This window comes from Pseudomonas sp. Emmai (assembly GCF_055179735.1).
Genome location: NZ_CM143685.1, coordinates 287591 through 344027 on the forward strand (window position 1 = coordinate 287591; position 56437 = coordinate 344027).

Sequence of the window (56437 nt, forward strand, 5' to 3'; positions counted from 1 at the left end):
AACGCACTGACCAATTTCACATGGCCGAACATCGACGGCCACAGCCACACCAGCAAACCGCTCAGGACCAGGGCGATCAGCAGCGTCGGCCAGCGCGGCAGTAACAGTTTCAACACGATACCGACCACCACCGTGGCCAGGCCCAGCACCAGCGAAGGTTTATCCACAGCCCCGAGATGCGTGATCAAGGTCATCAGGCTGTTGAGCGCCGTGGCCTGATTGGGCAATTCCAATCCCAGCAGGTTCGGCATCTGCCCGATGGCAATCACCACCGCCGCGCCGAGGGTGAACCCCAGCACCACCGAGTGCGAGACGAAATTCACCAGCGCGCCGAAACGCAGCATCCCCAGCAACCACTGGAAAATCCCGGCCAGGAGTGTCAGAAGCAGGATCAGCGTGATGTAGTCCTGGGACGCGGGCACGGCCAGAGGACTGACGCTGGCGTACAGGACGATGGAAATGGCCGCCGTAGGACCGCAGATCAAATGCCACGACGAACCCCACAAACAGGCGATCAGCACCGGGATGATCGCGGCATACAAGCCGTATTCCGGTGGGAGACCGGCAATCAGCGCGTAGGCAATGGATTGCGGCAGCGCGAGAATCGCGCCGCTGAGGCCGACGATCAGGTCACGCCCGACGCTGGCGCGGGTCTGCCGGGGCAGCCAACTGAGAAACGGGAAGAGTGAATGGCGGCTGGGGAAGGCCATGGGTCCTCTCGGGTGGGAGTTTGCGCAAAGGGTAACAGGACAGACGCTGATCGTTCCCACGCAGAGCGTGGGAACGATCAGTGGAGAGTGTTAAAGCTTGGCTTTGACCGCCCCCAACGCCTCCTTGCCATCCACGGTCTTCACCCCATCCAGCCACTTATCCAGCACCGCCGGATTGGCCTTGATCCACGCCTTCACCGCCTCGGCATTGCTGACTTTCTTGTTCACCACCTCAGCCATGATGCTGTTTTCCATTTCCTGGGTAAAACTCAGGTTGGTCAGCAGCTTGCCCACGTTCGGACAGGCCTGTGCATAACCTTTGCGGGTCAGTGTATAAACCGCGCCGGTGTCGCCGAAGTACTTCTCGCCGCCCTTGAGGTAATGCATTTTCAGCTGCACGTTCATCGGGTGCGGGGTCCAGCCGAGGAAGGTCACGAACTTCTGTTTTTTCACTGCGCGGGACACTTCGGCCAGCATCGCCTGCTCGCTGGACTCGATCAGCTTCCACTGACCCAGCTCGAAGTCGTTCTTCTTGATGATGTCCTGCAACGAGATGTTCGCCGGGGCGCCGGAGCCGATGCCGTAGATCTTTTTCTCGAACTTGTCGGCGTATTTGTTCAGGTCGGAAAAGTTATGCACACCCGCGTCCCACACATAGTCCGGGACCGCCAACGTGAATTCGGTGCCATCAAGGTTTTTCGCCAGTTGCGTGACATCGCCCGTGGCTACGAACTTGTCATAGAAGCCCTGCTGCGCCGGCATCCAGTTACCCAGGAACACATCCACCTGGCCGTCCTTCAAACCGCCAAAGGTAATCGGCACCGCGAGGGTGTCGACCTTGGCCTTGTAGCCCATGCCGTCCAGCAGAAACCCGGTGATGGCGTTGGTGGCGGCGATGTCGCTCCAGCCAGGATCGGCCATTTTCACCGTGTCGCATTGATCGGCGTAAACCGATGCACTGCCCAGAGCCAGAAGCCCGACCGTCAGTACTGTGGATAACCTTTGCATGGACTTCCCCTTCACATTATTGGTTTTGGCAGGGTTGTGGATAACGTGCTTTGCGCTCCAGATCATCGAGGTCGATGTGGTTGCGCATGTACTGCTGACTGGCGTCCACCAGCGGCTGGTGATCCCAGCTCTTCAGTTTGCCGATGGTCAGGGCGTCGGCGACGAAACGCCGGCGCCGTTGGCTGTCGAGCACCTGTCGGTGGATCGCCGGAATATTCCATTTGGCCCGGGCTTCGGCGAGAAAATCGTCGAACAGCTGGCGATGTTGCGGCGATTGGCTCAGTTCTTCCTGCTCGCCCGGGTCGTTGTGTACGTCGAAGAGTAGACAAGGGTCGTCTTCGCTGTAGATGAATTTGTAGGCGCCACGGCGGATCATCATCAACGGACTGATGGTGCCTTCGGCCATGTATTCGCCGAACACTTCGTCGTGACCGCCCTGCCCTTGCAGATGTGAAACCAGCGAGCGGCCGTCCAGCGGCAGATTGGCTTCCAGCGTTCCGCCCGCCAGTTCGACGAAGGTTGGCAGCAGATCCGCCGTGGAAACCGCCGCGCTGACCCGGCCTGCCCCGAATTGTCCCGGCGCACTGATCAACAGGGGCACGCGGGCGGCCATTTCGAACCAGTGCATTTTGTACCAGAGGCCACGCTCGCCGAGCATGTCGCCGTGGTCGCCGGAGAACACGATGATGGTGTCATCGATCAGGCCGGTTTCTTCGAGTGTTTGCAGGAGTTTGCCGACGTTGCTGTCGATATAGCTGCATGCTCCGAAGTACGCCCGACGTGCGTCGCGAATCTTATCCACAGGCAAAGGCTTGTTCCACAGGTCGTAGACCTTGAGCAAACGCTGGGAGTGCGGGTCGAGTTCAGTCTGGGCCGGCGTTGTAGGCAACGGGATGTCGGCGTCGTCGTACATATCCCAAAACGCCTTGGGAATGGTGTACGGGTCGTGTGGGTGAGTCATCGACACGGTCAGGCAGAACGGCTGGTCGCCATCCTCGCGGATGTGGTCGAACAGGTATTGCTGGGCCTTGAACACCACCTCTTCGTCGAAATCCAGCTGATTGGTACGCACGCATGGCCCGGCTTGCAGCACCGACGACATGTTGTGATACCAGGTCGGACGCACCTCCGGTTCGTCCCAGTTCACTGACCAGCCGTAATCGGCCGGATAGATGTCGCTGGTCAGGCGTTCTTCATAACCATGAAGCTGGTCCGGGCCGCAGAAATGCATCTTGCCCGACAGCGCCGTGCGGTAACCGAGGCGCCGCAGGTAGTGGGCGTAAGTCGGGACATCGGCGGGGAAATCGGCCGCGTTGTCGTAGGCGCCGATCTTGCTCGGCAACTGACCGCTGACCAGGGTAAACCGCGACGGCGCGCACAACGGGCTGTTGCAATACGCGGCGTCGAACACCACGCCTTCGGCGGCGAGGCGGCTCAGATTCGGGAGTTTGATCGGCGAAGGCCCGTAGAACGGCAACATTGGCGCGGCCATCTGATCGGCCATGATGAAAAGAATATTCTTGCGCTTCATGTGATCGCGGCATTCCATAGTGAATATTTATGCGAGAGTGCTGCGATCGAGCATGGAGTCCATGCGTTTTACGGTAAAGCCCATGCACGGCAATGACTAGGATAAGCACAGCTTATGTATGACGCCCTTGGTGATTTGTCCCTGGACCTGCTGCGCGCCTTCGAGTCAGCGGCCCGTCAGCACAGCTTCACCGCGGCTGCGGTTGAGCTCGGCACCACGCAGCCTGCGATCAGTCAGCAGATCAAGCGGTTGGAGGAACAGCTCGGCACGCGGCTGTTCGATCGCATCTATCGCGGTATCGAATTGACCGAAACCGGGATGATCCTTTTCGAGCAGGTTCAGCTCGGTTTGCAGAATATCGATGCAGGGTTGACCGCAATCAGCGCTCAGCAATCACATGAAGTGCTGCAAGTCGCCACCGATTTCGCCTTCGCGGCGTATTGGCTAATGCCGCGCCTGCACCGCTTCCATGAAGCCAATCCGCAGGTCGACGTCAGCCTGGTTACCAGCGAGCGCAATCACAACATGCTGCGCACCGATATCGACGTGGCGATCCTGTTTGGCGATGGCCGCTTTAAACAGGGAGAAAGCCATTGGCTGTTCAGCGAGGAAGTGTTCCCGGTGTGCAGTCCGCTGTTGTTGAAGGAGCGCGCCCTGCCCTTGCCGATCCAGTCGCTGCTGGAGTTGCCGCTGCTGCACCTTCGCGGTGAAAACAGCGCCAATTGGTTCGACTGGAGCGGCGTATTCCGTGAGCTGGGGTTAACGTCCGCACCGGCACCGGGGCAGCTGCGTTTCGACAATTACACCTTGTTGATCCAGGCGGCGATCGGCGGACAGGGCGTGGCCATCGGTTGGCGGCACCTTGTGGATAACTTGCTGGCCCAGGGTTTGTTGTGCCGGCCGATCGCCGACACGATTATTTCCCGGTTGGGTTATTACGTGGTGTTGCCCCAGCGCAAACGCCGTGGGGTGTTGATTAAACAGTTTGTGGATTGGTTGATGGCGGAGCAGGCCAGCAGTGCGCAGTCGTTGAACGGTTTGCCGTTACCGTCGATTGCGGTGTGAAAGGCTGGAATCTTTACGGTCCGGAAGCCGCCACAAAACTCACATGCTCCCCGAGGTGCAGATTCAACCGCAGCTCATCGGCAATACCGACGGCCACCCGATTCAATCGCTCAAGCGCTTCGCCCAACCCCGGCTCCAGGCTGCTGCTGACCTGGCTGAAATGCTCGATGGTCAGCCCGGCAGCCCCGCGCGGCGCATCCACCAATGTCCAGTGCAGGCCGCTGCTTTGCAGGGCTTCGAGGATTTCTTCGGCGGCATGATGCTGAAGGTCGTCCTCGACTTCCGCTTCATCGAGTTCGGCAAAATCCCCCACCACGAACAACCGGCCAATGCCGGCGGCTTGCATGCCGTCAATCAGCGCATCCACCGCCAGCACCTGCTCGACCGGACCCGGCACGATGGTTTTTTCCACATGTTCGCTGTTGATCGGCAGGCCCGGTGCGTCCAGCAAACAGATCACCGCCGAACACCCGGCCACGCTTTGCTTGACCCGCTCGGCGTCGAACAGATCACCGTTCTTGGTGCGCAGGCCCGGACGTGGCGCCAGCGCGGTCAGGTCATCGAGAATCGCGATCACTTCATGCTGGCGCCGCAGCATTTCAGCCATCAGCGCACTGCCCAGGCTACTCATGGCACCATAGAGCACCACTTTCACCACCGGGGTTTCGGCATTTTTCATGGCTGAGTTCCTTGTTTCCTACCTATATGGTGTGTGACCTGTAGGAAACGGCAACGGTTCGACCGGGTTTTTCGAGAGGTTCAAATGCAGCAAATCACGGGCTATCACGCCCACGTCTATTTCGACGCCAGTACGATCGACCAGGCAAGGGCCTTGTGTGAACAGGCCGCAACCTTATTCCCTTTGAAGATGGGCCGCGTGCATGAGTGCCCGGTCGGTCCGCACCCGGACTGGAGCTGCCAGTTGGCGTTCGGGCCGGAACTCCTTGGCGAGGTGCTGCCGTGGCTGGTGTTAAACCGCAACGGTCTGGTGGTATTCCTGCACCCGGACACTGGCGATGACCTGCTCGATCACACCGAACACGCCGTGTGGATGGGCGCGATCCGGCCGTTGAACCTGTCTATTTTCTGATCAGATGTTTTCCTCGGCTTCACTGGGCAGGTGCTCGTCCAGGTGCAGCCAGGGCAAGCGGCTGTCGGTCCAGATGTGCCGGTCGGCCGGGGCCTGCTCCGGGTGATCGAGGGTGGCGATCGTCAGGTCAATGCTCTCGGGGCTGAGCTGCGTGATCAGGGCCACCTGTGCCCCACAGGTCGGGCAGAAATATCGCGCGCAGTGTTCAGAAGAGTCGTACCGCGCCGGTGTCCCACCTTTCCATTCAAACGCTGAGGCGGGCACGGTGATCCAGGTGGTCACGATCCCGCCGCTGACCCGCCGACAGATCGAGCAATGGCAGTGGGCGATGTCGTGCAGCGGCCCGCTGAATTGATAGCGCAGATGTCCGCAGTGGCAGCCGCCGGTATGCAAAGAGCTCATGATGAAGTGACCTCGTTCAGGCAATCAGATTCAGCTCACGCGCTTTCTCATCGTTAATGACGGTAATTGACGTGGGGCTAAACCCCATGGTTTTCACTAGAGATCTCATTTCCTTGCTCAGAGCATCTTGTAGTGGACCGATCCACTCTTTACGGAAGTTACGTATCACCAGCAAACACTTAACGGTACAGCTTTCCAGATCCAGATTTCGGAATTCACCGGGTAGATGTTCTTCGGTATCGGGGTGTCGCTTAAGGCAGGCTGCGAATGTCAATTGAACAGAATTCGTGAATTTCTGCCGAATCTCTTCAACGTAGATCCTATGCTCTTGGGGGGCACTGGATTTGGCCTCTATGAACCAGGCTGCTTGAGGTCGACCTGGAACGTCTCGCAGTAGAACAAACTCAGACACCTTTAACCCTTCTCCCAAATGGGTGAAGAGAGGGCTCGATTCAATCCGGAAAATCTTATCCTCGGCGAAAGGCCCGAAAACCATCCCTGATTCTTCGATTGAAATAGTCATCCCAGCGTCAACTCCACTTCCTCTTCGTAGAGGCGAATGGATTCATCAACGATGGGATTGTCCGGCATACCTTTGAGCAAATCGTCGCTCACCCACTCGCCATCAACAGATGACAGAACAGGAATTGACATGTTCTGTTTTTGAGCTGCGATATACAGCGCCTTGATCACAAAGTACGAATGGCTGGCAATGAAGAACTGAATACCACTGTCAGCCAGGGACACAATAATGTCGATCAGTTTGGTGATCGCTACCGGATGCAAGGCAGATTCCGGCTCATCTATGAACACCATGGAGTCTTTCGTCAAATATCGATTACCCAGTAAGGTATCCAGAATGGCAATTTTCTTGATGCCTTCTGCCGTAGAGCCAATCTGGAACTTTTGATTGCCCTTTTTGAACTGCCACCGGCTCGTGCTGCTATCGAACTCCATCTTGCCGCCAAACATCTCTCCCAGGTTCTGCCGAGCCTTTGCAAAATGAGCGTGGTTCTTTCCTTTTGTAGGCAAGAGACGCAAGGCTTTGGCCAGATCGTAGTAGGTGTCGTCGAAGCCGAAATCTTTGTCGATGTCACGGCTTTTCAAAATGATGTGCTGCAGCGAGAGCACTTCTTTGGGAGGGAGAAATATCGAATTACTGCTTCGTGGAGGAACGTGGTTCTCCAGGGAGCCAATGTACTTGGTCGTGTCCTTTCCGAAACCATAACGAAATTCGCGCGAGTCCACTTTGACTTTGCACACCAGGGGACTATCCGCGCTTTTTGTTACCAGATCGCCGATCTTGTCAGCCTGAAAAGTCCAGTAAAGCTTGTCAGTCAATATTTCCGCAGCTGACCGCTGTTCATTTCCGCGCTGATACTCTTCAAGTGTGCGCATCGTGCAATAAAGCGCCTTCAGCAAAAACGTCTTGCCGCTGCTATTCGCTCCGATGATCAAATTCAAGTTTGAGAGTTTGCTCCAGCGGATCTTCTGTAATGGACCGAAATTGTCTAATTCAACGCTGTTGAGCATTGGTTGGGGCTCCTCTCAAACTTTGCAGTGGCGCAAGCCTAGCATTGCGATTCCCTTCCATACAGCGGGGAGCGGAGCCCTTCGGAAACTACAGAAGGGTCCTACGACAATCATCCCTCCTAGACATCCCGTTTGTATGAAAGAGCCCGAGCCTCTCGTCTGACCTTTCACCAGCGAAAGCTGGCTGAAAGCTTTCCCCATTAGGATCGCCCCCACTACCGGCAACAGACCGGTTGGCCAATGCCTGTGTTTTATCGCTCGCACGGCCCAATTAACAACAACAATGGTGATTCTGATGTTTTCTGCTACCCGCCGCTTTGCCGCAACTCCCCCCGTACGCCTCGTGCTTCCCGTTCTGCGCTGACCCCACCCGGTTCGCCCATTCCCTAGCCGCGCTACGCCTGGAGTATTCCCATGCTGACTTTCCTTGGCTTTGCCATGGTCATCACGTTCATGTTCCTGATCATGACCAAGCGCCTGTCCGCGCTGATCGCCCTGATTATTATTCCAATCGTCTTTGCCCTGTTCGGCGGTTTTGCGCCGAAGATCGGCCCGATGATGCTCGAAGGCATCACCAAGCTTGCGCCGACCGGCGTGATGCTGATGTTCGCCATTCTGTACTTCGCCCTGATGATCGACTCCGGCCTGTTTGACCCGGCCGTGCGCAAGATCCTCAAACTGGTCAAGGGCGACCCGTTGAAAGTTTCGGTCGGTACCGCCGTTCTGGCGCTCGTTGTCTCCCTTGATGGTGACGGCGCGACCACTTATATGATCTGCGTGGCCGCCATGCTGCCGCTCTACAGCCGCATCGGCATGAGCCCGCGGATCATGGCCGGCTTGATCATCCTGGCCGGCGGCGTGATGAACATGACCCCGTGGGGCGGCCCGACCGCTCGTGCGGCGAGTGCGCTGCACGTGGACCCGTCGGACATTTTCGTGCCGATGATTCCGGCGATGCTGGCCGGTGTGGTGGCGATCCTGGCGATTGCCTACTTCTACGGCAAACGCGAGCGTGCGCGCCTGGGTGAATTGCACCTGGCGGGCGACGAAGTGGACCACAGTGAAATCAGCGTTTCGCAGTTCCCGGACGCCCGTCGTCCGAAGCTGATCTGGTTCAACGGCGCACTGACCCTGGCCCTGATGGGTACCTTGATCGCCGGCCTGTTGCCGCTGCCGGTGCTGTTCATGGTGGCCTTCAGTATCGCGATGATCGTCAATTATCCATGCCTGCAACAGCAGAAGGACCGTGTCGCGGCCCACGCTGGCAGCGTGCTGGCGGTGGTCGGTTTGATCTTCGCGGCCGGTATCTTCACCGGTATTCTGTCGGGCACCGGCATGGTCGATGCCATGTCGAAAAGTCTGTTGGCGGTTATCCCGGATTTCCTCGGCCCGTACCTGGCGGTGATCACGGCACTGGTGAGCATGCCGTTCACGTTCTTCATGTCCAACGATGCATTTTATTACGGCGTGTTACCGGTTCTTGCCGAAGCCGCCAGCCATTACGGCATCACCGCCGTGGAAATGGCCCGTGCCTCGATTGTCGGCCAGCCCGTCCACCTGCTTAGCCCGCTGGTTCCATCGACTTATCTGTTGGTGGCCCTGGCCGGTATTGAATTTGGTGACCACCAGCGCTTCACTCTGAAATGGGCCGTTCTGGTGTGCCTCTGCATATTGGTTGCGGCGTTGCTGATGGGGATTTTCCCGGTTTTCAGCACTCTATAAATCAAAGACTCACCCCGACGGGGCCGCGCTTCGCTGGTTGAAGCCCGGCTCTTCTGGGTTTAACACTCGCTCAAAGGAATACACATGGAATGGCTGACCAACCCTGAAATCTGGGTTGCCTTCTTCACCCTGACTGCCCTGGAGATCGTCCTGGGCATCGACAACATCATCATGATTTCGATCCTGGTCAGCCGCATGCCCAAGCACATGCAAAAGCGCACCCGGCTGTTCGGCCTGGCCCTGGCCATGGTCACGCGGATCCTGTTGCTGCTGTCGATCACCTGGGTCATGCGCCTCACCGCCGACCTGTTCGAAGTGTTCGGCCAGGGCATTTCCGGGCGTGACCTGATTCTGTTCTTCGGTGGTCTGTTCCTGCTGTGGAAGAGCTCGCAAGAGATGTACCACGCGCTGGAAGGCGAAGAAGAAACCAACGAAGAGCCCAGCGGCAAGGGCGGCAACTTCCTCTACACCATCATCCAGATCGCGATCATCGACATCGTGTTCTCGCTGGATTCGGTGATCACCGCCGTCGGCATGGTTTCCCACGTACCGGTCATGATCGCGGCGATCATCGTCGCCGTGCTGGTGATGATGTGGGCGTCCGGTACCATCAGCGAGTTCATCGACAAGCACCCGTCGCTGAAGATGCTGGCGCTGTCGTTCCTGCTGATCGTCGGTACCGTGCTGATTGCCGAATCCTTCGACGTGCACGTGCCAAAAGGCTACGTCTACTTCGCCATGGCGTTCTCGCTGGCCGTGGAAGCGATCAACATCAAGATGCGCACCGCGATTGCGAAAAAGAAGAAACAGCAGGATCCGGTGAAACTGCGCAAGGACATCCCGGGGCAGTAATCTGCTGTGATGGAGCCGGTGTGGCAAAGCTGCTTTTGTGGCGAGGGAGCTTGCTCCCGCTGGGCCGCGAAGCGGCCCCCATATCGGCGACGCAGTTTATCAGACGAACCGCATTCGCCGGTTTTACGACTGCTGCGCAGCCGAACGGGAGCAAGCTCCCTCGCCACAGTCATGCGGTGACTCCAAATATTGCGCAGGGGCCTTCGGGCCCCTTTTTCATCTCTGTATCAAGCTGTTTTTATGACAGTTTTGTTTCAAACACTTCTTTAGCTATGCGATGCTGGCGCCCAGACCGTTAGCCAACTACAGCTTAAGTACAGAACGTAGAACGTCGCGCGGTACCGTCAACTTGTCCCTTTGGGACGCTACCACCACAGGGGGCCCAGCATGCTGACCCTGCTCAATTTGCTTTCCGCCGTGACCTTGCTGATCTGGGGCACGCACATCGTCCGAACCGGCATCCTGCGGGTCTACGGTTCCAATCTGCGCCATGTGATTGGCCAGAACATGTCCAAGCGTGGCCTGGCGTTCATCGCCGGTATCGTCGTGACCGCCATGGTCCAGAGCAGCAACGCCACCGCCATGCTGGTCACTTCCTTTGTCGGCCAGGGCCTGATGGCGCTGACCCCGGCGCTGGCGACCATGCTCGGCGCCGACGTCGGTACGGCGCTGATGGCGCGGGTGCTGACGTTTGACCTGTCGTGGCTGTCGCCGCTGCTGATCTTCCTCGGGGTGATTTTCTTCCTGTCGCGCAAACAGACCCGCGTCGGACAAATGGGCCGGGTCGCCATCGGCCTGGGCCTGATCATCCTCGCGCTGCAACTGATCGTCGAAGCCGCCGCCCCGATCACCCACGCCCAAGGGGTGAAGGTGATCTTCGCCTCCCTGACCGGCGACATCCTGCTCGATGCCCTGATTGGCGCGCTGTTCGCGATGATTTCCTACTCCAGCCTGGCCGCCGTCCTGCTGACCGCGACCCTGGCCGGTGCCGGTGTGATCAGCCTGCCGGTGGCCATCGGCCTGGTGATCGGCGCCAACATCGGCAGCGGTGTACTGGCGTTCATGAGCACCAGCATGCAGAACGCCGCCGGGCGCCAGGTGGCGCTGGGCAGCCTGTTGTACAAACTGATTGGGCTGTTGCTGATCATCCCGGTGCTCGACCCGCTCGTGCACTGGATCGACAGCCTGGATTTCAGCCCGCAGGAAATGGTCATCGGCTTCCACTTGCTCTACAACACCGCGCGTTGCCTGATCCTGTTGCCCAGCGTCGGACCGATGGCCAGGCTCTGCGCCTGGCTGTTGCCGGAGCGCCCGGAACTCAACGGCATGGCCAAGCCCCGGCATCTGGACGCGACCGCGCTGGTCACCCCGAGCCTGGCGCTGGCCAACGCCGCCCGGGAAACCCTGCGCATTGGCGATCTGATCGACAACATGCTCGAAGCCATGCTCGACGTGTTGCACGGCAAACAGACCGCCGTCACCCAGGAAATGCGTCGCCACACCGATGACGTCGAAGCGCTCTACAGCGCGATCAAGCTCTACCTGGCGCAGATGCCCCGGGAAGACCTCAGCGATCAGGACAGTCGGCGCTGGGCGGAAATCATCGAGCTGGCGATCAACCTCAAACTCGCCAGCGACCTGATCGAACGCATGCTACGTAAGGTCCAGCAGCAGAAGACTTCGCAGCGCCGCTCGTTTTCCGAAGTCGGCCTGGAAGAGTTGGCGGGGCTGCACAGTCAGTTGATCTCCAATTTGCGCCTGGGGCTGTCGGTGTTCCTCAGCAGCGATCCGGAAAGCGCCCGACAGTTACTGCGCGAGAAACGTCGCTTTCGCGCACAGGAACGCCGCCTGGCCCATGCTCATGTCAGCCGTTTGCAACGTAAGATCGTGCAAAGTATCGAAACCAGTTCGTTGCACCTGGAGTTGATCGCCGACATGAAACGCTTGAATTCGCTGTTTTGCAGCAGTGCCTACGCGGTATTGGAAACGTCCGACACCGGTGCGCTGGCGGCTGACGATTTGGCGGACATCACGCATTCACCTTGAACGTCTGACGGTGTGGCCAGTCAGTAACAATGGTTCAGCCTGGAAGCTCGTTATGCGTTGTCTGTTGTTCGCCTGTCTGTTGCTCGGTTCATTCCCTTCGTTTGCCCTGGATCGTTTCCAGGTCGAAGGCTATGCGCTGCCCAACGGCCTGCAATTGCTGCTCAAGCCCGGCAATGACCGTGGGCATGTGGCGATTCGGCTGGTGGTCGGCGTCGGCATCGATGACTTCAAGTGCGATGAAAAGGAACTGCCGCACCTGCTCGAACACCTGCTGTTCAGCGGCATCGACGCCAGCGGTGAAGGGGGGCTGGAAGAACGCATGCAGGCCCTGGGCGGTGAATGGAACGCCTTCACGAGCAACGCCGATACCACCTTCGTGATCGAAGCCCCGGCGAAAAACCAGCGCAAGGTCCTCGACCTGTTGTTGGCGCTGCTGACCCAGACCCGATTCGACGACAACGCGATCAACGCCGCCAAGCAAGTGGTCGAGCGTGAAGACGGCGGCCACTATTCGCACCTGCAGCGCTGGATGGATCGTCAGGACCTGGGCCACACCGCCAGTAATCAACTGGCGGTGGAGCTGGGCCTCAAATGCCCCGAGCGGGCCGAAGTCGATCACCTGACCCGCGAGCAGCTGGATAAGGTGCGCAAGGCCTGGTACGCCCCCAACAACATGACCCTGATCGTGGTCGGCGACCTCGACAAGCTGCTGCCGGCCTATCTGGAACGGGCCTGGGGACCGCTTGAGGCGGTCGATCCGTCCGAGCATTTGCCGTTGCCGGACATCAAGACCAGCGCGGCCCATGAACGCAGCCTGATCCACGGTTTCGTCGGCGGTGGGGCCAAGCTGCACTGGCTGGTGCCGGAGCCGGTGCTGGAAGACATCCCCGATCAAGCCTTTGACCTGCTCAAGGATTACCTGGATTGGGCGCTCTATCGGCAGATGCGCCTGGCCTATGGTTTGTCCTACGGCCCGTGGGCCGAGCGCGAGTTGTTCGGCAGCGTCGGTTTCATGAGCCTGAATGCCGACCTTGAGCGCGAAAACGTCGACGAAGCCAAGCAAGTGCTGGAGGACATGAAGGCCGAGCTGCTCAAGAACGGCCTCGACGCCGAGACCTTCGACCGCCTCAAGCAAGCCGCTATCGCTCGCCAGTCCTGGGCCGTGCAAGGCAACAGCGCCCTGGCCGATTACTACTGGAGCGCCCTGGGGGATTATGAGGACGGACGCTTCACCAACCCGGCCAAGGAACTGCAAGGGGTGACGCTGGAAGAAGCGAACAAGGCCATGCGCGAGTTGCTGCTGCAGCCGGGGTATTTGCGGATCGAGAAGCCGTTGATCAGTGATGATCAGTTGTTGTGGGTGTTGGCAGGGGTGTTTGGGTTGCTGGTGCTGGGTGTGCTGGGCTGGCGCTTGCATCGCAAACACTAACTACCCTGTGGCGAGGGAGCTTGCTCCCGCTCGGCTGCGCAGCAGTCGTAAAACCGGCCAGCAAGATTTACCTGAAGAAATGCAGTGAATGGTTTTGGGGGCGCTTCGCACCCCAGCGGGAGCAAGCTCCCTCGCCACAGGTCATCATTCACTCTGGTTTTGTGGTTGCCTGAATGTGATCGCCACAAAAGCTCCTCGGCGTTACCCTGTCGAGGATTTTTCCTACGACTAATGTGAACCGCCGAATGCCTACCCTGCCCCTTATCGTCCAGCGCGGTCTTGAATTGATGAAGCGCTATCCGGGGGTGATTGCGCTCGGTGGTTTTATCTCCGGCGTCGGCAGTTTCTTGCTGGTGGATCGCCAACAGGGTCTGGCGACCTGGATCACTACGATCATGCTGGTCAGCTGGGTGTGGCTGATGCTGGAAAACAGCCTCACGCAGCTGTTTACCCGGGTGTTCAAGCGAGAAATCCCCCAGCCACTGCTGCGTTACGCGACGCAGATGATCCACCAGGAAAGCCTGTTTTTCGTCCTGCCGTTCTTCTTCATCACCACCACCTGGAACAGCGGCCAACTGTTTTTCACCGGGCTGCTGAGCATCTCGGCGCTGATTTCCATCATCGACCCGCTCTATTACAAATGGCTGGCCCCACGGCGTTGGGCGTTCCTGGCGTTGCACACGCTGACCCTGTTCGCCGCCCTGCTCACCGCCCTGCCCGTGATCCTGCACCTGACCACGTCCCAGAGTTTCAAACTGGCCCTGGGCATCGCCATGTTGTTGTCGTTCCCGAGCCTGGCGTCGATTTTCCCGATCCGCACCGTGCGCAACGCCCTGGCGATCCTGAGCATCACCCTCGGCATCGGCGCCCTCGGCTGGGTCCTGCGTTCGTGGGTGCCGCCGGCGACGCTGTGGATGACCGACGTCGCCATCAGCACGCAAATGCAGGACCGCACCCCCGGCGAGAGCCTGGACGAAGTCAGCGCCGAGCAGATTCGCGGCGGCGGGCTCTACGCCTACACCGCGATCAATGCGCCGCGCGGGCTGGATGAGCGGATTTATCACGTGTGGCAGTTCAACGGCCAAGAAGTCGACCGCATCCCGCTGGACATCCACGGCGGGCGCAAGGAAGGCTACCGGGCCTGGACCCACAAGCAGAACTTCCCCGGCAACCCGGCGGGCAAATGGCAGGTTCGGGTGCTGACCGAAGACGGCCAAGTGATCGGCGTATTGCGCTTCGTGGTCAAGGACAGCACACCGATCAAAGAAAAGTAATCCGGTTCGTGCTATTACGTTAGACCTGCGTAACAACCGAACAAGCACGGAGCTTATGACCAGCAGCACATTGCCCGGCAGTGCCCAACTGGACACCTCCCACACCCCTGCACAGTTGCGGGTCACAGGTGACTGGACGCTTGCCCATTACGCTGACCTCAAGCGCCTGGGCGACAAACTGCGCGGCCAGTACGACGACAACACCCACATCGACCTCAATGGCCTCGGCGCGCTCGACACCGCCGGCGCCTCGCTGCTGGTGGAGCTGCTGGGTTCCGAGCGTCTGGGCCGATCGGCCGAACACCCCGAGTGCACAATCTCCAACGCCGATCGCGCGTTGCTGCACACCGTCTATTGCTCGCTGACCGATTTCTGCGTACCGCTCAAGGAACCGGAAACCAGCACCGGCATTCAACTGCTGACCCGCATCGGCCGCGCCGTCGACGCGGTCTGGCAGGACACTCTGCAACTGCTCGGCTTTGTCGGCCTGATCCTCGAAACCATCGCCCGTGGGCTGTTCCGCCCCAAGCGCTGGCGCATCACGCCGATGGTCGCGCACATCGAGCAGACCGGCCTCGATGCCGCGCCCATCGTCGCCCTGCTGACCTTTCTGGTCGGCGCGGTGGTGGCGTTTCTCGGGGCGACGGTGCTGGCCAGTTTCGGCGCGAGTATTTTCACCGTCGACCTGGTGGCGTTCTCCTTCCTGCGTGAGTTCGGCGTGTTGCTGACGGCGATCCTGATGGCCGGCCGCACCGCCAGTGCGTTTACCGCGCAGATCGGCTCGATGAAGGCCAACGAAGAAATTGACGCGATCCGCACCCTGGGCCTCGACCCGATGGAATTGCTGGTGGTCCCGCGTGTGTTGGCGCTGCTGGTGGCGCTGCCGATGCTGACCTTTCTGGCGATGATTTCCGGGATTGTCGGTGGTGGTGTGGTGTGTGCGGTGTCGCTGGGGATTTCCCCGGCGATGTTCCTGTCGCTGCTGCAAACCGACATTGGCGTTCAGCATTTTCTGGTGGGGATCGTCAAAGCGCCGATCTTCGCGTTCCTGATTGCGGCCATCGGTTGCCTGGAAGGCTTCAAGGTCAGCGGCAGCGCCGAATCTGTCGGCGCCCACACCACGTCCAGCGTGGTCCAGTCGATTTTCGTGGTGATCGTGCTCGATGCCGTGGCCGCGTTGTTTTTCATGGAGATGGGCTGGTGAGTCGACAACCCCGAGCGCCTTCCGAGGCGGTGATCGAAGTCCGTGGGCTGTGCAATCGCTTCGGCAGCCAGAGCGTGCACGAAAACCTCGACCTGGATTTGTACAAAGGTGAAATCCTCGCGGTGGTCGGCGGCTCCGGCAGCGGCAAGTCGGTGTTGCTGCGCAGCATTGTCGGCTTGCGCCAGCCCAGCGAAGGGGTGGTGAAGGTCTTCGGCAAGAACCTGCCGACGCTCTCCGAACACGAGCGCTCGATGGTTGAGCGGCGCTTCGGTGTGCTGTTCCAGAAAGGCGCGCTGTTCTCCTCGCTGACCGTGACCGAGAACGTCGCCCTGCCCTTGATCGAACACGCCGGCCTCAGCCGTGCCGACGCCGAGCACCTGGCGGCGGTGAAACTGGCGTTGGCCGGGTTGCCGCTGTCGGCGGCAGACAAATATCCGGCGTCCCTGTCCGGCGGCATGATCAAGCGTGCGGCGCTGGCCCGTGCCCTGGCGCTGGACCCGGACATCCTGTTTCTCGACGAACCTACCGCCGGCCTCGATCCGATTGGCGCCGCCGCGTTTGATCAACTGATTCTGACCCTGCGCGATGCCCTGGGCCTGAGCGTGTTCCTGGTGACTCACGACCTCGACACGCTCTACACCATCACCGACCGGGTGGCGGTGCTGGCGCAGAAGAAAGTGCTGGTGGCGGACGCCATCGACAAGGTCTCGGAAACCGACGACCCGTGGATTCACGAATACTTCCATGGCCCACGGGGCCGCGCGGCGCTGACGGCCGCTCAACAGCTTAACGAGGTCTGACATGGAAACCCGAGCCCATCATGTATTGATCGGCCTGTTCACCGTGATTGTGGTGGCGGGCGCCCTGCTCTTCGGTTTGTGGCTGGCCAAGTCCAGCGTCGACACCGAGTTCAAGGATTACGAAATCGTCTTCAATGAGGCGGTCAGCGGTCTGTCCAAGGGCAGCGCCGTGCAGTACAGCGGGATCAAGGTCGGTGACGTAGTGACCCTGCGCCTGGACCCGAAAGACCCGCGTCGGGTGCTGGCACGGATTCGACTTGGCGGCGACACGCCGATCAAGGAAGACACCGAGGCCAAACTGGCGCTGACCGGGATCACCGGCACCTCGATCATCCAGCTCAGTGGCGGCACGCCGCAAAGTCCCAAGCTGCGGGGCAAGGACGGCGAGTTGCCGACGATTGTCGCGGCGCCCTCGCCCATCGCCCGCCTGCTGAACGACAGTAACGACTTGATGGCCGGGGTGAACGTGTTGATGCACAACGCCAATCAGATGTTTTCGTCGGAGAACGTCGAGCGCATCAGCAAGACCCTGGAGCACCTGGAGCAAACCACCGGGACCATCGCCGAGCAGCGCGGCGATATTCGTCAGGCGATGCAGCAACTGGCGTCGGTCGGCAAACAGGCCAACACCATGATGGAACAGACCTCGGCGCTGATGCGCAACGCCAATGGCCTGCTCAACGATCAGGGCAAGCAGATGTTCGGCAGTGCCGAGCAGGCGATGAAGTCGCTGGAGCAGAGCAGCGCGACCATCAATAAGTTGCTGACCAACAATCAGGATTCCCTCAACAGCGGCATGCAGGGCCTCAATGGCCTGGCCCCGGCGGTGCGTGAATTGCGCGACACCCTGACCTCGCTGCGAGCCATTTCCCAGCGCCTGGAAGCCAACCCCAGCGGTTACCTGCTGGGCAGCGACAAGAACAAGGAATTCACGCCATGAAGCTGACTCACCTCGCCCTCCTCGCCGGTTTTGTGTTGGTCAGCGCCTGCTCGATCCTGCCCAAGGCCGAGCCGTCGGATGTCTATCGCTTACCGTCGGCTCAGAGCAGCGCAACGGTCAGCCACGGCACGCCGCAACGCTGGTCGCTGCGCTTGGCCAAGCCCCAGGCCAGCGAAGTGTTGAACAGCCCGAAAATCGCTGTAATCCCTCAAGGGGATCTGATCAGCAGCTACAAGGCGTCGCGCTGGAGCGATCCGGCACCGGTGCTGCTGCGTAATCGATTGCTGGACGGGTTTCAGCGCGATGGTCGGGTGTCGTTGTTGAGCACCGATGACAGCAATTTCCAGGCGGACCTGGAGTTGGGCGGGAGTCTGCAAGCGTTCCAGACGGAGTACCAGGGCCCGAACGCGAGTGTGGTCGTGCGCCTGGATGCGTTGTTGGTGCGTGGGTATGACCAGCGCATCCTCGCGAGCCGGCGCTTTGAAGTGCGTCAGCCGCTGAGCGATATGAAGGTGCCGGCGGTGGTGGCCGGGTTTGGCCAGGCCAGCGATCAGTTGACGGCGCAGGTGGTGAGTTGGGCGGTGGAGCAAGGGCAGAAGCTGGCGCCATCGCCAAGGCCCTGAAGGTCAGGCGTCTCATTGTGGCGAGGGAGCTTGCTCGCGCTGGGTCGCGAAGCGGCCCCAAAAGATGGGACTGCTGCGCAGTCCAACGGGAGCAAGCTCCCTCGCCACACAAGCCTTCTCCCATAAGGTGGTGTGGTTAGCCGAAGAACCAATAACAAACCCCGATCGCACCAACCACCCCGGCAAATTCCGCCAGCAACGCACACCCCACCGCGTGCCGCGCCCGCTGGATCCCCACTGCACCGAAGTACACCGCCAGTACATAGAACGTGGTTTCGGTACTGCCCTGGATCGTCGCCGCCACCAGGGCCGGGAAGCTGTCGACCCCGGAGGTCTTCATGGTTTCGATCAGCATCGCCCGGGCGGCGCTGCCGGAGAGCGGTTTGACCATCGCCGTCGGCAAGGCGTCAACGAAGCGTGTGTCCCAACCGGCCCACTCCACCAGGTGCCGAATCCCGTCCAGCCCGAAGTCCAACGCCCCGGACGCGCGCAATACGCCCACTGCACACAGCATCGCCACCAGGTACGGCAGCAGGTTCTTCGCCACGTCGAAGCCTTCCTTCGCACCTTCGACGAACGCTTCGTAGACCTTCACTTTGCGCAACGCGCCAATGATCAGGAACAGCATGATCAGGCCGAACAGCGTCAGGTTACCGAGGATCGAGGACAGCCCCGCCAACGCAGTCGCTGAGAGCGTCCCCAGCAGCGCCATGAAGGCACCCAGTGCCAACGCACCGGGTATCAGATACGCAAGCACCACCGGGTCCCACAGGCGCAGGCGTTGCATGAATGCCACGGACAACAGGCCGACGATGGTCGAGCAACTGGTGGCGAGCAGAATCGGCAGGAACACCAGCGTCGGGTCCGGCGCGCCTTGCTGGGCGCGGTACATGAAGATCGTCACCGGCAGCAGGGTCAGGGACGAGGCGTTGAGCACCAGGAACAGGATCTGCGCGTTGCTGGCAACCGTGGCGCTGGGGTTGAGTTCTTGCAGCGCCTTCATGGCCTTGAGGCCGATCGGCGTGGCGGCATTGTCCAGGCCCAGGCCATTGGCGGCGAAGTTGAGGGTGATCAGGCCGATGGCCGGGTGGCCGGGCGGCACTTCCGGCATCAGGCGCAGGAACAACGGGCCCAGGGCCTTGGCCAGCCAGTCGACGATACCAGCCTTCTCGGCAATCCGCAGAAAGCCCAGCCACAGGGTCAGGGTGCCGAACAGCAGGACCATGACCTCCACCGACAGCTTGGCCATGGCGAAGATGCTTTCCACCATCGCCGCGAAGATCCCGGCATTGCCGCCGATCAGCCACTGCGCCAGCGCCGACACGGCGGCGACGATGAAGAAGCCAAGCCACAGGCCATTGAGCATCAGTTAAATCCCCCGAAGAATGCGGCGAATGATAGCGGGGTCGCCAGAAACGACAAACCCCGGATTTCTCCGGGGTTTGGTTTGGCACTGCGCCGATCACATCTATCCCCTGTAGGAGCGAGGCTTGCCCGCGAAGAGGCCGGTACATTCAACATCTGTGTTGACTGACACACCGCCTTCGCGGGCAAGCCTCGCTCCTACAAGGGCAACGCATCAGCTCTTGGAAATTTCACCTGCCGGCAATTTTTCCTTGCTGCGCCAGTGCGGCAGGGAGTTCCAGTAGCGCTCGCCCTTGGCGTCGTCGTACATGCCTTCCCAGCGCGAGATAACCAATACGGCCAGGGCATTGCCGATCACGTTCAACGCGGTACGGGCCATGTCCATGATGCGGTCGACACCGGCGATGAACGCCAGGCCTTCCAGCGGAATGCCGACGCTGCCCAGGGTGGCCAGCAGCACCACGAAGGACACGCCCGGTACACCGGCGATGCCTTTGGAGGTGACCATCAGGGTCAGCACCAGCAGCAATTGCTGGCTGATCGACAGGTCGATGCCGTAGAGCTGGGCAATGAAGATGGCCGCGATGCTCTGGTACAGGGTCGAACCGTCGAGGTTGAACGAATAACCGGTCGGCACCACGAAGCTGCAAATGGCTTTCGGCGCGCCGTAGGCTTCCATCTTCTCGATCACGCGCGGCAGCACGGTTTCGGAGCTGGCGGTGGAGTAAGCCAGTACCAGCTCATCCTTGAAGATGCGCATCAGCTTGATCACCGAGAAGCCGAACAGCTTGGCGATCAGGCCCAGCACCACGAAGGCGAAGAAGGCAATGGCGAAGTAAACCAGTACCACCAGTTTGGCCAGCGGCAGCAAGGAGGCGAAACCGAAGTTGGCCACGGTCACCGCGATCAGGGCGAACACGCCGATGGGCGCGTAGTTCATGATCATGTGGGTGACTTTGAACATGCTCTCGGACACGCCCTGGAACATCTTCACCAGCGGCTCACGCAGGTCCGATTGCAGGCTCGACAGGCCGAGACCGAACAACACGGAGAAGAAGATGATCGGCAGCATCTCGCCGCGGGCCATGGCCGCGAAGATGTTCGACGGGATCAGGTTGAGGATGGTTTCGATGAACGCGTGTTCATGCTGAACCTCGGCGGCAGTCGCCTGGTACTTGGAAATATCCACCGTACCCAGGGTGCTCATGTCGATGCCGGTGCCCGGATGGACCACGTTGGCCAGCACCAGACCGACCAGGATGGCGATGGTGGTGACGACTTCGAAGTAAAGGATGGTTTTGAGGCCGATGCGCCCGAGTTTCTTCGCATCACCCACGCCGGCAATACCGACCACCAGCGAGGAGATCACGATCGGGATCACGATCATCTTGATCAGACGGATAAAGATATCGCCCGCAGGTTGCAGGACGTTACTGATCCACCAGGCTTTTTCGGCGCTGAAATGGTTGAGCAGCGCACCGATTGCTATCCCCAATACCAGACCGATGAGGATCTGCCAGGCGAGGCTAAGCTTTGCCTTCTTCATATCATTACCCTTACTTCAGTTTGACTCGGGCAGATGCGCGAACTGGAACGCTCAGTAGCGGAAAAGTCTGTGCATCTGCCCCCGTATAAGGTGCCCCGAAGCGCGTATTTACGGCTCTTCGGCAGGCGAAAAAAGGCGCAACTATTCCGATGCAAGTAAGCGACGTCTAATGCCGTAAACGCCTACCCTATGCCGAATCGGCATGAGCTTTTTCAAATGAAACTGGCGTCCCAACCGGTTCGAATACGACATTTCGGCAGGCATAAGTGCCGTGAACCGGCCATTTCAGAGCAGCTTGGTTGTTTTTTAAACAGGATGATTCAGGTTAAAACTTGGGAAAAATCCTACGTTTAGCGACGAAATGTCATCGCACGAAAGGCGCAGGTTTCTCGATATACGGTCGCGAAGAAACACCGCGAAACGGTTTTGCGGGGAATATGCAGCAGAAGGGAATGAGCGAAATGCTCTAGATCAACGTTTTGCGCGTTTAAGCTCTTCGCAAGTCCGTCGAGCCACTCGGGGCCGGCGAACTTGCGTCGCAGCTTTTATACCTGACCCGGCCCTTGCGCAGGCACTCCATGTGCCCGTAGGTCACTCCGACCCTGAAACAGTCAGAACGTCCCGACCCCTTGGTCATGCGCCGGCCTTCCTCGGGTGGCGCACTGGAGAGAAGCAAGGCTGCTCCTCTCGTGTTTCAAACTCAGTACCAGTTCGGATCTTTTTTCAGCGTTTCCATCAACAGCTTCTGCATGCCTTCATCAGGCTTCCCGAGGAAGCGGTAATCGGCATGGCGCGTCGGCGACTTGTCGGCGGGCAGACCCGCTGGCACTTGGATCCACATCGCGTACGCATCTTTCTTGTCGAGACTGAATGCAACGATCAAGCGATTGCTCAGGCAGGTGTCCTGTTTTTCACACAGCGGCCCGACCAGATACCCATCGCCATCTTCAGTAACGGCATTCATTTGGTCAGAGGTACCGGTCAGGTTCATCACCCATTCCGGCAGACGCTCTTCCTTCTTGACGACCTTTGTCCATGTTTCACGGTACTGCGGGTCCGAGCTCAACAGCTCATTGACCCGCGCTTGGCCATCATTGGCCGCCATCGCCATGGCACTACCGCCCAGAAGCAGGGCGGCTGCCAGTGTCTTGAACAAAACGCTCATATTCAGCCTCGACCGCGACGGCCAAAGAAGAACGATGCGATGAACATCACCAGGAACACGACAAAGAGAATCTTGGCGATACCCGTGGCGGTGCCCGCGATACCACCGAAGCCCAGTACGGCGGCGATGATGGCAATGATCAGGAATGTGATTGCCCAACTCAACATGGTGATTCTCCTTACGCTTCTATTTAGAGGTGATGCAGGTGGTGCTTTTCCCGGCGCAGCCATCGCGCCAAGTCCGGTTCTTTAGAACACCCAACGTTCCTGACGGGGCATCTGATCCACAGGCTGAGCCTGGTCGACGTCCATCATTCGCATTGGAGCGCTGTCAGCCAGGTTGCTGCTGACGGCGCTGAAGTGGGTCTGGGTAGCGTGTTGAATCGACAGGCGCGGCGCCTCTGGCTGCTGGCTCTGTTCCCAACGGACAAACTGCTGGCCGCCGATCAAGGTGATCGTGAGGGCGAGCATCGCGAACAAGCCCTGCTGGATATGCAGAGGCGAGATACGCAATTGGGCGGCACGTTGGCGATTCATCCTGTAGCTCCTCCACCTGAGTGGTCATCTTGTTGAAGGCGCTCATTCCGTGAATGCCTTGCGTTAACAAGACTATTGCAGCCTGCATGCCAGCTTTTTTATTAAAAAAATATCAATAAAATCAATTAGTTATGAATTAGTCGAAAATCGTTTCGCACGCATCCTGCACGATGGGGTCGTGGCAGTCGTGCGTAATGCACGAAAGATTTGTAGGAACTTTCAAAAAATTTGAATTGCGAGGAGGGCGCGGATGTCAGACGTTCACGTAGGCAATCGCTGAAAGACCGGTTTTTTTATAAAAAACCAACGAAATCAGGCTATTAATGAGTAGAGCAGCAGATATCTACCCTGCCGGTGCTGGAATGGACCAGAATCAACCATGCAACTTGCCCGATTTCTCCGGGACTAACCAAAATCATTCAGAAAGGAGCGTAGGAAAATGGAATCAGCCACTGAGCATCAAGGCCGCATTCTGCTGGTAGACGACGAGTCCGCCATCCTTCGTACCTTCCGCTATTGCCTCGAAGACGAAGGTTATACCGTCGCCACCGCCAATAGTGCGGCCCAGGCTGATGCCCTGTTGCAGCGCCAGGTATTTGATCTGTGTTTCCTGGATTTGCGCCTGGGCGAGGACAACGGCCTCGATGTCCTGGCGCAGATGCGTATTCAGGCGCCGTGGATGCGCGTGGTGATTGTGACCGCGCATTCCGCCGTCGACACCGCCGTCGATGCGATTCAGGCCGGTGCCGCCGATTACCTAGTCAAACCGTGCAGCCCGGATCAATTGCGCTTGGCCACCGCCAAGCAACTGGAAGTGCGCCAACTCTCGGCGCGCCTGGAAGCCCTCGAAGGTGAAGTGCGCAAGACCAAGGATGGCCTGGATTCCCACAGCCCGGCCATGAAAGTCGTACTGGAAACCGCCCGCCAGGTGGCCGGGACCGACGCCAACATCCTGATCCTCGGCGAGTCCGGGACCGGTAAAGGTGAGCTGGCCCGGGCCATTCACGGCTGGAGCAAGCGCGAGAAAAAATCCTGCGTCACCATCAACTGCCCGTCACTGACCGCCGAACTGATGGAAAGCGAACTGTTCGGCCATAGTCGTGGTGCGTTTACCGGGGCCAGCGAAAGCACCTTGGGTCGCGTCAATCAGGCGGATGGCGGCACACTGTTTCTCGACGAGATCGGCGACTTTCCCCTGACGTTGCAGCCCAAGTTGCTGCGTTTTATCCAGGACAAGGAATACGAGCGGGTGGGCGATCCGGTGACCCGTCGCGCCGATGTGCGGATTCTTGCCGCGACCAACCTCAACCTTGAAGACATGGTCCGCGACGGTCGTTTCCGTGAAGACTTGCTCTATCGCCTGAACGTCATCACCTTGCACCTGCCGCCGTTGCGCGAGCGCAGCGAAGACATCCTGAACCTGGCGGATCGCTTCCTCGCGCGCTTCGTCAAGGAATATGCGCGCCCGGCCCGAGGCTTCAGCGATGAGGCTCGGGAAGCGCTGCTCAGCTATCGATGGCCGGGCAACATTCGGGAGCTGCGCAACGTGGTGGAGCGGGCGAGCATCATTTGCCCGCAGGAGCGCGTGGAAATCAGCCACCTGGGCATGGCAGAGCAACCGGCCAACAACTCGCCACGGGTAGGCGCCGCGTTGAGTCTGGATGAACTGGAAAAAGCCCATATCGGCGCCGTTCTCGCCACCGCCGGAACCCTGGACCAGGCGGCCAAGACCTTGGGCATCGACGCCTCGACCCTGTACCGCAAACGCAAGCAGTACAACCTGTGAGCACCTTATGAAACTGGCGATGAAGTTGCGGACCCGGCTATTCCTGAGCATTTCCGCACTCATCACCGTGGCGCTGCTCGGGCTGTTGCTCGGGCTGGTCAGCGTGATGCAGATGGCTGGCAGCCAGGAAGCGTTGGTGCGCAATAACTTCGTGACCCTCGACCTGGGCCTGAAACTGCGCCAGACCCTCGGCGATCAATTGATCATTATGCTGAGCGAGAAACCGGATCCGGCGGCATTCGAGGCCTCCAAGCAGCACTACTTTCAATTGCTCGATGAAGGCATCGCCCATGAGCAACCGGGCGATGATGCCCACTACGGTTTCACTCAAGCCAAGACCGATTACCTGAGTTTTCTCCAGGCATACAGCGAGTCCCGCGACCCGACCCACGTGCTGAGTGGCAATGAAGCGCTCACGGAAAAATTCAATGCGTTGCGTAACGGTTTGATCGCCGAACACAAACGCTCGCTGGACAACATCAACGATACCCAGCGCAAGGCCCGTGACCGGGCGCTGCTGATCGCCGGCCTGCTTGGGTTGGTCGGGTTGGCGGTGCTGATCATCGGTTTCATCACCGCCCATGCAATTGCCCGGCGTTTCGGCGCGCCCATCGAGGCGCTGGCCCAGGCGGCGGACAATATTGGCCAAGGCAACTTCGAGGTGACCCTGCCGATTTCCTCGGCGGTGGAGATGAACCAGCTGACCAAGCGCTTCGGGATCATGGCCGAGGCCCTGCGTGAGCATCAGGCGACCAATGTCGACGAATTGCTGGCCGGTCAGCAACGCTTGCAGGCGGTGCTCGACAGCATTGACGACGGTTTGCTGATGATCGACCGCGAAGGGTATCTGGAGCACTTAAACCCAGTGGCGCAACGGCAACTGGGTTGGGACACCGACCGCCTCGGCCAGGGTTTGGGTTCGGCGCTCGAACGGCCGGAGCTGGATGAACAACTGCAATTGGTCTTGCGTGGTGGCACGCTCGAACGGGCGCCGGAAGACCTGGCCGTCGAAGTCGATGGTGAGTCGCGGTTGTTGACCTACAGCCTGACCCCGGTGAGCCATACCCAAGGGCATATCCTTGGCGCGGTGATGGTGTTGCATGACGTCACCGAACAGCGGGCGTTCGAACGGGTGCGCAGTGAATTCGTCTTGCGTGCCTCCCACGAGTTGCGCACGCCGGTCACCGGGATGCACATGGCGTTCGGCCTGTTTCGCGAGCGAGCGAAGTTCCCGCCGGATTCCCGCGAAGCTGACTTGCTGGATACAGTGAACGAAGAAATGCAGCGCTTGATGCAGCTGATCAACGACTTGCTGAATTTCTCCCGCTACCAGAACGGCTTGCAGAAACTCACCTTGGGGCCGTGCTCCATCGAAGACTTGCTGGAGCAGGCCCAAGGGCGGTTTGCGGCGTCGGCCGCTGAAAGAGGCATCGACCTGTTGGTGGAAGTGCAGGGGCCGTTGCCGCGCTTGCAGGCCGATCAGGCGCAACTGGATCGAGTGCTGGACAACTTGATCGACAACGCCCTGCGCCATACCGCCGAGAAGGGGCAGATCCGCTTGCAGGCCCGGCGCCACGGCGAGCGGGTGATCATCAGTGTCGAAGATAACGGCGAAGGCATTGCCTATGGTCAGCAGGGGCGGATTTTCGAACCGTTCGTGCAGGTCGGGCGCAAGAAGGGTGGTGCTGGACTGGGCCTGGCGTTGTGCAAGGAAATCGTGCAATTGCACGGCGGGCGAATGGGCGTTTATTCGCGGCCGGGGCAGGGCACGCAGTTCTATATGGCGCTGGCGGTGTAAGGCGCAGTTACGCTTCGTCATCCAGGCGCCGGCCTGTCACCCGGCGACCACGGGTAATCAGTTCGATGAACTGCACGGCGCTCAACGCATGGGCAAACAGCCAGCCCTGCCCGAACTTCACCCCTTCACTGCTCAGGAACTCCGCCTGGGCTTCATGCTCGATGCCCTCGGCGATCACCTTGAGTTGCAGGGCCTGGGCCATGTGAATGATGTACGGGGCCACGCCACTGCTGGCGGCGTCATGGCCCAGGGCATCGATAAAGGCCTTGTCGATTTTCAGGCAGTCCACCGGCAGGGTTTGCAGGTACGCCAGGCTGCAATAGCCGGTGCCAAAGTCGTCGATCAGCACCTGATGCCCGACATCGCGCAAGGCTTGCAGGTTTTCCCGCGCCACCACCACGTCGATCAAGCCGCGCTCCGTCACCTCGAAAGCAATCTGTTTGGCCGCCACCCGGTGCAAGGTCAGCAGCCGCGCCATCACCTGGCCGATACGCGGCACCATCACATCGCAGGCCGCCAGGTTGACCGAGATGTACAGCTGCGGATTAGCCCGCAGCAGCTGACCTAACTGTTCCAGCAAGCGCTGCAAGACGAAGTCGGTCATCTGGCGAATCTGACCGGTGTTCTCCGCCATCGGGATAAACAGATCGGGACTGGTCAGCGTGCCATCCGGTCTACGCCAGCGCAGCAGGGCTTCGGCACCGACGCAGTTGCGACTGGCGAGGTCGAAGATCGGTTGATACAGCACCTGCAACTCGCCTCGGCGTATGGCGCCTTGCAGCTCGGCATCCAGCGACTGACGCTGGCGCACCACCAGAAATACCAGGAAGCCGACGATAATCCCCAGCACCAGGCTCGTCGGCAGCAGCCACCACCAGATCGCCGGCACATGCATGGCTGTACGCGGGGTGATCAGTACCAACTGATATTCCGGATTACTGGTGGGCATGCGGTAAATCAGGCGAGTTTGAGTCACTTGCAGGGCATCTAGGCTTTTCGGTGGCCAGGGCTCGGTGGGCGGCCAGGCCTGCTCGACGCCCAGCACCGGGATCGCTCGCTTACCGTGGTCGAGCACCACCAGAAGGCTGCTGCCAGGGGAGAGGTCGACCATATCGGTCAGATGCCCGCGCGAAGTTGCCACCCGGAAATTGCCGCGACTGAGCATCAGCGCGGCGCGGTTTTCATCGGGTTCGGTGGTGGTGTTCAGCCAATAACTGTAGATAGGGCCTTTGATGTCCGACGGCCGGATCATCGACACGCCTTCCTGGCGGGGGCGGTTGGAGCAAATCCGGGTGCCGTCCATATAGGCGGCTTCGTAGACGAAGCGATAACTGAAGCTGATTTGCTGCAAGGTGGCGATCATTTCGTCGTCGCACCTTCGCAGCGGTTGGGCTTCCAGATCATCCAGGCTTTCGCGCAACTGCCCGAACATCTGCTCCAGGCGAGCGAGGAAGCGCTCACCCTGGGCGTTCATTTCCTGACTTTCGTTCTGCTCGACCTGATTCATGGCGATGAACAGACTGCCGGCCATCAACAGGGTTGCGCTCAAGGCAGCAGCCAGCATCGCCAAAAACCAGGGGCGATAGAACCAACTACGCAAACTCTCTCGAGCAGCAGGCATATGGAAATATCCGAAGAATTACCAATGAGTTATAGCTGCTGATTGAGAAAAAGCCCGGACCGTCGGGCGGCGTCATTATTTTGTCTGATTCAACACCAGCAGCATGGCAGCGGTTTGCGCATCCGGCATGCCGTCGAAGCGGGAAGGGCGGTAATGCATCTGGAAGGCCGCCAACACATGGTGTGTCGCCACATCCAGTTCGCCGGTTTGCGGCGTCGCGTAACCCAGGCGCGCCAGTTGTTCCTGGAACCAGCCGATGCTCGGCAGCTCTACCTCGAATTGCACTTGCCGACGGGCGACCGCCTGCTCGTCCGGCCAGATGCCCAGGCCTTCGGCGGCCAGGCGCTTCCAGGGAAACAACGGACCCGGATCCAGCTTGCGCAGCGGGGCGATGTCGCTATGACCGATGATGTGCCGAGGGCTGATGCCATTGCGTTTGCTGATGTCCTTGAGCAGGACGATCAGGGATTGGACCTGGGCTTCGCTGTAGGGGTACCAGAACCGGCCGCCGGTCGGCGTTTCGCGAAAGCCCGGATTGACGATTTCGATGCCGATGGAGCTTGAGTTCAGCCACGTCCGGCCTTGCCATTCGCTTTCCCCGGCGTGCCAGGCGCGCAGGTTTTCATCCACCAGTTTGTAGATGGTCGCGCCTTGATCGTCACCGATCAGGTAATGGCTGCTGACCTCGCCGTGGGTCAACAGCTGCAGCGAACGCTCCAGCGAGGCGGAGGTGTAATGCACGACCACGAACTGCACGCGGCTGTCGAAGTTGGCGGAAGGGTGGCTGGTGTCGAAGCGCGGACCGCTGGCACAACCGGCCAGCAGTAGAAGCGACAGAGCGAGAGCAAGATATTTCATGGCAGAAGGCGGTACACGGAAGACGATAATGCAACAGTGTAACGTAATGCCTTGCGCCACGAAGGCCGAAGAGCCGCTTTAAACAAAATGGAACAATTGGCGCTTAGCCCAGTTCCACCCGGTTGCGCCCGGCGTTTTTGGCTCTATAGAGCGCCTGATCGGCTCTTTTAAGCACCATATCGCTATGTTCTCCGGGTTTGAACGCGGTCAGCCCCATGGAAATGGTGATGGTTACCCGCTCGCCCTTGAAGTGAAACGGGCAGGCTTCAATCGACGCGCGCAGGGTTTCCAGCAGTTTTGCGCCGGCTGCCGGCACCGTCGCGGGCATCAACAGCACAAACTCTTCGCCACCAAAGCGGGCAATGAAATCCGAACCGCGCAGGCGTTTGCGCAACACGCTGGCGATGATCTTCAGTACTTTGTCGCCCGCCAGGTGGCCGTAGTTGTCGTTGATGCGTTTGAAGTGGTCGAGATCGAGCATCGCCAGCATCAGCGTATTGCCATGCTGCTGCCATTCGCCGATTTCGTGGTCCAGCCTTTCGCCCCAGGCGGCGCGGTTGGGCAGGCCGGTCAGCGGGTCGATCAGGGCTTTTTGCCGCTGTTCTTCAAGGTGTTCGCGGTAGCCCATGGCTTCCTGCTCCATGTGCGCCACCCGTTCGGCCAGGCCTTGCAGGCGCGCCGCGACTTCCTGCTCGCGTTCGTCGCGCTGCTTCTGATGCTGATCCATGGTGCCCAGCAGGCCTTCGAGATGGTTTTCCAGTACGTGCTTGAGGTCTTCCAGGTCGGCGGCGTCCTGCATGCTGGTTTGCAAACCGTCGACTTGTTCGCGGATCTGCGTGTCCATCTCCCGCGCCGCGGAACGGGTATCGGCATGGCCGGCACTGGCGGCTTGCAGGTTGCTCTGGAACGACTCAAGGCGCTCATTGAGCTGCTGCAAGTAGGCTTCGAACTCATGCTGGCCGCTGTCGGTGATCGCCAGCATCAAAGTCGCCAAATCGTCGAGAATCGGCAGCAGTTCATACCAGTTCAAACCATTTTGCAGGCGTTCGCGCATGGCTTCGGCCTGCGGGCGATGGCGTTCTGGCAGGGTCAAGTCATCGAGCAGGCCCAGCAACGTCTCTTCGATGTGCGTGGCCACGGAGCTGTAGGACGGCTCGGGTGAATCCGGCAGCGCGTAAAGGATGTCTTGCTCGGGGTGCTCAGGATCGATGGCGGCCAGTGCCTGAGCCATCACGGAAGGCAAGGGCAGGCTGTCGAGGAAAACGGGTGTTTCGGGGGTAGCCGTTGGAGTCAGTTCGTCCGGATTAAAGGCCGGTTGAGTGTGGGCGGCGGGTGTGATGATCGGTGGCGTTGGTGCTTGGGGCTGTTCAGCCTCTGGTTGCGGCACGGGCGGTTGGGCGCGGGTAACTTGCGGCTCCAGAACTGGCGGGACAAATGCCACGATTTCCGGTGATGGTACGGGTGTCGACTGCGGTGCTGGTGGTTCGGGAATGACGGCGGCGATTGGCGCGGCTTGGACTGTTGGCGGTACCGGTACCGGTACCGACTGCGGCGCAGTGGCGACTGGCGTGATGTCGGCCTTGGTCTGCGGTTCCTCAGTAGGGGGGGCAGAAAGCGGCGCGGGAGAGGGCGGGGCCGGCGCCTGCACCACTGGAGCCGCGACCTGTGCCACGGCTTCTTCCGCTTCGCGACTGCCAAACAGTCGCTGGAGCAAACCCGGGCGGCCAGGTTCGGCAGGGTTTTCCAATTGGTTCAGGGCTTTGCCTTGCAAGCCACTCAGTTCGCTGAGCAGCAAGGGAATCTCGCGGGCCTGACCCACGCGCCCATCCAGTTGCTTGGCGAAGGTCTTGAGCGGCCGGCTGACTTCCCGGGGCAGCGGCAATGCCTGGAGCTGCGCAACCAGAGCGTTCAGTGCCGCGCTGACCTGATCGACCCGGGTTTCGCGGCGTTGCTCGGAGTCGAGCACGGCTTTCTCCAGGCGTGGCAGCAGCGCGGCGAGGCCGGCGTCCATGTCATCGGTGCGCACGACTTCGCGCATTTCCTTCATGCACAGGTCAACGGCGCGGTCGGTGCCCTCGGCCGCCAGGGTGCTGCGTACCAGGCCGCGGCGCAGCAGGTCGAGCCGGGCGTCCCAGCGACGCTCGAGTTTTTCCTGTTGTTCGATGCTTTTGAGGTACTTCTCTTTCCAGCGCTGTGCTTCGTCGCTCATTCATGGGATCCGCGAGGGTCAGGACTCAACGCGGGGAATGCATCGGCCGTGAGCGAACCCGGCAAACGAATCTCTACCGCGACCGGCAGGTGATCGGAAATCGGTTGTGCCAGCACTTGGACTCTTTCCAGGGTCAGGGTCGGGCTGAGCAGAATGTGGTCCAGGCAGCGTTGCGGGCGCCAGCTGGGGAACGTCGCTTCCAGTTGCGGCGCCAATAGGCCGAGGTCGCGCAACGGGGAGTTTTGCAGCAAGTCGCTGGCGTGGGTGTTCATGTCACCCATCAGCACCTGGTGTTTGTAGCCGCCGATCAATTCGCGGATGTAGGCCAGTTGCAGGCTGCGCACGCGGGCGCCGAGGGCCAGGTGCATCATCACGACCACCAGCGCCTCCGGACCTTCGCCGAAGCGCACCAGGATTGCCCCGCGGCCCTTGGGCCCCGGTAGCGGGTGATCTTCAATCGCCCATGGGCGCAAGCGGCTGAGCACGCCATTGCTGTGCTGGCCGAGGCGACCGAGGTTGCGATTGAGTTGTTGATACCAGTAGGGGAAGGCCCCGAGTTGGGCCAGGTGTTCGACTTGATTGACGTAGCCTGATCGCAGGCTGCCGCCATCGGCTTCCTGCAAGGCGACCAGATCGAAGTCGCCCAACAGGTTGCCGATCTTTTGCAGGTTGTCGGCACGCCCGGTGTGCGGCAACAGGTGTTGCCAGCCACGGGTCAGGTAGTGCCGATAGCGTTCGGTACTGATGCCGACCTGGATGTTGAAGCTGAGCAAGCGGAGACGGCTGTCTGCGGGCAGGCCCGTCGTTTCCAGGTGATGCGTGTTGATCTGCGGTTCATGCAGGCCAACGACGCGTTCAGTACCCCAGCGGCGCATGGCAGGGGCCGCGCTTAGTTGGCGGCAGCCTTGTTAGCCGCTCGCTCTTTGTCGACCAGTTTGTCGGCCAGTTTCAGGGCTTGTTCGGCACCGCCGGCAGAGCCCACGTCAAAGCGGTATTTGCCGTTGACGATCATGGTTGGAACACCGGAGATCTCATATTTCTTGGCCAGTTCTTTGGCCTGGACGATCTTGCCCTTGATGGCGAAGGAGTCGAAGGTGGCCAGGAACTTGTCCTTGTCTACGCCTTGGGTGGCCAGGAAGTCAGCCATGTCGTTCTTGTCGGTCAGTTTCTTGTGTTCTTTCTGGATGGCTTCAAATACTGCCTTGTGCACTTTGCTCTCGACGCCCATGGCTTCCAGGGTCAGGAACATTTGCCCGTGAGCGTCCCAAGGGCCGCCGAACATGGCAGGGATGCGGACGAAGTTGACGTCGGAAGGCAGTTTCTCAACCCATGGATTGATCACTGGCTCGAATGCGTAGCAATGCGGGCAGCCGTACCAGAACAGCTCCACCACTTCGATCTTGCCAGGGACAGCCACCGGAACAGCATTGGCTAGTTCGACGTAAGGGGCAGCAGGTGCTTCGGCGGCTTGGGCGGCGTTCATGCCGAACAGGCTGGCAGCGACGAGTGCGGCGCTGATGATCAGATTACGCATGCTTTACTCCTGGACAAATTGGGTCGCCTCGCGCGACCTGTTTTCAGACAGGTCCTGGCGGGCTTGAGTTCTGTAGTGTAACGGCAGCGGCCACAAAAAAGGGCGGCCAAAGCCACCCTTTTTATGCTTGCATCGACGGATTAATCGAGCGTTAACGTTGCAGGGGATGTCCATCCCGCGCAACGCTCGATCCGCAGGCCTTAGTGCAGGCCCTGGATGTAGCTGGACACCGCGGCGATGTCTTCGTCGCTCAGCCGTTTGGCGATGGTCTGCATGGTTTTGGTGTCGCCGTCGTTGTTGCGCCCGCCTTCTTCCTTGCGGAAGTCGGTCAGTTGCTTGGCCACGTATTGAGCGTGCTGGCCACCCAGGTGCGGGAAGCCGGCGGCGGCGTTGCCTGCGCCATTGGGCGAATGGCAGCCGGTGCAGGCTGGCAGGCCCTTGGCCAGGTCACCACCACGGAACAGTGCTTCACCGCGAGCCACGACTTTAGGGTCGGCGGCGCCAACGCTGCCTTTCTGGCTGGCGAAGTAGGCGGCGATATCGGCCAGGTCCTGATCGCTCAGGTTGGTCAGCAGGCCGGTCATTTCCAGTACCGTGCGTTTGCCGGACTTGATGTCGTGCAACTGCTTGTTCAGATAACGCTCGCCCTGACCTGCCAGTTTCGGAAAGTTAGGCGCCATGCTATTGCCATCCGGGCCATGACAGGCGCCACACACTGCGGCTTTCGCCTGGCCAGCGGTTGCGTCACCTGCAGCATGGGCTATGCCGGAGATCCCCACGGTCAACAGCAGACTCACGATCAATTTGTTCATCAGCTAATCCAACTACGGCTAAGGGTTAAAGAGTTATGGGCCGGGTTTACTCGCTCATCCAGTGGATGATGGCTTGGTAATCCTCGGCACTGCAGTCCATGCACAAACCACGCGGCGGCATCGCCTTGAAACCCTGGGTCACGTGTTGCACCAGCGTCTCCATACCTTTCGCCAACCTCGGCGTCCAAGCTTCCTGATCGCCCTTCTGAGGCGCCAAGGGTAGTTGGCCGGAATGACAGGCACCACAAACACGGTTGTACACAGCTTCCGGATCCTGTGTAGCCTGAGCGCTGTAAAGCGGCATCAAGACACCGGCAGCTAGCAGCCATTTCGTCATAAAACGACCTTTTCAGGGTAGAGAGCATTCTGCGTTCTAGTGCGCAATCAAGGTCTTTCGCTCTCGTGAACTTCATCCTACGCTGGGACAAAGCGCACACAAAATCTGCGGCATTATATACTGGCGCTACTGAAACGGAAACGACACTGCTCGCCGCGTCCATTCCCGGCGCCGCCCACATCGGAAATCCCATGCAACTCAAGAACCCCATCCTCGGCCTGTGCCAACAGTCCACCTTCATGCTCAGCGCTGCCAAAGTCGACCAATGCCCGGACGACGAGGGCTTTGAAGTAGCCTTCGCCGGGCGTTCTAACGCCGGCAAATCCAGCGCGCTGAACACCCTGACTCACGCCAGCCTGGCGCGGACCTCGAAAACGCCGGGTCGCACGCAGTTGTTGAACTTCTTCAAGCTAGACGATGATCGGCGTCTGGTCGACCTTCCGGGCTACGGTTACGCAAAAGTACCTATCCCATTGAAGCTGCACTGGCAGCGTCACCTGGAAGCTTATCTGGGCGGTCGCGAGAGTTTGAAGGGTCTGATCCTGATGATGGACATCCGTCATCCAATGACCGACTTCGATTTGCTGATGCTCGATTGGGCAGTCGCCAGCGGCATGCCGATGCACATTTTGCTGACCAAAGCCGACAAGCTGACCTACGGCGCGGCGAAAAACGTCCTGCTCAAGGTTCAGGCCGACATTCGCAAGGGCTGGGGTGATGCGATCACCATCCAATTGTTCTCGGCGCCAAAACGCCTGGGCCTGGAAGACGCCTACACTGTATTGGCGGGCTGGATGGAATTGGCGGACAAAGGCACCGAGATTGCCCAGATTGCCGAGTAGAACTTTTCTACAGGCAAAAAAAACCCCGGACTTCTTATGGGGAGGGGGAAGTTCCGGGGTTCAAGTTCCGGACCGCTAGGGCGGGGTCCAGATTATCTGCCAACACTTAACACAACATAGGAGCATCGAAGGGCTTCACCAGCCATTCAGTAACTCTGAGTGGCGATTTGGAAGATTAGTTCAGAATATTTTCAAATGCCTTTGGAATAACCCGGCGCATTTTTCGAACTAAGCACCCTTCGATCCTTTTCCGCCGCGGCACTATGCCGCGGCACAAACCCCGGTTCAGACGGCTCAGTGAGCCTCATCCCAGTTATTACCCACGCCCACCTCTACCAACAGCGGTACATCGAGCTTCACGGCGTTGCTCATGTGCGCACGAATTTCTTCACGTACCTGATCGACCAGGTCTTCGCGCACCTCAAGCACCAATTCATCGTGTACCTGCAGGATGACTTTGGCGTCCAGGCCTGACGACGTCAGCCAGTTATCCACCGCCACCATGGCCTTCTTGATGATGTCCGCCGCCGTGCCTTGCATCGGGGCGTTGATCGCCGTGCGTTCGGCGCCTTTGCGTAAAGCCGGGTTTTTCGCATTGATGTCCGGCAAGTACAGGCGACGACCGAAGATGGTTTCGACGAAGCCCTGCTCGGCAGCCTGGGTACGGGTGCGCTCCATGTACTCCAGAACACCGGGGTAGCGGGCGAAGTAACGGTCGATGTACGCCTGGGATTGCTTGCGATCCACACCGATCTGCTTGGCCAGGCCAAACGCGCTCATGCCGTAGATCAGGCCGAAGTTGATCGCCTTGGCGCTGCGACGCTGATCGGTGGTGACCTCCGTCAGCTCAACGCCGAAGACTTCCGCCGCCGTGGCCTTGTGCACGTCCAGGTCGTTGCGGAAGGCGTGCAGCAAGCCTGCGTCCTTGGCCAGGTGCGCCATGATTCGCAGTTCAATCTGCGAGTAGTCCGCCGCCAACAGTTTGTAGCCCGGTGGCGCGATGAACGCCTGGCGAATCCGCCGGCCTTCAGCCGTGCGGATCGGGATGTTCTGCAGGTTTGGATCGCTGGAGGATAAGCGCCCGGTCGCGGCAACGGCTTGGTGATAAGAGGTGTGAATCCGCCCGGTGCGCGGGTTGATCTGCTCCGGCAAGCGGTCGGTGTAGGTGCTTTTCAGCTTGCTCATCGAGCGGTACTGCATCAGTACCTTGGGCAGCGGGAAATCCTGGTCGGCCAGTTCCGCCAGCACGGCTTCGGCGGTGGAAGCCTGGCCCTTGGCGGTTTTGCTGAGGACTGGCAGGCCGAGTTTTTCGTACAGGATCGCGCCCAATTGCTTCGGCGAGCCGAGGTTGAATTCTTCGCCGGCGATGGCGTAGGCCTCACGCTCCAGCTCGACCATTTTCGTGCCCAGCTCAACGCTCTGGATCCCCAGCAACGCGGCATCGACCAGCGCGCCCTGGCGCTCGATCCGTGCCAGCACCGGCACCAGCGGCATTTCGATCTCGCTCAAGACCTTGCTCAGGCTCGGAATCGCATTGAGCTTGGCCTGCAAGGTTTGATGCAGGCGCAGGGTCACGTCGGCGTCTTCGGCGGCGTAAGGCCCGGCCAGTTCCAGGGCAATCTGATCGAATGTCAGCTGCTTGGCACCCTTGCCGGCGATATCGGTAAAACCGGTGGTGGTGTGATTCAGGTACTTGAGCGCCAGGCTGTCCATGTCGTGGCGGGTCGCGGTGGAGTCCAGCACGTAGGATTCGAGCATAGTGTCGAAGGCGATGCCTTGCACGGTGATGCCGCAGCTCTGGTCGCCACCGATGGCGCAGTTGGCCAGGATGTTCATGTCGAATTTGGCGTGCTGGCCGACCTTGAGCTTGCTCGGGTCTTCGAGGATCGGTTTCAGGGCGCGCAGAACGGTGTCGCGATCCAGTTGCTCCGGCGCGCCCATGTAGGAGTGGGTCAGCGGAATGTAGGCTGCTTCGTTGGCTTGTACCGCGAACGACAGGCCGACCAGTTGGGCCTTTTGCGCATCAATCCCGGTGGTTTCGGTATCGAAGGCGAAGAGCTTGGCGTCGTTCAACTTCTTCAGCCAGAGATCGAAATCGGCCTGGGTGAGGATCGTCGTGTACTTGAGTTCAACAGCTGCGGCGACCTCTTCTTCAGCCACTGGCGCGACCACTTCCTGGCCGGAACGCTTGGCATCGCGCTGGTTGTCTTCGAACCAGCTCTTGAATTCGAGCAGGGTGTAGAGCTCGGCGAGTTTGTCGTGATCCGGTTGGCCCATTTGCAGGTCGTCGAGGCCGATGTCCAGCGGTACATCAATCTTGATGGTCGCCAGGCGATAGGAGAGGAACGCCATCTCCTTGTGTTCTTCGAGCTTGGCCGGCAGGGTCTTGGCCCCGCGAATCGGCAGGGTCGGGACGATGTCGAGTTGCGCGTAAAGCTCGGTCAGGCCGCCATTCACGCCGACCAGCAGGCCGGAAGCGGTTTTTGGGCCGATGCCCGGAACGCCCGGGATGTTGTCGGACGAATCGCCCATCAGTGCCAGGTAATCGATGATCTGCTCGGGAGCGACGCCGAATTTCTCCTTCACGCCCTCCACGTCCATGCTGCTACCGGTCATGGTATTGACCAAGGTAATGTGCCCGTCGACCAGTTGCGCCATGTCCTTGTCGCCGGTGGAGATCACCACCGGACGGTCGGCGGCCGCGCTGCTGCGGGCCAGGGTGCCGATCACGTCATCGGCTTCTACGCCTTCGACGCACAGCAGCGGGAAGCCGAGGGCGATCACGCTCTGGTGCAGCGGTTCGATTTGTACGCGCATGTCATCGGGCATGCTTGGGCGGTTGGCCTTGTATTCGGCATACATGTCATCGCGGAACGTCCCGCCCTTGGCGTCGAACACCACGGCGAACGGACTGTCCGGGTACTGCTTGCGCAGGCTCTTGAGCATGTTCAACACACCCTTGACCGCGCCCGTCGGCAGGCCTTTGGAAGTGGTCAGCGGTGGCAGCGCGTGAAAGGCTCGGTACAGGTAAGAAGAACCGTCCACCAGGACGAGGGGGGCTTGGCTCATGAGCAGGATCAACCTTTTCGGCGGGTCCGGGGCTAGAATAGCGGGACCATTGACGACAAAGGGACAAGGTTATCATGCGCACACTAAATCGCCTGTTGCTGGCTGGGTTGTTTGCAACCGTTCCATTGGCCGTCATGGCGGCGGATGACGCGCCGTCGGCAGAGCCGGAAGTTACTATTAGCACGCACAAGGAAGGCGATAAGGTCATTCAGGAGTACAAGAAGGGCGGGTTTACCTACGCCATCAAGGTGACGCCGAGCGTTGGGAAGCCGTATTTCCTGGTGCGTGCGGACGGGACTGATGCCAATTACATCCGTTCGGACCAGCCGGATATGCTGATTCCCGCGTGGGAAATCTTTACCTGGAAGTAGTTTCTTAACTTTAATCGGCGCCGCTTTACATAGCGGCGCCCGAACTGAGCAGTTTTTAACCATGTCTGTGTTCACCCCCCTGGCTCGGCCCGAGCTGGAAACCTTTCTCGCCCCATACGGGCTCGGCCGCCTGCTTGATTTCCAGGGGATTGCCGCCGGTAGCGAAAACACCAATTTCTTTATCAGTCTGGAACAGGGCGAATTTGTCCTGACCCTGGTTGAGCGCGGCCCGGTTCAGGAAATGCCGTTCTTCATCGAACTGCTCGACGTGTTGCACGACGCCGACCTGCCGGTGCCCTACGCGCTGCGCACCACTGACGGCGTGGCTCTACGTGAACTGGCCGGCAAACCGGCGCTGTTGCAGCCGCGCCTGGCCGGCAAACACATCAAGGATGCCAATGCCCAGCATTGCTCTCAGGTCGGCGAGCTGCTCGGCCACCTGCATCTGGCGACCCAGGCCAACATGATCAAGCGCAAGACCGATCGCGGCCTGGACTGGATGCTGGAGGAGGGCACGCAGTTGCTCTCGCACCTGAATGCCGAGCAGAGCGAACTGCTGCAACGGGCATTGGACGAAATCACTCAACAGAAGACGAAAATTCTGGCGTTGCCCCGAGCCAACATCCACGCCGACCTGTTCCGCGATAATGCGATGTTCGAAGGCACACACCTGACCGGGTTGATCGACTTCTACAACGCCTGTTCCGGGCCGATGTTGTACGACGTGGCGATTGCCTTGAATGACTGGTGCTCGGACGAGCAAGGCGTGATCGACGGGCCGCGCGCCCGGGCGCTATTGGGCGCCTATGCGGCGCTGCGACCCTTTACGGCGGCCGAAGCTGAGCTGTGGCCGACCCTGCTGCGGGTCGCATGTGTGCGGTTCTGGTTGTCGCGGTTGATTGCTGCTGAGTCGTTCGCCGGGCAGGACGTGTTGATTCACGATCCGATGGAGTTTCAGCAGCGCTTGGCGCAGCGGCAGAAAGTTAATACGCCGTTGCCTTTCGCCCTTTAAATTGTGGCGAGGGGGCTTGCCCCCGTTGGAGCGCGAAGCGTTCCCTCTGCGATTTCCAATTTGAAAAATCGGGGGCTGCTTCGCAGCCCAACGGGGGCAAGCCCCCTCGCCACAGGTACTGTGGGGTTACAACGACTCCAGACACCCCGCCAAATCATTCCCCAACTTCTCCAGCACCTGCTCATACCCCTGAGCGGTCGCCGGCGTGTACCCGCCCAACGCATCCAGTTCCGCCAGTTTCACCGGCAGGCCGGCCACCAGGGTTTCGGCCAGGCGAGGGCGCAGTGGCGGCTCGCTGAACACGCAGGTTTTGCCGACTTCCTGCAATCGCGTACGCATCGCCGCGACATGCTGGGCGCCGGGCTGCACTTCGGCGGCCACGCTGAATACGCCCGTGTGCTTGAGGCCGTAAGCGTCTTCGAAGTAGTCGAACGCTTCGTGGAACACGAAGTACGGCTTACCGGCAATGCCTGCCAGGCGAGCCTTCAAGCGCAGGTCCAACGCATCCAGGCGCTCATCGAAGGCCTTGAGGTTGTTCTGATAACGCGCCGCGTTGGCGGGATCGGCAGCACTCAGGTCGGCGGCCATTTTTGTGGCGATCACCCGGGCATTTACTGGCGATAACCACAAATGCGCGTCCAGGGTACCCGGACGGTGATCGTGGTCATGTTCGTCGGCATCTTCGGCATGAGACTGACTATCTTCGGCGAAGTGTCGCAGTTTCAAATCAGGCAAATCCTGCACGGCCACGGTTGGCAATGTGCGACCTTTCAGCACGCGGGGCAGGAAACCTTCCATGTCCGGGCCGATCCAGTACACCAGATCCACCGACTGCACCTTCCGTACGTCGGACGGGCGCAAGGCGTAGTTATGCGGCGAAGCACCGGGCGGCAGCAGCACTTCCGGAATCGCCACACCGTCCTGCACCGCCGCAGCAATCAGCTGTAGCGGCTTGATGCTGGTCAGCACTTTGACCTCGGCGTGGGCCGAACCGATCAGCAGGAAACTTGCGATGAATGCGACAAAGATAGAAAAAAGTCGGGACACGATGACCACTCGAAGAGGCGAGAACGGGTAACATAATAACGTCTCTCACAAAATGCGTCGCCGCTCATGCCTAAAACACCGATTGCCAGCCGTCCCCACGACCACTCTCATTGCGTTCACAGCGCATTGTCTGAGGCCGATGCCCTGTGCGCACGTCAAGGCTTGCGCCTGACCGCCTTGCGTCGGCGGGTGCTGGAGCTGGTGTGGCAAAGCCATAAACCGCTGGGTGCCTACGACATCCTGGCGGTGCTCAGCGAGCAGGATGGCCGCCGCGCCGCGCCGCCGACCGTGTACCGCGCGCTGGATTTCCTGCTGGAAAATGGCCTCGTGCACCGCATCTCCTCGCTGAACGCCTTCGTCGGCTGCAATCACCCGGAACATGCGCACCAGGGCCAGTTCCTGATTTGCCGCACCTGTCACGCCGCCATCGAGCTTGAACAGAAATCCATCAGCGACGCGATTGTCATCAGCGCCAAAGACGTCGGCTTTATCGTCGAAGCCCAGACCGTTGAAGTCATCGGGCTCTGCTCCGGTTGCCAGGGGGCTTGATGAGCAATGCGTTGATCCGTCTTGAGCAGGTCGCCGTCACGTTTGCCGGGCAAAACGTGCTGGAAAACATCGATCTGAGTGTCGAGCCGGGGCAGATCGTGACCCTGATCGGCCCCAATGGCGCGGGCAAAACCACGTTGGTGCGCGCCGTGCTCGGTCTATTGAAGCCGGACAGCGGCAGCGTCTGGCGCAAGCCGAAATTGCGCGTTGGCTATATGCCGCAAAAACTTCACGTCGATCCGACCCTGCCGCTCTCAGTGCTGCGCTTCTTGCGTCTGGTCCCGGGTGTGGACCGGGCGCGGGCGTTGGCGGCACTCAAGGAAGTCGGCGCCGAGCAGGTCATCGACAGCCCGGTACAAAGTGTTTCCGGTGGCGAAATGCAGCGCGTGCTGCTGGCCCGGGCGCTGTTGCGTGAGCCGGAATTGCTGGTACTCGACGAACCGGTGCAAGGCGTCGACGTGGCCGGCCAGGCCGAGCTGTACAGCCTGATCACACGCCTGCGCGACCGTCATGGTTGCGGCGTGTTGATGGTTTCCCACGATTTGCACCTGGTGATGAGCACCACCGACCAGGTGGTGTGCCTGAATCGCCACGTTTGCTGTTCCGGACACCCGGAACACGTCAGCGGCGATCCCGCGTTCGTCGAGCTGTTCGGCAAGAACGCACAAAGCCTGGCGATTTATCACCACCATCACGACCACGCCCATGACCTGCATGGCGCGGTGGTCAGCGCGGCCCCGTCGGCCAAACCCCACGTTCACGGAGATAGCTGCAAGCATGGCTGATTTTCTGCTCTACGCCCTGCTTGCAGGTCTGGCCCTGGCGTTGGTCGCGGGCCCGCTGGGTTCGTTCGTGGTCTGGCGCCGCATGGCGTATTTCGGCGACACCTTGTCCCACGCCGCGTTGCTCGGCGTGGCCCTGGGCTTCCTGCTGGATGTCAGCCCTGCCGTTGCCGTCACCGTTGGCTGCCTGTTGTTGGCGGTGTTGCTGGTGACGTTGCAACAGCGTCAGCCGCTGGCGTCCGACACCCTTTTGGGAATTCTCGCACCGAGCACGCTCTCTCTGGGCCTGGTGGTACTAAGCTTCATGCACGAAGTGCGGATCGACCTGATGGCCTATCTGTTCGGCGACCTGCTGGCGATCAGTCCGACCGATCTGGCCTGGATCCTCGGCGGCAGCGCGGCGGTGCTGGGGTTGCTGGTGACGTTGTGGCGGCCGTTGCTGGCGATCACCGTGCACGAAGAGTTGGCCACGGTGGAAGGTTTGCCCGTGGCGGCGTTGCGTTTGACCCTGATGCTGCTGATCGCCGTAGTAATTGCCGTGGCGATGAAAATCGTCGGTGTGTTGCTGATTACGTCGCTGTTGATCATCCCGGCGGCTGCGGCACAACGTCACGCCCGCTCGCCGGAGCAGATGGCACTGGGCGCGAGCCTGCTGGGTATGCTCGCGGTGTGTGGCGGGCTCGCGTTGTCATGGTTCAAGGACACCCCGGCGGGCCCGTCGATTGTGGTGACGGCCGCCGCGCTGTTTCTGCTGAGTTTTGTCCTGCCCCGTCGAGGGGTGTAGACTTGCTCGTTTTTTGCGCAAATAGAGAGTCGCAGGAATGAAGCCGTTCGCCTCCCGTTATCTGCTCCTTGTCGCATTTTCTCTGCTGCTGGGCGCTTGCCAAAGCACGCCACCGGCGGCCACCGAGGCCCCCGATGCGCGGGCTACGGCCATCGCACAGCTGGAACAAAACCTGGCCAGCAGCGAATTGGCCACCGCCGAAGATCAATTGGCAACCTTGCAGGCCCAGTCGCCCGACGACCCAAGCCTCGTGCAATATCAACGGCAGCTGGCCGAAGCCTATCTGCGCCGCAGCCAGATCGTGCTGCAAAAAGGTGACGTTAACGCGGCCGCTACCGCCCTGAGTCGTGCCCGGGCGTTGATGCCCAAGGCCCCGGCGCTGACTGGCGGGGTGAACAACGCCATCGTCAATGCACGCAAGGCAGAGCTGGACCGGGCCGAAGCGGCGCTGATGGCGGCCGAGGCCAAGCCGAAAGCGAAAGTGATCGATCCAACGGCTGAAAGCACCACGGTGGCGCTGAACCTCACCGATATGAGCAAACTGCGTCGCCAACTGGACGCTATCGCCGCCGATGTGGTGAATTATGAATGTGCCGTGAGCATTCAGGCGCCGCGTACCCAGGATTACCCTTGGTTAGCCACGTTGCTGACCAAGCGGGTGAAGAAGCTGGATTCTGGGTTCGACCTGAAGCTGGAGAAGCAGATCTTGCGCAACATTCCGGCGCAGATGGTGTTGAGTCCGCGTAAGCCCTGAAAAGCTTCGCGGGCAAGCCTCGCTCCTACAGGGTTCGTGTGGTGTTCTGAATGACACGAGACCTGTAGGAGCGAGGCTTGCCCGCGAAGGCATCCTCACTCGCAATGCATCTCTTTAGGCCGGAATCGCCTTGGCCTTAGGCTCCCGATCCCAAACCCGATGCTGTCCGATCGCCGCAAAAAACGGCTTGATCAACTTCGCATCCGCGCCAACCACCAGCCCCGCGTCCACCTCCAGCTTCAACACATCCAGCAACTGCTTGGCCTCGCCATGCAGCGCAATCGCCTTCAAGTGTTTGTACGCCTCGAGCAGGTAATGCAGCGCCACGCCATCGGTGCTCAACGCCTTGATCGACGCCGCGCCACCCGGCACGAACACCGCATCGAAGGCCACGGACGGCAGGCCTTCCATCGATGCATCCACCGGCAATGATTTGCCATCGGCGGTCGTCACCGGCGCGGACGTCGGGCCGAGCAGTTTGGCGTGGGCTCCCTCTGCCGCCAATGCCTTCTTCATTGCATCAATTGCGGCACCATCGACGCCGTTGGCCGCAAGAATCGCCACTTTCCGCGTTTTGATGTTCTCTGGCAGCAAGTTGGCCTGGCTCAGGGCCGGCGAGCGATCCAGCGAGATTTTCGGCACGTCCACGGTCCCCGCCTTCGGCGCCGGCAGACCCAGGTTCTGCGCCACGCGCTTGGCCAGTTCCAGATCAATATTGGCCAGGATCTCATTGACCTGACGTTCACGAATCCACAACCGATCCACCTTGCCCAGCTCAAAGCTGTAAGCCGAGATGATGTGTTCCTGCTCATGCTTGCTCATGCTGTGGAAAAACAGCCGGGCTTGGGAGAAGTGATCGCCGAACGACTCGCTACGCTGACGGATCTTGTTGGCGTCAATACGCTCCGGATACGTCTCGAACCCGCCATCCTGCGCGGCCGGTGGGGTTTCCTTCGGCCAGCCGCCATCAATCGAGTTCGGCTCGTAGGAAGCACGGCCCTTGTCGATGGTCATGCGGTGCAGACCGTCACGCTGGCCGTTATGGAACGGCGCTACCGGACGGTTGATCGGGATCTCGTGAAAATTCGGCCCGCCGAGTCGGCTGATTTGCGTATCGGTGTAGGAAAACAACCGACCTTGCAGCAGCGGATCGTTGGAAAAATCGATCCCCGGCACGATATGCCCCGGGCAGAACGCGACCTGTTCGGTTTCGGCGAAGAAATTGTCCGGGTTGCGGTTGAGGGTCATTTTGCCCAGCGGCGTGATCGGCACGATTTCTTCGGGAATGATTTTGGTCGGATCCAGCAGGTCGAAATCGAAGTCGTGTTCGTTTTCTTCCTCGACGATCTGTACACCCAGTTCCCATTCCGGGTAGTCCCCGATCTCGATGGACTCCCAGAGATCGCGACGGTGGTAGTCAGTATCTTTACCGGCGAGCTTCTGCGCCTCATCCCACACCAGCGAACAGGTGCCGGCGGTAGGGCGCCAGTGGAATTTGACGAAGCGCGATTTGCCCTCGGCGTTCACCAGGCGGAAGGTGTGCACGCCAAAGCCCTGCATGCTGCGCAGGCTTTTCGGGATCGCCCGGTCGGACATGGCCCAAATCACCATGTGCGCCGATTCGGGTTGCAGCGACACGAAGTCCCAGAACGTATCGTGCGCCGAGCCGCCGGTAGGCATCTCGTTGTGTGGCTCAGGTTTTACCGCGTGCACGAAGTCGGGAAACTTGATCGCGTCCTGGATGAAGAACACCGGCATGTTATTGCCCACCAGGTCGAAGTTGCCTTCGTCGGTGAAGAACTTCACGGCGAAACCTCGTACGTCCCGCACGGTATCGCCTGACCCCCGTGGGCCCTGCACCGTGGAAAAGCGCACGAACACCGGAGTTTTCTGGCTCGGGTCTTGTAGGAATCCAGCCTTGGTCAGTACCGAATGGTTCTCGTACGTCTGGAAGAAACCATGGGCGCCGGTGCCACGGGCGTGGACGATGCGCTCCGGGATACGCTCATGGTCAAAGTGCGTGATTTTTTCACGCATGATGAAGTCTTCCAGCAGCGACGGCCCGCGCGCGCCGACCTTCAAGGTGTTCTGGTTATCCGAGACTTTCACGCCCTGGTTGGTGCGCAGGGCTTGCTCGGTGGCGTCAGAGCGAAACTTTTCCAGGCTGTCGAGCTTGGCGTTGGTGTTGCCGCGGTCCAGGGTATCGGTCCCGGCCAGTGCGCTTTTGGGGGCGGCAGGCTTTTTAGTACTCATCAGTCGTAAACTCCTCGTGGCGATTCCTGCCTTAGCCAGGACGCTTATTCATTCCCCTGGCACGGCACCGGGGGTGTTTTCGAGTTGCCTTATTAGTGACTGATGGGATTTTTTGCCGTTCCTTTTTTATGACCTTTGATCGCGTTATTGCCAAATGAAAGGTTGAATGCCGAATAAATGCTAATAACCTCTATACGGACAGGCTAAAATGCGCGCCCGGCTAACCGCTGATCCCATTCCAACGCGCCCCACAAGGTTCGCTACGTGATCGAGTTTCAAAACGTCCATAAGACTTACCGCGTCGCCGGTAAGGATATTCCCGCCCTGCATCCGACCAGTCTGACGATTGAGAATGGTCAGGTCTTTGGTCTGATCGGTCATTCCGGTGCGGGAAAAAGTACCCTGCTGCGTCTGATCAATCGCCTGGAAGAGTCCAGTGGCGGCAAGATCTTCGTCGATGGCGAAGAAGTCACCGCGCTCGACGCCAACAGCCTGCGGCGCTTCCGTCAGCAGGTCGGGATGATTTTCCAGCACTTCAACTTGCTGGCCTCCAAGACCGTGGCCGACAACGTCGCGTTGCCGCTGACCCTGGCCGGCGAACTGTCCCGCAGCGATATCGACCGGCGTGTGGCCGAGTTGCTCAAGCGTGTCGGCCTGTCCGATCACGCCAAGAAGTACCCGGCGCAGTTGTCCGGTGGCCAGAAGCAGCGCGTCGGCATCGCCCGCGCCTTGGCGACCAAGCCGAAAATCCTGCTGTGCGACGAAGCCACCAGCGCCCTGGACCCACAGACCACCGCGTCGGTCCTGCAATTGCTGGCCGAAATCAACCGCGAACTGAAACTGACCATCGTTCTGATCACCCACGAGATGGACGTGATCCGTCGGGTCTGCGACCAGGTGGCGGTGATGGATGCCGGCGTGATCGTCGAGCAAGGTTCGGTTGCCGATGTATTCCTGCATCCCAAGCACCCGACTACCAAACGCTTCGTGCAGGAAAGCGAGCAGATTGACGAAAGCGAACAGCGCGATGACTTCGCTCACGTGCCGGGTCGTATCGTGCGTCTGACCTTCCAGGGCGAAGCGACCTACGCGCCGTTGCTGGGTACCGTCGCTCGGGAAACCGGTGTGGACTACAGCATCCTGGCCGGTCGTATCGACCGCATCAAAGACGTCCCTTACGGGCAACTGACCCTGGCCGTCACCGGCGGTGACATGGAGGCGGCGTTCGCCCTCTTCACCGCGGCTGACGTCCACATGGAGGTCCTGCGCTGATGGAAGCCTTGATGAGTTTCTTCGCCAATATCGACTGGTTCGAAATCTGGCTGGCCACGGGCGACACGCTGTTGATGCTCGGCGGTTCGCTGTTGTTCACCATTTTGCTGGGCCTGCCGCTGGGCGTGTTGTTGTTCCTGTGCAGCCCGCGTCAGTTGCTCGAATCCCGGGGCGTCTACGCCGTGCTGTCGCTGGTGGTGAACATCCTGCGTTCGCTGCCGTTCATCATTCTGCTGATCGTGATGATCCCGTTCACGGTGCTGATCACCGGCACGTCGCTCGGCGTCGCGGGTGCGATTCCACCGCTGGTCGTGGGCGCTACGCCGTTCTTCGGCCGTCTGGTGGAAACCGCCCTGCGTGAAGTCGATCGCGGCATCATCGAAGCGACCCAGGCCATGGGCGCGACCACCCGGCAGATCATCACCAACGCCTTGCTACCGGAAGCCCGCCCGGGCATCTACGCGGCGATTACGGTGACGGCGATTACACTGGTGTCCTACACGGCCATGGCCGGTGTGGTCGGCGCCGGTGGTTTGGGCGACCTGGCGATCCGTTTCGGCTACCAGCGTTTCCAGACCGACGTGATGATCGTCACCGTGGTGCTGTTGCTGGTGCTGGTGCAGGTCCTGCAGATGGTTGGCGACAAGCTGGTCGTACACTTTTCCAGAAAATAAATGGTTCGCGTAACCAAGACATGAGCCGGCCATTCGCTGGCAGGCGCCACACGGGCGCCTCACAAGGAGTTAGCTGAATGAAAAAACTACTCGTCGCATTGGCCGCTGTAGCGGCGTTTTCCGCCCAGGCCGACGAACTGACCGTTGCCGCCACCCCAGTCCCGCATGCGGAGATTCTGGAGTTCGTGAAACCGGCCCTGGCCAAAGAAGGCGTGGACCTGAAGATCAAGGTCTTCACCGACTACATCCAGCCGAACGTGCAGGTCGCCGAGAAGCGCCTGGACGCCAACTTCTTCCAGCACCAGCCGTACCTGGATGAGTTCAACAAGGCCAAGGGCACCAACCTGGTGGCCGTTGCCGGTGTGCACCTGGAACCCCTGGGCGCTTACTCCAGCAAGTACAAGGCGCTGACCGAACTGCCTGGCGGCGCCAACGTGGTGATCCCGAACGACGCCACCAACGGCGGCCGTGCGCTGTTGCTGCTGCAGAAGGCCGGCCTGATCAAGTTGAAGGAGCCGAACAACATCCTGTCGACCGTCAAGGACATCACCGAAAACTCGAAGGACCTGAAATTCCGCGAACTGGAAGCCGCGACGATCCCGCGTGTGCTGACCCAGGTCGACCTGGCGCTGATCAACACCAACTACGCGCTGGAAGCCAAGCTGGATCCGTCCAAGGATGCGCTGGTGATCGAAGGCAACGACTCGCCTTACGTGAACATCCTCGTGGCCCGTCCGGACGACAAGGACAGCGAGGCGATGAAGAAACTGGTTGCTGCGCTGCAAAGCCCGGAAGTGAAAGCGTTCATTCTCGAGAAGTACAAAGGCGCGGTATTGCCGGCGTTCTGATCTGAACCGTTACACGATCACACCGCTCACACCACTCACACCGATCGTTCCCACGCTCCGCGTGGGAATGCCTCAACGGACGCTCCGCGTTCGGCTCTTGAAGGGACGCGGAGCGTCCCGGGCTGCATGCCCACGCAGAGCGTGGGAACGATCAAACGAAAAAGGGGACGCCATGAGCGTCCCCTTTTTTGTGCCTGAAACACCGGTCCCTGTAGGAGCCAGGCTTGCCGGCGAAGGCGATTTCACGGACGCCTTCGCCGGCAAGCCTGGCTCCTACAGGACCGTGAAAGGCTCAGTTACGCTTGAGCATCACCGGCAATTGCGCCACCAGCTTCACATTATTCAACGGCGCACGAATAAACCCGCGTTGCGTGCCATCGGGCCCGATCACCGCGAGGTTGCCGCTGTGGTCGACCGTGTAGTTAGGCTTGCTGGTGTCCGCCGGAATAAACGGAATGCTCACCGCGTTGGCCAGCTTCTGGATGTCATCCACGCTCGATGCGGTCAAACCCTGAAATTGCGGATCGAAGTAGCCCAGGTATTGCTTGAGCTGCTGGGGCGTGTCGCGGTTCGGGTCGACGCTGACCAGGATGATCTGCAACTTGGCCGCCGCTTCGGGCGGCAGTTCGCTCTTGATCTGGCGCAGTTGGGCGAGGGTGGTCGGGCAGATGTCCGGGCAGAAGGTGTAGCCGAAGAACAGCAGGCTCCACTTGTCTTTCAGCGCGTTGACCGCTACCGGTTTGCCGTCCTGGTCGGTCATGGTCACGTCTGGCAGGTTACGGCTTTGCGGCAGCAGGATGATCCCGGCGTCGATCAGTGCCGTCGGGTCGCCCTGGCCTTTGCCGGACAGCACCTTATTGACGGTCAGGCCCAGAACCAGCGCGATCAGGGCGACGAGGATGAAGACGGTTTTCTGAGTTCGAGTCATAGGTTCAACAGTAAGTAGTGGTCTACGAGCAGGGCGATAAACAGCAGGAACAAGTACCAGATAGAGTACTTGAACGTGTTGATCGCCGCGTGCGGCCGAGTGCCACGGTACAGCACCACGGCCCATTGCAGAAACCGCGCGCCCAGTCCCAACGCACAAACCAGATAGAGCACGCCGCTCATGTGGATCACATACGGCATCAGGCTGACCGCCAGCAGCGCGAAGGTGTAAAGCAGGATGTGGATTTTGGTGTAGTGCTCGCCATGGGTCACCGGCAGCATCGGGATATCGGCCTTGGCGTATTCCTCTTTGCGGTGAATGGCCAGGGCCCAGAAGTGTGGCGGGGTCCAAGCGAAGATGATCAGCACCAGCAGCAACGGTTCGGCGCTGACATGGCCGGTGGCCGCGACCCAGCCGAGCAGCGGCGGGGCAGCACCGGCCAGTCCGCCGATGACGATGTTCTGTGGCGTCGCCCGTTTGAGGAAACCGGTGTAGACCACGGCGTAACCGAGCAGGGAAGCGAGGGTCAGCCACGCCGTCAGTGGATTGGTGAAGGCCAGCAGCACCGCTTGGCCCAATACGGCGAGCACCAACGCAAACGTCAGCGCCGCGCGAGGCGACACCCGGCCTTCCGCCAGTGGCCGTTTATGCGTGCGGGCCATGACCGCATCGATGCGCCGATCCACCACATGATTGACCGCCGCCGCGCCGCCGGCACACAACGCGATCCCCAGATTGCCGAACACCAGCACCGTCCACGGCACCCCGGCGCGGGTCGCGAGGAACATCCCCACCAAGGAGGTGATGAGCATCAGCACCACCACTTTGGGCTTGGTCAGCTCCAGATAATCGCGCCAGATCGCTTGGTTGTGACGCTCGCCAATCAGAACCGCCATGGCATTTCTCCTTTTATTGTTATGGGCCCGGCTGAATGTTTACGCGGGCTGAACCGCCAGCGCGCGGGTGCTTGTTGCTTGACCCGAACCAGGCTGGTTCGCGCGTGATAATTGACCAGCACCATGGTCAGCAACAGCGCCGCGCCGCCCGCGTTGTGGGCAACGGCGATCGGCAGCGGCAGGTGAAACAGCACGTTGCTGATGCCGAGGGTGATTTGCGCGCCGAGGGCGATCAGCACCAAGCCGGCGAGGCGCGTCATGCCGACCACTTTCAGTTGCCAGGCCAGGCCCAGCAGTACCAGCGTCACCAACAGGGCGCCGATGCGGTGGGTCAGGTGAATCGCCGTGCGCGCATCGCTGTCCAGTTGCCCGCCGAGGTAGTTGGGGCCGATGTGTTGGGTCAGGTGAAAGCCGTTGGCGAAATCCGCCGGGGGCAGCCATTGGCCGTGGCAAGTCGGGAAGTCGATGCACGCCACCGCCGCGTAATTGGAACTGACCCAGCCGCCGAGGGCGATTTGCAGGATCACCAGCAGCAACCCGGCGGTCGCCCAGTACTGCAAGCGCTTGGGCACGGTCAGCGCGGGCAATACGCCGGACAATCGCAACGTCAGCAAAAACAACAGACTCAAAGTCGCAAAGCCGCCGAGCAAATGCCCGGTGACCACCTGCGGCCAGAGCTTTAGCGTCACCGTCCACATGCCGAACGCCGCTTGTGCAAACACCACGGCCAGCAAGAACAGCGGCAACTTCACCGGTTGCCCGGGATGGCGCCGATGCACCCAGGCGCGACCGGCCAGTACCGAGATCAACAGCCCCAGGGTGCCGGCGAAGTAGCGGTGGATCATTTCGTTCCAACCCTTATGCGCCACCACCGGCGTATCGGGGAAATGCAGTTCGGCATGGGCCAGTTGGGCTTCGCTTTTCGGCACGCTGATAAAACCATAACAGCCCGGCCAGTCCGGGCAGCCGAGGCCCGCGTGGGTCAGGCGGGTGTAGGCGCCGAGCAGCACCACAATCAGTGCCAGCAAGGTGGCAAACAGCGCGAGGCGAAATCCAGGTTTGGCCATGACGATGCCCTTATCCGATGTTCGACAGTTTCAACAGGTGACGCAGGTCGTTCAGCAGGTCCTTGCCCTTGACCGTCGGGTCGTAGCGCAGCACCAGATTGCCGTGAGGGTCGATGATCCACAGTTGCGGCGCGGTCTTGTCGCCGGTGGTCTTGCTGAACGTGGTCAGGTCCATGGGGTAGCGTTGCAGTTGCGGATACTCGCGGGTCAGCTTGGCTTCGTAGTCGCTACTCAGCGGTTGCGCGGCGGCCAGGGCGTGGCTGGCCCGGGAGGCATCGCGGCCGAGGCCGATCTGGATCTGTCGCGCCAGGTACACCAACTGCTGGCAATCCACGGCGCAATCCTTGGGCGCGGTCACCAGCATCTGCCAGCGATCTTCCTGGGCCTGCACGCCAAGGTCGGCGCGGGTCTGACCGTTGCCGATCAGTTCACCGTGATAGCTGCGACCGTCCGGCACCCAGAAATTCAATTTGTACATGCCGGTGGCGAGGATCATCGGACCCACCACCCCCAGCACGATCAGCAGCAACTGCAAACGACCCTTGCGCCGACTTGCCGGGGTTTTCGCCTCAGACATGTTGGGTGGATTCATGGCCGCTCCCATGGTGTTTCTCCTTTGCGTTGTGCCAGCCGAGGTAGATAAAAAGGCCGAGCAGGGCGATCGCCATGGCGAACCACTGCACGGCATAAGCGATGTGTTTCTCCGGCCCCATGGCCACCACCGGCCAATCGGCCTGGTAGGACGCCGGGCCGGTTTCTTCACGTAATTCGTAGGCAAAGCCTTCGCGGTTCAGCGTCGTCCAGAGTTTGGCGGGCTCGACGGCGGTGATGACCTGAGGCCAGGTTGTGGTGCTCGGGTCGGCGTGGAGCTGGAAAGTCGCGCCGGGGGACACGTAGACCCAGGCATCAAGGCTCAAGGCCTGAGTGGGCGTTTTGAATTGCGGCGGCGTGCGCCGATCCGGCCATGGCAGCCAGCCGCGATTGACCAGCAACCAGAGGCCGGTGGCCTGATCGTGAAACGGTTGCAGCAGCTCGACGCCGACCTTGCCGTCGCGCTGACGGTTATCCAGCAGCAGGCTGTGCTCGGCATCGAATTCACCGTGCAGACGCACCCGGCGAAAGGCTGGATCTTGCGTGTTCAGCAGCTCGGCACTGGCCATCGGCTCGGCCGCCCGGCGCTCGGCGTAGGTTTGCAGCAGCGCGCTTTTCTCCGCGCCCCGACTCAACTGCCAGAACCCCAGTGACACCAGCAGCGGCAACAGCAGCGCCACGACGAGGGTCGGCACGACGCCCGGCCGAAAGCGCTTCATGACGTCGCCAGAAAGTCGGTGATCGCGATAGCTATACTCAACTGCATCGCCTGTCCCCCCGGAGTCTCACCATGCTCAAAGCAGCCATCGTCCTGATGCTGATTGCCACGGTTGTCAGCCTGTTCAGCGGCCTGTTTTTTCTGGTCAAGGACGACAGCAGCTCGAACCGCCTGGTCATTGCCCTGAGTATTCGTGTAGCCCTGGCCGCTACCACCGTTGGCTTGATCGCCTGGGGCTTTTTCAGCGGCCAATTGGTGTCCCATGTTCCGTGGTAGCTGCAAGTGGCAAGCTGCAAGCTGCAAGTTCAACGCTTGAAGCTTGAAGCTCAAAACTTGCCGCTCTAAAGCACATACACAAAAACAAATAGGCCAATCCAAACCACATCCACGAAGTGCCAGTACCAACTCGCCGCCTCGAAGCCGAACTGGTGCTCGTTATCGAAGTGCCCGCGCATGATCCGCATCAGCATCACGAACAGGATGATGGTGCCGATGGTCACGTGGGCGCCGTGGAACCCGGTGAGCATGAAGAACGTTGCGCCGTAGATGCCCGAACCCAGGGTCAGCCCCAGTTCGTGGTAGGCGTGCATGTACTCTTCGGCCTGCAAGGCGAGGAAGCCGCAACCCAGCAACACGGTGATCGCCAGCCAGATTTTCAGCGCGCCGCGATGGCCCTTTTTCAAGGCATGGTGGGCGATGGTCACGGTGACGCTGGAGCTGACCAGCAAAATCGTGTTGATCAGCGGCAGGCCCCACGGGCTGATGACTTCCTTGGGCGGCGGGAACAGTTTCGGGTCCGGGGTGTGCAGCAGCGGCCAGGTGAACTGGAAGTTCGGCCACAGCATATGGGCGATGCCTTTCGGGCCTTCACCACCGAGCGCCGGGCCGGAGATGTGCCGCACATAGAACAGCGCGCCGAAGAAGGCGATGAAGAACATCACCTCGGAGAAGATGAACCAGCTCATGCCCCAGCGGAACGAGCGATCCATCTGTGCGCTATACAAGCCTTGGCGACCTTCCTTGATCACCGTGCCGAACCAGCCGAACAGCATGTACGCCAGCAGCAGGCCGCCGACGAAGAAGATCAGCGGGCCGTGGGATTCCGGGCGCGCCGCTTTCAGGTCGTTGAACCAGGTCGCCAGGCCGAATACCGTGACCAACATGCCGACCGTGGCGATGATCGGCCATTTGCTCTGGGCCGGTACGAAATAGTGTTCATGAGTTGCCATTTATTGTTCTCCTTATCGGGCACGCTCAACCGCCAGTGTTTACAGCGACCGGTGGATGTCGGGCGGTGATATCGAACAGCGTGTAGGACAGCGTCAGGTGCTTCACATCCTTGGGCATGTCACGGTCAACGATGAAACGTACTGGCATCTCGATTCGCTCACCGGGCTGCAGCACTTGCTGGGTAAAGCAGAAACATTCGGTCTTGTGGAAATACGCCGCCGCTTCACTGGGGGCGATACTCGGCACGGCTTGCGCGCTCATCGGGCGGTCGGTGGGGTTGTAGGCGACGAAAATCATTTCGTTCACCGCCCCCGGGTGCGCCGTCAGCTCGTTGCCCTTGGGATAGAACTCCCAGACCATGTCGGCGTTATTGGTCGACAGAAACTGCACGCGCACCTGGCGCGAGGTGTCGACCGTTTGCTCGCCCTCGTACTGCCCGGCGGTTTTGCCGTTGATGCCGAACGCTTTGCACATCACGTCGTAGATCGGCACCAGGGCAAAGCCGAACACAAACATCGCGACCACCACCATCAGCAGGCGAGTGACCAGCTTCTTCAATGAAATCGAATCAGCCATGATTCCAACCCTCACCGCATAACCCTGTGGCAGCGAACCTTTGTGGCGAGGGAGCTCGCTCTCACAGGAGTCAAGGTGTTCATTTCACTTCCGGCGGCGTAGTGAAGGTGTGATACGGCGCCGGCGACGGCACGCTCCACTCCAGGCCTTCGGCCCCTTCCCACGGTTTGGCCGGTGCTGGCGGGCCACCGCGGATGGTCTTGATCACGATGAACAGGAAGAACAACTGCGTGGTGCCGAACATGAACGCGCCAATCGACGACACCATGTTGAAGTCGGCGAACTGCAGGTTGTAGTCCGGAATCCGCCGCGGCATGCCCGCCAGCCCGACGAAGTGCATCGGGAAGAACGTCAGGTTCATGCCCACGAACGACAGCCAGAAGTGCAGCTTGCCGAGGGTTTCGTCGTACATGTGGCCGGTCCATTTCGGCAGCCAGTAGTACGCCGAGGCGAAGATCCCGAAGATCGCCCCCGGCACCAGCACGTAGTGGAAGTGCGCGACCACGAAGTAGGTGTCCTGGTACTGGAAGTCCGCCGGGGCGATGGCCAGCATCAGCCCGGAGAACCCGCCGATGGAGAACAGGATCACGAACGCCACCGCGAACAACATCGGCGTTTCGAAGGTCAGCGAGCCTTGCCACATGGTGCTCGCCCAGTTGAACACCTTCACGCCCGTGGGCACCGCGATCAGCAGCGTTGCGTACATGAAGAACAGCTCGCCCACCAGCGGAATGCCGACCACGAACATGTGGTGGGCCCAGACGATGAACGACAGGAACGCGATGCTCGCCGTGGCGTAGACCATCGAGGTATAGCCGAACAGCGGCTTGCGCGAGAAGGTCGGGATGATCGAGCTGACGGCACCGAAGGCCGGCAGGATCATGATGTACACCTCGGGATGCCCGAAGAACCAGAACACATGCTGGAACAGCACCGGGTCACCGCCACCGGCGGCACTGAAGAAACTGGTGCCGAAGTGGATGTCCATCAGCATCATCGTCACGCACCCGGCCAGCACCGGCATTACCGCGATCAGCAGGAATGCGGTGATCAGCCAGGTCCAGACGAACAGCGGCATTTTCATCAGCGTCATGCCGGGGGCGCGCAGGTTGAGGATGGTCGCGATCACGTTGATCGCGCCCATGATCGAGCTGATGCCCATCAAGTGGATGGCGAAGATAAAGAAGGTCACGCTTTCCGGCGCGTAGGTCGTGGAGAGCGGGGCGTAGAAGGTCCAGCCGAAGTTCGGCCCGCCACCGGCGGTGAACAGGGTCGACACCAGCAGGATGAACGCCGCCGGCAACAGCCAGAAGCTGAAGTTGTTCATCCGTGGCAGGGCCATGTCCGGCGCGCCGATCATCAACGGGATCATCCAGTTGGCGAGGCCGACAAACGCCGGCATCACCGCACCGAACACCATCACCAGGCCGTGCATGGTGGTCATCTGGTTGAAGAACGCCGGTTCGACGATTTGCAGCCCCGGCTGGAACAGCTCGGCGCGAATCACCATCGCGAACGAGCCACCGAGCAGGAACATGGAAAACGCGAACCACAGGTACAGCGTGCCGATGTCCTTGTGGTTGGTGGTCAGCACCCAACGCATCAGGCCCTTGGCGGGACCGTGGGCGTGGTCGGTGGCATGACCATGATCATCGATGACAGCACTCATGGCCGTTCTCCTGAGAACGAATGGGCTGGGCAGGCCGGGGCGCACTGCCCCGACCGGTTCCTGACGTGCGCGATAGACCGGGTCATTTGCTTTCCGCCTGTTTCAGCTCCAGCACTTCTTTAGGAGTGACCATGTCGCCTTTGTTATTGCCCCAGGCGTTACGTTCGTAGGTCACGACCGCCGCGATATCGACTTCCGAGAGTTGCTTGCCGAACGCCGCCATGGCGGTGCCCGGTTTGCCGAAGTAGACGCGGTGCAGGTGGTCGGCTTTCGGTCCGGTGGCAATCGGCGAACCTTTGAGCGCCGGGAACATCGGCGGCAGGCCCTGGCCTTCGGCCTGGTGACAGGCCACGCACGTGGTGTGGTAGATCTTGTCGCCACGTTCTTTGAGCTCGTCGAGGGTCCATTCCTTGCTGGTCAGCTCTTTGAGCTGCAGGGCTTCAGCCTTGCGCTCGGCCAGCCACTTGTCGTAATCGGCCTTTTCCTTGACCTCGACCACGATTGGCATGAAGCCATGGTCCTTGCCGCACAACTCGGCGCACTGGCCACGGTAGATGCCGGGCTTGTCGATGCGGGTCCAGGCTTCGTTGACGAACCCCGGAATCGCATCGCGCTTGACCGCGAAGGCCGGCACCCACCAGGAGTGGATCACGTCGGCGGAGGTCACCAGGAAGCGCACCTTGGCGCCAATCGGCAGCACCAACGGCTT

General features: G+C 60.3%; 55 protein-coding genes (2 of these 55 cut by a window edge). 24 read left to right on the forward strand and 31 right to left on the reverse strand.

The genetic code is table 11. The features are described from left to right. The 3 genes from ACY4LX_RS01290 to betC form a co-directional block, all read right to left on the reverse strand. Positions 1-710: the beginning of a SulP family inorganic anion transporter gene (locus tag ACY4LX_RS01290; protein WP_463258965.1), read on the reverse strand. The gene continues 859 nt to the left of window position 1, outside the view; 710 of the gene's 1569 nt are visible here — the first part of the coding sequence; its start codon is at positions 708-710; its stop codon lies off the left edge, out of view. Between the two features lie 90 nt (positions 711-800). Next, a complete protein-coding gene (gene choX, locus ACY4LX_RS01295) occupies positions 801-1718 on the reverse strand; it encodes a choline ABC transporter substrate-binding protein (protein WP_463258966.1) in 918 nt (305 codons plus the stop codon). Positions 1719-1734: 16 nt separating this feature from the next. Further along, on the reverse strand, positions 1735-3249 hold the full coding sequence (gene betC / locus ACY4LX_RS01300; protein WP_463258967.1) for a choline-sulfatase: 1515 nt from the start codon (positions 3247-3249) through the stop codon (positions 1735-1737). Positions 3250-3363: 114 nt separating this feature from the next. On the opposite strand from betC, the gene ACY4LX_RS01305 reads away from it, so the two are divergent. Then, on the forward strand, positions 3364-4314 hold the full coding sequence (locus ACY4LX_RS01305; protein ID WP_149659312.1) for a choline sulfate utilization transcriptional regulator: 951 nt from the start codon (positions 3364-3366) through the stop codon (positions 4312-4314). A gap of 13 nt (positions 4315-4327) precedes the next feature. Here ACY4LX_RS01305 and ACY4LX_RS01310 read toward each other — a convergent pair whose 3' ends face one another. After that, positions 4328-4993 (reverse strand): NAD(P)-dependent oxidoreductase, encoded by a 666-nt coding sequence (locus tag ACY4LX_RS01310; RefSeq protein WP_463258968.1) that lies wholly within the window; start codon positions 4991-4993, stop codon positions 4328-4330. An 84-nt stretch (positions 4994-5077) separates the two neighbouring features. On the opposite strand from ACY4LX_RS01310, the gene ACY4LX_RS01315 reads away from it, so the two are divergent. Continuing rightward, a complete protein-coding gene (locus ACY4LX_RS01315) occupies positions 5078-5404 on the forward strand; it encodes a DOPA 4,5-dioxygenase family protein (RefSeq protein WP_463258969.1) in 327 nt (108 codons plus the stop codon). Here ACY4LX_RS01315 and ACY4LX_RS01320 read toward each other — a convergent pair whose 3' ends face one another. The 3 genes from ACY4LX_RS01320 to ACY4LX_RS01330 are packed head-to-tail and all read right to left on the reverse strand — an operon-like array spanning position 5405 to position 7339. Further along, positions 5405-5806, reverse strand: coding sequence for a GFA family protein (locus ACY4LX_RS01320; RefSeq protein ID WP_463258970.1), 402 nt, complete (start codon positions 5804-5806; stop codon positions 5405-5407). Between the two features lie 16 nt (positions 5807-5822). Further along, positions 5823-6329 carry a hypothetical protein gene (locus ACY4LX_RS01325; RefSeq protein ID WP_463258971.1) on the reverse strand — a complete coding sequence of 169 codons (507 nt, stop codon included), beginning with the start codon at positions 6327-6329 and terminating at the stop codon, positions 5823-5825. Next, positions 6326-7339: an AAA family ATPase gene (locus tag ACY4LX_RS01330; protein ID WP_463258972.1), complete on the reverse strand. Its 1014-nt coding sequence runs from the start codon at positions 7337-7339 to the stop codon at positions 6326-6328. The genes ACY4LX_RS01325 and ACY4LX_RS01330 overlap by 4 nt, the downstream gene beginning before the upstream one ends. Positions 7340-7753: 414 nt before the next feature. On the opposite strand from ACY4LX_RS01330, the gene ACY4LX_RS01335 reads away from it, so the two are divergent. The 9 genes from ACY4LX_RS01335 to ACY4LX_RS01375 all read left to right on the forward strand — a co-directional run bounded on the left by ACY4LX_RS01335 (position 7754) and on the right by ACY4LX_RS01375 (position 18229). Next, positions 7754-9061, forward strand: coding sequence for a CitMHS family transporter (locus ACY4LX_RS01335; RefSeq protein ID WP_149659308.1), 1308 nt, complete (start codon positions 7754-7756; stop codon positions 9059-9061). 84 nt (positions 9062-9145) lie between these two features. Further along, positions 9146-9913 carry a TerC family protein gene (locus ACY4LX_RS01340; protein ID WP_463258973.1) on the forward strand — a complete coding sequence of 256 codons (768 nt, stop codon included), beginning with the start codon at positions 9146-9148 and terminating at the stop codon, positions 9911-9913. A 387-nt stretch (positions 9914-10300) separates the two neighbouring features. Beyond that, positions 10301-11959, forward strand: a complete 1659-nt coding sequence (locus ACY4LX_RS01345) for a Na/Pi cotransporter family protein (protein ID WP_463258974.1) — start codon at positions 10301-10303, stop codon at positions 11957-11959. 52 nt (positions 11960-12011) lie between these two features. Then, positions 12012-13388, forward strand: a complete 1377-nt coding sequence (locus tag ACY4LX_RS01350; RefSeq protein WP_463258975.1) for a M16 family metallopeptidase — start codon at positions 12012-12014, stop codon at positions 13386-13388. 245 nt (positions 13389-13633) lie between these two features. After that, positions 13634-14662 carry a DUF5924 family protein gene (locus tag ACY4LX_RS01355; RefSeq protein WP_463258976.1) on the forward strand — a complete coding sequence of 343 codons (1029 nt, stop codon included), beginning with the start codon at positions 13634-13636 and terminating at the stop codon, positions 14660-14662. 55 nt (positions 14663-14717) lie between these two features. Continuing rightward, positions 14718-15866: an ABC transporter permease gene (locus ACY4LX_RS01360; RefSeq protein WP_463258977.1), complete on the forward strand. Its 1149-nt coding sequence runs from the start codon at positions 14718-14720 to the stop codon at positions 15864-15866. Beyond that, the gene (locus ACY4LX_RS01365; protein ID WP_123515405.1) at positions 15863-16666 is read left to right on the forward strand and encodes an ABC transporter ATP-binding protein; all 804 of its coding nucleotides are present in this window, start codon (positions 15863-15865) and stop codon (positions 16664-16666) included. Before ACY4LX_RS01360 ends, ACY4LX_RS01365 begins: the two co-directional genes overlap by 4 nt. 1 nt (position 16667) lies before the next feature. Beyond that, on the forward strand, positions 16668-17606 hold the full coding sequence (locus tag ACY4LX_RS01370; RefSeq protein ID WP_463258978.1) for an MlaD family protein: 939 nt from the start codon (positions 16668-16670) through the stop codon (positions 17604-17606). Beyond that, positions 17603-18229 carry an ABC-type transport auxiliary lipoprotein family protein gene (locus tag ACY4LX_RS01375; RefSeq protein ID WP_463258979.1) on the forward strand — a complete coding sequence of 209 codons (627 nt, stop codon included), beginning with the start codon at positions 17603-17605 and terminating at the stop codon, positions 18227-18229. The genes ACY4LX_RS01370 and ACY4LX_RS01375 overlap by 4 nt, the downstream gene beginning before the upstream one ends. 136 nt (positions 18230-18365) lie before the next feature. Here ACY4LX_RS01375 and ACY4LX_RS01380 read toward each other — a convergent pair whose 3' ends face one another. The 5 genes from ACY4LX_RS01380 to ACY4LX_RS01400 form a co-directional block, all read right to left on the reverse strand. After that, positions 18366-19595 carry a nucleoside recognition domain-containing protein gene (locus tag ACY4LX_RS01380; protein ID WP_463258980.1) on the reverse strand — a complete coding sequence of 410 codons (1230 nt, stop codon included), beginning with the start codon at positions 19593-19595 and terminating at the stop codon, positions 18366-18368. A gap of 213 nt (positions 19596-19808) precedes the next feature. After that, positions 19809-21140 carry a glutamate/aspartate:proton symporter GltP gene (gene gltP / locus ACY4LX_RS01385; protein ID WP_123408509.1) on the reverse strand — a complete coding sequence of 444 codons (1332 nt, stop codon included), beginning with the start codon at positions 21138-21140 and terminating at the stop codon, positions 19809-19811. 700 nt (positions 21141-21840) lie between these two features. Further along, positions 21841-22305 (reverse strand): inhibitor of vertebrate lysozyme family protein, encoded by a 465-nt coding sequence (locus ACY4LX_RS01390; RefSeq protein ID WP_149659299.1) that lies wholly within the window; start codon positions 22303-22305, stop codon positions 21841-21843. Between the two features lie 2 nt (positions 22306-22307). Then, positions 22308-22472 carry a DUF1328 domain-containing protein gene (locus tag ACY4LX_RS01395; RefSeq protein ID WP_003177151.1) on the reverse strand — a complete coding sequence of 55 codons (165 nt, stop codon included), beginning with the start codon at positions 22470-22472 and terminating at the stop codon, positions 22308-22310. Between the two features lie 81 nt (positions 22473-22553). Continuing rightward, positions 22554-22841, reverse strand: coding sequence for a hypothetical protein (locus tag ACY4LX_RS01400; RefSeq protein ID WP_149659298.1), 288 nt, complete (start codon positions 22839-22841; stop codon positions 22554-22556). A gap of 439 nt (positions 22842-23280) precedes the next feature. Between ACY4LX_RS01400 and algB the strand changes: the two genes are divergently transcribed. Continuing rightward, the gene (gene algB, locus ACY4LX_RS01405; protein WP_149659297.1) at positions 23281-24627 is read left to right on the forward strand and encodes a sigma-54-dependent response regulator transcription factor AlgB; all 1347 of its coding nucleotides are present in this window, start codon (positions 23281-23283) and stop codon (positions 24625-24627) included. Positions 24628-24634: 7 nt separating this feature from the next. Then, positions 24635-26425, forward strand: coding sequence for a KinB sensor domain-containing domain (locus tag ACY4LX_RS01410; RefSeq protein ID WP_149659296.1), 1791 nt, complete (start codon positions 24635-24637; stop codon positions 26423-26425). 7 nt (positions 26426-26432) lie between these two features. On the opposite strand, the gene ACY4LX_RS01415 is transcribed toward ACY4LX_RS01410, so the two are convergent. The 7 genes from ACY4LX_RS01415 to ACY4LX_RS01445 all read right to left on the reverse strand — a co-directional run bounded on the left by ACY4LX_RS01415 (position 26433) and on the right by ACY4LX_RS01445 (position 33796). After that, complete coding sequence (locus ACY4LX_RS01415; protein WP_463258981.1) at positions 26433-28046, reverse strand: EAL domain-containing protein; 1614 nt, start codon at positions 28044-28046, stop codon at positions 26433-26435. 75 nt (positions 28047-28121) lie between these two features. After that, positions 28122-28904: an N-acetylmuramoyl-L-alanine amidase gene (locus ACY4LX_RS01420; RefSeq protein WP_149659294.1), complete on the reverse strand. Its 783-nt coding sequence runs from the start codon at positions 28902-28904 to the stop codon at positions 28122-28124. 103 nt (positions 28905-29007) lie between these two features. Then, complete coding sequence (locus ACY4LX_RS01425) at positions 29008-31113, reverse strand: diguanylate cyclase (protein WP_463258982.1); 2106 nt, start codon at positions 31111-31113, stop codon at positions 29008-29010. Then, the gene (locus tag ACY4LX_RS01430) at positions 31110-31988 is read right to left on the reverse strand and encodes an endonuclease/exonuclease/phosphatase family protein (RefSeq protein WP_149659292.1); all 879 of its coding nucleotides are present in this window, start codon (positions 31986-31988) and stop codon (positions 31110-31112) included. Before ACY4LX_RS01430 ends, ACY4LX_RS01425 begins: the two co-directional genes overlap by 4 nt. Before the next feature lie 14 nt (positions 31989-32002). Beyond that, positions 32003-32647, reverse strand: a complete 645-nt coding sequence (locus ACY4LX_RS01435; RefSeq protein ID WP_149659291.1) for a thiol:disulfide interchange protein DsbA/DsbL — start codon at positions 32645-32647, stop codon at positions 32003-32005. A gap of 200 nt (positions 32648-32847) precedes the next feature. Continuing rightward, a complete protein-coding gene (locus ACY4LX_RS01440) occupies positions 32848-33459 on the reverse strand; it encodes a c-type cytochrome (RefSeq protein WP_054617181.1) in 612 nt (203 codons plus the stop codon). A gap of 46 nt (positions 33460-33505) precedes the next feature. After that, on the reverse strand, positions 33506-33796 hold the full coding sequence (locus ACY4LX_RS01445) for a c-type cytochrome (protein ID WP_149659290.1): 291 nt from the start codon (positions 33794-33796) through the stop codon (positions 33506-33508). A gap of 191 nt (positions 33797-33987) precedes the next feature. Between ACY4LX_RS01445 and yihA the strand changes: the two genes are divergently transcribed. Further along, positions 33988-34638 (forward strand): ribosome biogenesis GTP-binding protein YihA/YsxC, encoded by a 651-nt coding sequence (yihA, locus tag ACY4LX_RS01450; protein WP_149659289.1) that lies wholly within the window; start codon positions 33988-33990, stop codon positions 34636-34638. A gap of 294 nt (positions 34639-34932) precedes the next feature. On the opposite strand, the gene polA is transcribed toward yihA, so the two are convergent. Then, positions 34933-37707, reverse strand: a complete 2775-nt coding sequence (gene polA / locus ACY4LX_RS01455; RefSeq protein WP_463258983.1) for a DNA polymerase I — start codon at positions 37705-37707, stop codon at positions 34933-34935. 74 nt (positions 37708-37781) lie between these two features. Here polA and ACY4LX_RS01460 point away from each other — a divergent pair, with 74 nt between their 5' ends. Then, on the forward strand, positions 37782-38078 hold the full coding sequence (locus ACY4LX_RS01460; RefSeq protein WP_123513297.1) for a DUF2782 domain-containing protein: 297 nt from the start codon (positions 37782-37784) through the stop codon (positions 38076-38078). A 61-nt stretch (positions 38079-38139) separates the two neighbouring features. Then, the gene (locus ACY4LX_RS01465) at positions 38140-39090 is read left to right on the forward strand and encodes a homoserine kinase (protein ID WP_149659287.1); all 951 of its coding nucleotides are present in this window, start codon (positions 38140-38142) and stop codon (positions 39088-39090) included. 126 nt (positions 39091-39216) lie between these two features. Here ACY4LX_RS01465 and znuA read toward each other — a convergent pair whose 3' ends face one another. Continuing rightward, a complete protein-coding gene (znuA, locus tag ACY4LX_RS01470; protein WP_463258984.1) occupies positions 39217-40137 on the reverse strand; it encodes a zinc ABC transporter substrate-binding protein ZnuA in 921 nt (306 codons plus the stop codon). A 66-nt stretch (positions 40138-40203) separates the two neighbouring features. Between znuA and zur the strand changes: the two genes are divergently transcribed. Genes zur through ACY4LX_RS01490 form a run of 4 tightly spaced genes read left to right on the forward strand, consistent with a single transcriptional unit; the run spans position 40204 to position 43006 of the window. Then, a complete protein-coding gene (zur, locus tag ACY4LX_RS01475; RefSeq protein ID WP_149659285.1) occupies positions 40204-40686 on the forward strand; it encodes a zinc uptake transcriptional repressor Zur in 483 nt (160 codons plus the stop codon). Beyond that, positions 40686-41471 (forward strand): zinc ABC transporter ATP-binding protein ZnuC, encoded by a 786-nt coding sequence (gene znuC, locus ACY4LX_RS01480; protein ID WP_149659284.1) that lies wholly within the window; start codon positions 40686-40688, stop codon positions 41469-41471. Before zur ends, znuC begins: the two co-directional genes overlap by 1 nt. After that, a complete protein-coding gene (gene znuB / locus ACY4LX_RS01485; RefSeq protein ID WP_149659283.1) occupies positions 41464-42252 on the forward strand; it encodes a zinc ABC transporter permease subunit ZnuB in 789 nt (262 codons plus the stop codon). The genes znuC and znuB overlap by 8 nt, the downstream gene beginning before the upstream one ends. 37 nt (positions 42253-42289) lie before the next feature. Beyond that, positions 42290-43006 (forward strand): PA5502 family lipoprotein, encoded by a 717-nt coding sequence (locus ACY4LX_RS01490; RefSeq protein ID WP_149659282.1) that lies wholly within the window; start codon positions 42290-42292, stop codon positions 43004-43006. A gap of 114 nt (positions 43007-43120) precedes the next feature. Here the strand turns inward: ACY4LX_RS01490 and katE are convergent, their stop codons facing one another. After that, complete coding sequence (gene katE, locus ACY4LX_RS01495) at positions 43121-45259, reverse strand: catalase HPII (protein WP_463258985.1); 2139 nt, start codon at positions 45257-45259, stop codon at positions 43121-43123. Between the two features lie 264 nt (positions 45260-45523). On the opposite strand from katE, the gene ACY4LX_RS01500 reads away from it, so the two are divergent. From ACY4LX_RS01500 to ACY4LX_RS01510, 3 genes are all read left to right on the forward strand, one after another. After that, positions 45524-46531, forward strand: a complete 1008-nt coding sequence (locus ACY4LX_RS01500; RefSeq protein WP_133835171.1) for a methionine ABC transporter ATP-binding protein — start codon at positions 45524-45526, stop codon at positions 46529-46531. Then, the gene (locus ACY4LX_RS01505; RefSeq protein ID WP_149659280.1) at positions 46531-47205 is read left to right on the forward strand and encodes a methionine ABC transporter permease; all 675 of its coding nucleotides are present in this window, start codon (positions 46531-46533) and stop codon (positions 47203-47205) included. The genes ACY4LX_RS01500 and ACY4LX_RS01505 overlap by 1 nt, the downstream gene beginning before the upstream one ends. A gap of 77 nt (positions 47206-47282) precedes the next feature. After that, the gene (locus tag ACY4LX_RS01510) at positions 47283-48053 is read left to right on the forward strand and encodes a MetQ/NlpA family ABC transporter substrate-binding protein (RefSeq protein ID WP_463258986.1); all 771 of its coding nucleotides are present in this window, start codon (positions 47283-47285) and stop codon (positions 48051-48053) included. Positions 48054-48345: 292 nt separating this feature from the next. Here ACY4LX_RS01510 and ACY4LX_RS01515 read toward each other — a convergent pair whose 3' ends face one another. Genes ACY4LX_RS01515 through ACY4LX_RS01535 form a run of 5 tightly spaced genes read right to left on the reverse strand, consistent with a single transcriptional unit; the run spans position 48346 to position 52254 of the window. Continuing rightward, positions 48346-48981 (reverse strand): SCO family protein, encoded by a 636-nt coding sequence (locus ACY4LX_RS01515; protein WP_463258987.1) that lies wholly within the window; start codon positions 48979-48981, stop codon positions 48346-48348. Then, a complete protein-coding gene (gene cyoE / locus ACY4LX_RS01520) occupies positions 48978-49877 on the reverse strand; it encodes a heme o synthase (protein ID WP_149661913.1) in 900 nt (299 codons plus the stop codon). Before cyoE ends, ACY4LX_RS01515 begins: the two co-directional genes overlap by 4 nt. Beyond that, positions 49865-50944: a COX15/CtaA family protein gene (locus ACY4LX_RS01525; RefSeq protein WP_123408482.1), complete on the reverse strand. Its 1080-nt coding sequence runs from the start codon at positions 50942-50944 to the stop codon at positions 49865-49867. Before ACY4LX_RS01525 ends, cyoE begins: the two co-directional genes overlap by 13 nt. Before the next feature lie 10 nt (positions 50945-50954). Beyond that, positions 50955-51548 (reverse strand): hypothetical protein, encoded by a 594-nt coding sequence (locus ACY4LX_RS01530; protein WP_149661912.1) that lies wholly within the window; start codon positions 51546-51548, stop codon positions 50955-50957. After that, positions 51514-52254 carry an SURF1 family protein gene (locus tag ACY4LX_RS01535; RefSeq protein WP_463258988.1) on the reverse strand — a complete coding sequence of 247 codons (741 nt, stop codon included), beginning with the start codon at positions 52252-52254 and terminating at the stop codon, positions 51514-51516. The genes ACY4LX_RS01530 and ACY4LX_RS01535 overlap by 35 nt, the downstream gene beginning before the upstream one ends. A 71-nt stretch (positions 52255-52325) precedes the next feature. Here ACY4LX_RS01535 and ACY4LX_RS01540 point away from each other — a divergent pair, with 71 nt between their 5' ends. After that, positions 52326-52529 (forward strand): twin transmembrane helix small protein, encoded by a 204-nt coding sequence (locus ACY4LX_RS01540; protein WP_054047979.1) that lies wholly within the window; start codon positions 52326-52328, stop codon positions 52527-52529. A gap of 65 nt (positions 52530-52594) precedes the next feature. Here ACY4LX_RS01540 and ACY4LX_RS01545 read toward each other — a convergent pair whose 3' ends face one another. From ACY4LX_RS01545 to coxB, 4 genes are all read right to left on the reverse strand, one after another. After that, positions 52595-53482 carry a cytochrome c oxidase subunit 3 gene (locus ACY4LX_RS01545; protein WP_149661910.1) on the reverse strand — a complete coding sequence of 296 codons (888 nt, stop codon included), beginning with the start codon at positions 53480-53482 and terminating at the stop codon, positions 52595-52597. Between the two features lie 25 nt (positions 53483-53507). After that, positions 53508-54059, reverse strand: coding sequence for a cytochrome c oxidase assembly protein (locus ACY4LX_RS01550; protein WP_149661909.1), 552 nt, complete (start codon positions 54057-54059; stop codon positions 53508-53510). Between the two features lie 79 nt (positions 54060-54138). Further along, the gene (ctaD, locus tag ACY4LX_RS01555) at positions 54139-55728 is read right to left on the reverse strand and encodes a cytochrome c oxidase subunit I (RefSeq protein WP_123408478.1); all 1590 of its coding nucleotides are present in this window, start codon (positions 55726-55728) and stop codon (positions 54139-54141) included. Positions 55729-55810: 82 nt separating this feature from the next. Further along, positions 55811-56437: the 3' portion of a cytochrome c oxidase subunit II gene (gene coxB, locus ACY4LX_RS01560; protein ID WP_123408477.1), read on the reverse strand. 501 nt of this gene lie beyond the right edge of the window; only the last 627 of its 1128 coding nucleotides appear in the window; its start codon lies off the right edge, out of view; it ends in the stop codon at positions 55811-55813.

Coding starts and splice junctions, on each gene's coding strand:
- choX (WP_463258966.1), bottom strand. CDS start 1,718: ATGCAAAGGTTATCCACAGTACTGACGGTCGGGCTTCTGGCTCTGGGC.
- betC (WP_463258967.1), bottom strand. CDS start 3,249: ATGAAGCGCAAGAATATTCTTTTCATCATGGCCGATCAGATGGCCGCG.
- ACY4LX_RS01305 (WP_149659312.1), top strand. CDS start 3,364: ATGTATGACGCCCTTGGTGATTTGTCCCTGGACCTGCTGCGCGCCTTC.
- ACY4LX_RS01310 (WP_463258968.1), bottom strand. CDS start 4,993: ATGAAAAATGCCGAAACCCCGGTGGTGAAAGTGGTGCTCTATGGTGCC.
- ACY4LX_RS01315 (WP_463258969.1), top strand. CDS start 5,078: ATGCAGCAAATCACGGGCTATCACGCCCACGTCTATTTCGACGCCAGT.
- ACY4LX_RS01320 (WP_463258970.1), bottom strand. CDS start 5,806: ATGAGCTCTTTGCATACCGGCGGCTGCCACTGCGGACATCTGCGCTAT.
- ACY4LX_RS01325 (WP_463258971.1), bottom strand. CDS start 6,329: ATGACTATTTCAATCGAAGAATCAGGGATGGTTTTCGGGCCTTTCGCC.
- ACY4LX_RS01330 (WP_463258972.1), bottom strand. CDS start 7,339: ATGCTCAACAGCGTTGAATTAGACAATTTCGGTCCATTACAGAAGATC.
- ACY4LX_RS01335 (WP_149659308.1), top strand. CDS start 7,754: ATGCTGACTTTCCTTGGCTTTGCCATGGTCATCACGTTCATGTTCCTG.
- ACY4LX_RS01340 (WP_463258973.1), top strand. CDS start 9,146: ATGGAATGGCTGACCAACCCTGAAATCTGGGTTGCCTTCTTCACCCTG.
- ACY4LX_RS01345 (WP_463258974.1), top strand. CDS start 10,301: ATGCTGACCCTGCTCAATTTGCTTTCCGCCGTGACCTTGCTGATCTGG.
- ACY4LX_RS01350 (WP_463258975.1), top strand. CDS start 12,012: ATGCGTTGTCTGTTGTTCGCCTGTCTGTTGCTCGGTTCATTCCCTTCG.
- ACY4LX_RS01355 (WP_463258976.1), top strand. CDS start 13,634: ATGCCTACCCTGCCCCTTATCGTCCAGCGCGGTCTTGAATTGATGAAG.
- ACY4LX_RS01360 (WP_463258977.1), top strand. CDS start 14,718: ATGACCAGCAGCACATTGCCCGGCAGTGCCCAACTGGACACCTCCCAC.
- ACY4LX_RS01370 (WP_463258978.1), top strand. CDS start 16,668: ATGGAAACCCGAGCCCATCATGTATTGATCGGCCTGTTCACCGTGATT.
- ACY4LX_RS01375 (WP_463258979.1), top strand. CDS start 17,603: ATGAAGCTGACTCACCTCGCCCTCCTCGCCGGTTTTGTGTTGGTCAGC.
- ACY4LX_RS01380 (WP_463258980.1), bottom strand. CDS start 19,595: ATGCTCAATGGCCTGTGGCTTGGCTTCTTCATCGTCGCCGCCGTGTCG.
- gltP (WP_123408509.1), bottom strand. CDS start 21,140: ATGAAGAAGGCAAAGCTTAGCCTCGCCTGGCAGATCCTCATCGGTCTG.
- ACY4LX_RS01390 (WP_149659299.1), bottom strand. CDS start 22,305: ATGAGCGTTTTGTTCAAGACACTGGCAGCCGCCCTGCTTCTGGGCGGT.
- ACY4LX_RS01395 (WP_003177151.1), bottom strand. CDS start 22,472: ATGTTGAGTTGGGCAATCACATTCCTGATCATTGCCATCATCGCCGCC.
- ACY4LX_RS01400 (WP_149659298.1), bottom strand. CDS start 22,841: ATGAATCGCCAACGTGCCGCCCAATTGCGTATCTCGCCTCTGCATATC.
- algB (WP_149659297.1), top strand. CDS start 23,281: ATGGAATCAGCCACTGAGCATCAAGGCCGCATTCTGCTGGTAGACGAC.
- ACY4LX_RS01410 (WP_149659296.1), top strand. CDS start 24,635: ATGAAACTGGCGATGAAGTTGCGGACCCGGCTATTCCTGAGCATTTCC.
- ACY4LX_RS01415 (WP_463258981.1), bottom strand. CDS start 28,046: ATGCCTGCTGCTCGAGAGAGTTTGCGTAGTTGGTTCTATCGCCCCTGG.
- ACY4LX_RS01420 (WP_149659294.1), bottom strand. CDS start 28,904: ATGAAATATCTTGCTCTCGCTCTGTCGCTTCTACTGCTGGCCGGTTGT.
- ACY4LX_RS01425 (WP_463258982.1), bottom strand. CDS start 31,113: ATGAGCGACGAAGCACAGCGCTGGAAAGAGAAGTACCTCAAAAGCATC.
- ACY4LX_RS01430 (WP_149659292.1), bottom strand. CDS start 31,988: ATGCGCCGCTGGGGTACTGAACGCGTCGTTGGCCTGCATGAACCGCAG.
- ACY4LX_RS01435 (WP_149659291.1), bottom strand. CDS start 32,647: ATGCGTAATCTGATCATCAGCGCCGCACTCGTCGCTGCCAGCCTGTTC.
- ACY4LX_RS01440 (WP_054617181.1), bottom strand. CDS start 33,459: ATGAACAAATTGATCGTGAGTCTGCTGTTGACCGTGGGGATCTCCGGC.
- ACY4LX_RS01445 (WP_149659290.1), bottom strand. CDS start 33,796: ATGACGAAATGGCTGCTAGCTGCCGGTGTCTTGATGCCGCTTTACAGC.
- yihA (WP_149659289.1), top strand. CDS start 33,988: ATGCAACTCAAGAACCCCATCCTCGGCCTGTGCCAACAGTCCACCTTC.
- polA (WP_463258983.1), bottom strand. CDS start 37,707: ATGAGCCAAGCCCCCCTCGTCCTGGTGGACGGTTCTTCTTACCTGTAC.
- ACY4LX_RS01460 (WP_123513297.1), top strand. CDS start 37,782: ATGCGCACACTAAATCGCCTGTTGCTGGCTGGGTTGTTTGCAACCGTT.
- ACY4LX_RS01465 (WP_149659287.1), top strand. CDS start 38,140: ATGTCTGTGTTCACCCCCCTGGCTCGGCCCGAGCTGGAAACCTTTCTC.
- zur (WP_149659285.1), top strand. CDS start 40,204: ATGCCTAAAACACCGATTGCCAGCCGTCCCCACGACCACTCTCATTGC.
- znuC (WP_149659284.1), top strand. CDS start 40,686: ATGAGCAATGCGTTGATCCGTCTTGAGCAGGTCGCCGTCACGTTTGCC.
- znuB (WP_149659283.1), top strand. CDS start 41,464: ATGGCTGATTTTCTGCTCTACGCCCTGCTTGCAGGTCTGGCCCTGGCG.
- ACY4LX_RS01490 (WP_149659282.1), top strand. CDS start 42,290: ATGAAGCCGTTCGCCTCCCGTTATCTGCTCCTTGTCGCATTTTCTCTG.
- katE (WP_463258985.1), bottom strand. CDS start 45,259: ATGAGTACTAAAAAGCCTGCCGCCCCCAAAAGCGCACTGGCCGGGACC.
- ACY4LX_RS01505 (WP_149659280.1), top strand. CDS start 46,531: ATGGAAGCCTTGATGAGTTTCTTCGCCAATATCGACTGGTTCGAAATC.
- ACY4LX_RS01510 (WP_463258986.1), top strand. CDS start 47,283: ATGAAAAAACTACTCGTCGCATTGGCCGCTGTAGCGGCGTTTTCCGCC.
- ACY4LX_RS01515 (WP_463258987.1), bottom strand. CDS start 48,981: ATGACTCGAACTCAGAAAACCGTCTTCATCCTCGTCGCCCTGATCGCG.
- cyoE (WP_149661913.1), bottom strand. CDS start 49,877: ATGGCGGTTCTGATTGGCGAGCGTCACAACCAAGCGATCTGGCGCGAT.
- ACY4LX_RS01525 (WP_123408482.1), bottom strand. CDS start 50,944: ATGGCCAAACCTGGATTTCGCCTCGCGCTGTTTGCCACCTTGCTGGCA.
- ACY4LX_RS01530 (WP_149661912.1), bottom strand. CDS start 51,548: ATGGGAGCGGCCATGAATCCACCCAACATGTCTGAGGCGAAAACCCCG.
- ACY4LX_RS01535 (WP_463258988.1), bottom strand. CDS start 52,254: ATGAAGCGCTTTCGGCCGGGCGTCGTGCCGACCCTCGTCGTGGCGCTG.
- ACY4LX_RS01540 (WP_054047979.1), top strand. CDS start 52,326: ATGCTCAAAGCAGCCATCGTCCTGATGCTGATTGCCACGGTTGTCAGC.
- ACY4LX_RS01545 (WP_149661910.1), bottom strand. CDS start 53,482: ATGGCAACTCATGAACACTATTTCGTACCGGCCCAGAGCAAATGGCCG.
- ACY4LX_RS01550 (WP_149661909.1), bottom strand. CDS start 54,059: ATGGCTGATTCGATTTCATTGAAGAAGCTGGTCACTCGCCTGCTGATG.
- ctaD (WP_123408478.1), bottom strand. CDS start 55,728: ATGAGTGCTGTCATCGATGATCATGGTCATGCCACCGACCACGCCCAC.